This window comes from Streptomyces sp. NRRL S-87 (assembly GCF_000719335.1).
GTDB lineage: Bacteria > Actinomycetota > Actinomycetes > Streptomycetales > Streptomycetaceae > Streptomyces.
Window position 1 is genome coordinate 1 of record NZ_JOGB01000047.1, and the last position, 53,801, is coordinate 53,801.

Sequence of the window (53,801 nt, forward strand, 5' to 3'; positions counted from 1 at the left end):
CCACCCCCCCACATCCCCCCACACCCATCCATCGCATCCATCAGGACTGAGGAGACGACCGTGTCCGCTGAGAACACCGCCGAGCAGGCCTCCGCGCCGACCCACCGCGTGGTGCTCAACCACGAGGAGCAGTACTCGATCTGGTGGCTCGACCGCCCGCTGCCCGTCGGCTGGTCCCCCGAGGGCACCGAGGGCAGCCGCGAGGAGTGCCTGGCCCACATCGGCGAGGTCTGGACGGACATGCGTCCGCTCAGCCTGCGCCGCCGCATGGACTCCCTCGCGGGCTGACGCGCCCCGCGCCCACCACACCGATCACGCCGATCATCAACGAGGAGCTTGAGACACATGAATCCCGAGTCGCGTACGGGCGCCTCCCCCAGCGAGCCCCTCCTGGCTCACGAACTCGTAGCGGGCCGGGCCGCGGCGGCTCCGGATGCGATCGCCGTGGTCGAGGGTGCCCGGGAGACCAGCTACGCCGAGCTCGACGCCCGCGCCGAGCTGATCGCCCGCCGGCTGCGCGCCCGGGGCGTCGGCCCGGGCGCGGTGGTCGGCGTCTGCCTGCCGCGTTCCGTCGAACTGGTGTCCGCCCTGCTGGGCGTGTGGCGGTCCGGGGCCGGCTACCTGCCGCTGGACCCCGAGCAGCCGGCCGCGCGTTCGTCCTGGATGCTGCGGGCCGCCGGGGCCGGTTTCGTCGTCACCGGACCCGGATCGGTGGCGGTGGCGGCCGGTTCGGGCGCCGAGCCGCTGCTCGTGTCCGAGCTGGGCGCCCCGGCCGTACCGGCCGAGGAGGGCTCCACGGAGGCCTCCTCGGCGGCCGCCGGGGCCCCGCGGGCCGACGCGGGCCCGCTCGACATCGCGTACGTCATCTACACCTCCGGCTCCACCGGCACCCCCAAGGGCGTCGTGGTCAGCCACGAGGGCATATCGAACCGGATCGCCTGGGCCACCGGGACGCACGGCCTCTCGCCGGCCGACCGGGTCCTGCACAAGACGGCGATCACCTTCGACGCGCACGTCTGGGAGGTGTTCGCACCCCTGGTCAGCGGCGGCACGCTGGTGCTCGCCCCGGCGGGCGCCGAGCGCGACCCGGCGGAGCTGCTGCGCACGGTCGCCGACCAGCGGGTGACGGTCCTTCAGGTGGTCCCCTCCGTGCTGCGGCTGCTCGCCGAGGAGACGGGCTGGGAGCGCTGCGACGCGCTGCGGCTGCTGTTCTCGGCCGGGGAGCCCCTGCACGCCGAGCTCGCGCAGCGGGTGCTGCGCCGGATCGGCGAGCCGGCCGCCGACGGCCGCTTCGAGCTCTGGAACACCTACGGCCCCACCGAGTGCGCCATCGACGTGACCGCGCACCGCTTCGAGCCCGAGCAGGCCACCGGCGCGGTGCCGATCGGGCGCCCGATCGGCGGGATGCGGGTGCTGGTCGCGGACGCCGAGGGCCGCCCCGTCGGGGTCGGCGAACCGGGCGAGCTGTACGCGGGGGGCGTGGGCGTGGCCCGCGGCTACCTGGGCAGCCCGGCGCAGACCGCCGACCGCTTCGTACCGGACCCCTTCGCCCAGGACGGCTCCCGCCTCTACCGCACCGGCGACCAGGTGCGCCGGCGCGAGGACGGGGTGCTGGAGTACCTCGGGCGCATCGACCACCAGGTCAAGGTCAACGGTGTCCGGATCGAGCCCGGCGAGGTGGAGAGCGCCCTGAACGCCCACCCCCGTGTCACCGGAGCCGTCGTCACCGCCTTCACCGGGCCGGACGGCGCCAAGCGGCTCGCGGCGCACGTCCTCGCGGAATCGGACGACGTGCTGGGCGGGCTGCGCGGCTTCCTGCAGGAGCGGCTGCCCGACACCCACGTGCCCGCGGTCTTCCTGCGCCTGGACGCCTTCCCGCTGACCGTCAACGGCAAGGTGGACCGGGCCGCGCTGCCCGCCCCCGAGCTCGCCGCCGCGCCGTCGCGGCCGGGTCGCCGGGAGCCGGGTACCGAGGCCGAGCGGCTGGTCGCCGCCGCCTGGCAGGAGCTGCTCAGGACCGAGGACATCGGCCTCGACGACGACTTCTTCGCGCTCGGCGGCACCTCGCTGCAGCTGGCCCGGCTCGCCGGCAAGCTCCGTACCGCGTCGGGGCGCCGGATCCAGCTGCGCGGGCTGTTCGCCGCGACCACGGTCGAGGCGCAGGCCCGGCTGCTGGCCCCGGAGGACGCCGCGACCGACGCACCGGACGGACCGGACGCGCCCGCCGCTCCCGCCACGCCCGGCGCTTCCGGTGCCACCACGTCCGGCGGTCCCGCCGACGGGGCGGCGGCCGGGGACGCCGAGCCGGCCGTCACCGCCGTGCCGCGCGACGCCGGACCGCTGCCGCTGTCCTTCGGGCAGCGCCGGCTGTGGTTCCTGGACCGGATGAACCCGGGCAGCTCCGAGTGGGTGGCCGGGCTGTTCCTGAAGGTGCCCGACGGCACGCACGTCGCGCACGTCCAGCGCGCCCTGAACGCCCTGGTGGAGCGGCACGAGGCACTGCGCACCCGGTACGCCGTGGTCGACGGCGAGTCCGTACAGGTCGTCGCCGCCCCGCACCGGGTCGAGCTGCGCCATCTGCACGCGGACCGGGCGGAGTTCACCGAGCTCCTCAAGGAGGAATTCGGCCGGGGCTTCGACCTGGAGACCGGGCCGCTGCTGCGGGCCGCCCTGGTGCGGCTGCGCGGCGGGGACCACGTGGTCACGGTGGCGATGCACCACATCGCCACCGACGGCTGGTCCTCGAACGTGCTGGAGCGGGAGTTCCACCAGCTGCTCGACGCCTACCGGGTGGGCCGCGTCGACGCGGGCCTACCGGCCAAGGAGCTGGACTACGCCGACTACGCGGTGTGGCAGCGGGCCCGGCTGACCGACGAGCTGATCGCCGGGGAGCTGGACCACTGGCGCGGCGTCCTGGCCGGCTCCACGCCCGTGGAGCTGCCCGCCGACCGGCCGCGGGCGGCGGTGCGCGACGGGCGCGGCTCGGTCGTCCACTTCTCGGTCCCCGCGCCGGTCGTGAGCCGGCTGACCGAGCTGGGCCGACGGCACGGCGCCACCCCGTTCACCACGCTGGTCACCGCCTACGCGACGCTGCTCGCGGCGCACACCGGCCGCTGGGACGTGCCGGTGGGGACGCCGGTGGCCGGGCGCGAGCGCGCCGAGACCGAGGGGATGGTCGGGTTCTTCCTCAACAGCGTGGTGCTGCGCTGCGGGCTGGACGCGGGGCTGACCTTCCGCGAGGCGCTGGAGCGGGTCAGGGAGACCACCCGGGACGCCTTCGCCCACCAGGACCTGCCCTTCGAGCGGCTGGTGGAGGAGCTGGCGCCGGAGCGGGACCTGTCCCGTACGCCGCTCTACCAGGTCGCCTTCGACCTGCACGACGAGTCCTTCAACGGGGCCGTGGAGGATGCCGAGGACGTCCGGACCCTGCAGGAGATGTGGGGCGTGGCGCACACCGACCTCACCCTCTACATGCGCCGCCACGGCGACGGGACGATGTTCGCGAGCCTGGAGTTCGCGACCGCGCTGTACGACGCGGCCACCGTGGAGCGGCTGGCCGAGCGCTTCCAGCGGCTGCTGGCCGCGGTCGCGGCCGACCCGGAGGTGCGCCTCGGCGAGGTGGAGCTGCTGCCCGCGGACGAGCGGGAGCGGCTCACCTCCCGGTGGGCCACCGCGCCGGTCGGGCCCGTCACCGCCGCCGTGCACGAGGTGTTCGCCGCGCAGGCCGCGCGGACGCCGGACGCGGTCGCGGTGCAGGAGCGCGCCCGGTCCGTCGGCTACGCGGAGCTCGACGCCCGCGCCAACCGGCTGGCGCACCGCCTCCGGGGGCTCGGCGTCGGCCCCGAGACGCGGGTCGGCGTGCTGCTCGACCGCGGCGCCGACCTGACCGCGACCCTGCTGGCCGTGTGGAAGGCCGGCGGCGCCTACGTGCCGATGGACCCGTCCTGGCCCGCCGAGCGGGTGGCCGCGATGGCCGGGGACGCCGGAGCCCGCGTGGTGGTGACGGCCACCGGGTACGCGGGGCGGTTCGCCGGGTACACCGGTGCGCTGGCACTGGTCGACGCGGACGCCGCCGAGGCGGCGCTGGCCGCGCTGCCGGCCACCGCGCCCGAGGTTCCCGCGGACCTGGAGCGGCTGGCGTACCTGATCTACACCTCGGGTTCCACCGGACGCCCCAAGGGGGTCGCGGTGTCCCACCGCGGTCTGGCCAACCACCTGCGGTGGGCGGTGGACGAGCTGGTCTCCCGGGGGACGGGCGGCAGCGCGGTCTTCTCCTCGACCGCCTTCGACCTGGCCGTGCCGAACGTGTGGGCGCCGCTGCTGGCCGGCCAGCGGGTGGTGATGCTGCCGCAGGACACGGACCTGACGGAGCTGGGGGCGCGGCTGCTGGAGTCGGGGCCGTACAGCTTCCTGAAGCTGACGCCCGGTCACCTGGACGTCCTCACGGGGCAGCTGACGCCCGAGCAGGCCGCCGGCCTGGCCGGGGTCGTCGTGGTCGCCGGCGAGGCGCTGCCCGGACCGCTGGCCCGCGAGTGGGCGGACCGGCTCGGCGCCGGCCGGCTGGTCAACGAGTACGGGCCGACCGAGGCCTCCGTGGGCACCTGCACCAGCCCGGTGCCGGCGGGCGCGCTGCCGCCGGTGGTGCCGATCGGCAGGCCGCTGCCCGGCATGGCGATGTACGTCCTGGACGAGTCGATGCGCCCGGTGCCGACGGGCTCCGTGGGCGAGCTGTACGTCGGCGGTACGGGCGTGGCCCGCGGCTACGCGGACCTGCCGGTGCCCACCGCCGAGAAGTTCGTGCCCGACCCGTTCGGGGAGCCGGGTGCGCGGCTGTACCGGACCGGGGACCTGGCGCGCTGGCTGGCGGACGGGCAGGTGGAGTTCCTGGGCCGTACCGACCACCAGGTCAAGATCCGCGGCTACCGCGTGGAGCCCGGTGAGGCGCAGGCGGTGCTGGCCGACCACCCGGGGGTGCGGGAGGCCGTCGTGGTCGCCCGGACCGACGCGGGCGGGGCGGTGCGCCTGGCGGGGTACTTCGTACCGGCCGTCAACCCGGTCGACGGCGGCGAGCTGGCGGAGTACTGCGCCGAGTTGCTGCCGGACTACCTGGTGCCCTCCTCGTTCACGGCGCTGGAGGCGATCCCGCTGAACGCCAACGGCAAGCTGGACCGGGCGGCGCTGCCCGACCCGGCGCCGGCGGCGGCCGGTGGCGGGGACGAGCCGGACGGCCCTCTGCAGGAACGTATTTCCGAGATCTGGGCCGAGCTGCTGGGGACCCGGATCGGGGTGCACGACAACTTCTTCCGCTCCGGCGGCAACTCGATCCTCGCGATCCGGCTCATCGCGGCGATCCAGACCGAGTTCGAGGTGGCGCTGCCGGTGCGCGACATCTTCGAGCATCCGACCGTCGCCGGTCTGGCGAACGCCGTCGAGTCCCGTATCCGCGCCGAGATCGAGCAGTTGTCGGACGCCGAGCTGCTGGAGGAGCAGAGCGCATGAGCATCCAGGAATCCGCGCCCGTCCAGCGGGCCGACCGCACGCCGTCCACCGAGGAGCTGAGGGCCGAGCTGCTGCGCAGCCGCCTCGCGGGCCGTCGCGGCCCGCGGGGCGGGTCCCGTCCGCTCTCCCCCGCCCCGGCGGGCATCCCCCGCGCCGACCGCGGCGCGCCGCTGCCGCTGTCCGCGGGCCAGCAGCAGATGTGGTTCCTGAGCCGGCTCGAGCCGGACAGCCCCGAGTACCTGGTGCCGCTCGTGCTGCGGCTGCGCGGCGCCCTCGACACCGCGGCGCTGGCCGCCGCCTGGCAGGCGGTCACCGACCGGCACGAGATCCTGCGCACCCGGTACGGCCTCGACGGCGTCGAGCCCGTACAGCTGGTGGACGAGCCGTCCGCGGTCGTCCTGGAGCTGGACGACCTCACCGGCGAGGACCCCGCCGAGCGGGAGGCGCTGGCCGCCCGGATCGTGGAGCGGGAGGTGTCCACCCCGTTCGACCTGGCCGAGCAGTGGCCCGTCCGGGCCCGGCTGGTCCGGCTGGCCGCGGACGAGCACGTGCTGGCGGTCACCTTCCACCACATCGCCTGCGACGCCTGGTCCACCCGGATCTTCGCCGACGAGCTGAGCACCCTGTACACCCGTCGGACCACCGGCGACGACACCCCGCTCGCCCCGCTCGAGGTGCAGTACGCCGACTACGCGGCCTGGCAGCGCGAGCAGTCGTCCGGCCCCCTGCTGGAGCAGCGGCTGGCGTACTGGCGGGAGCGGCTGGCCGGCGCCCTGCCGGTGGAGCTGCCGACGGACCGGCCGCGGCCGGCGGTGCGCGACACCACCGGCTCGGACGTCCCCATCACCTTCCCCGAGGGGCTGGCCGGGCGGGTGCGCGAGCTGGCCGCGGCCCACGGCGCGACCCCCTTCGCGGTGCTCCTGACGGCCTTCCAGGTGCTGGTGGCCCGCTACACCGGCCAGAGCGACGTCTCGGTCGGCACCGTGGTCTCCGGGCGCGGCCGCCCCGAGCTGCAGCGGCTCATCGGCTACGGCATCAACACGCTGGTGATGCGCGGCAGCTGGGCGGACGACCCGGGTTTCGGTGAACTGCTGGCCCGCACCCGCGCCACGGTGCTCGACGCGTTCGACCACCAGGAGGTGCCGTTCGCCCGGCTGGTGGACGAGTTGCAGCCGGAGCGCGACATGTCGCGCACCCCGCTGCACCAGGTCGCCTTCACGATGCACGAGCAGCGGCTGGACGCCTTCAGCCTGCCGGGCCTGACCATCGAGCAGTACGCCCGCCAGGACCGGATCGCCAAGTACGAGCTGACCCTCCAGATCGAGGAGGCCGCCGACGGCTCGCTGGGCGGCGCCCTCAACTACGCCACCGCCCTCTTCGACCGGGCCACCGCGGAGCGGATGGCCGGTCACCTGCTGCACCTGCTGGAGGCCGCCACCGCCGACCCGGAGCTGCCGGTGTCCCGGCTGCGGCTGCTCGGCGACGCCGAACTCGCCGTCGTCACCGGCTCGCTCAGCGGGCACCGGCCCGGTGCGCCGGTGGAGGCCTGCGTGCACGAGGCCTTCGAGCGGCAGGCCGCGGCGACCCCCGACGCGGTCGCCGTGACGGCCGGGAGCACCCACCTCACGTACCGGGAGCTCAACGAGCGCGCCAACCGGGTGGCCCACCAGCTGCGCGCCATGGGCGCCGGCCCCGAGCAGCTCGTCGGGCTCTGCCTGGAGCGCGGCGCCGACCTGCTGCCCGCCCTGCTCGGCATCCTCAAGTCGGGTGCCGGCTACCTGCCGCTCGACCCCGCCAACCCGGCCGACCGGCTCGCCTACGTCCTGGCCGACGCCGGGGCCCGGATCGCCGTCGCCTCCGGGGCGACCCTGCCCGCCCTCGCCGACGCGCAGGGCGTCGAGACGCTGCTGCTGGACCGGGACGCGGACCTGATCGACGCCCGGCCCGTCACGAACCCCGAGCCGCTCGCCGGCCCCGACTCGACCGTGTACGTCATCTACACCTCCGGCTCCACCGGCCGCCCCAAGGGCGTCGTGCTGGAGCACGGCAACGTGCTGCGCCTGCTGACCACCGCCCACGAGCACTACGCCTTCGGCCCGAGCGACGTGTGGACGATGTTCCACAGCTACGCCTTCGACGTGTCGGTGTTCGAGATGTGGGGCGCCCTGCTGTACGGCGGCCGGGTGGTCGTCGTCGGCCAGGACGTGACCCGCTCGCCCTCGGACTTCCTCGACCTGCTGGTCGCCGAACGGGCCACCGTGCTCTCGCAGACCCCGACCGCGTTCCGCTCGCTGGTCGCCGCCGCCGGCTCGGGCGACCCGCGCATCGACCTGCTGTCCCTGCGCGCCGTGGTGTTCGCCGGCGAGAAGCTCGAGGTACCCGAGCTGCGGCCGTGGCTGGACCGGGTCGGTCCGGACGGTCCGGCGCTGGTCAACATGTACGGCATCACCGAGACCACCGTGCACACCACGTACTACAGGATCGGGGAGGCCGACTTTGAACCGCTTGCGGGCAACCGGGTGGGCCATCCGCTCAGCGACCTTTCGGTGTATCTGCTGGACGCGGCCGGCCAGCCGGCGCCCGTCGGCGTCCCGGGCGAGATCTTCGTCGGCGGTCCGGGAGTCGCCCGCGGCTACCTGGGCCGCCCGGAGCTGACCGCCGAGCGGTTCGTCCCCGACCCGTTCGGCCCGCCCGGTGCCCGGCTGTACCGCTCCGGCGACGCCGCGCGCCGACTGCCGGACGGCGGCCTGGAGTTCATCGGCCGCATCGACAACCAGGTCAAGATCCGCGGCTACCGGGTGGAGCTGGGCGAGATCGCCCACGCGCTGCTGGAGCACCCGGGCGTCGGCGAGGCCGTGGTGCAGGTGCGCACCGACTCCGGCGAGAAGCAGCTGGTGGGCTACCTCGTCGCACAGGAGCCGGGCGGTCTGCCCAACCCGGGTGAGCTGCGCACCCTGCTGCGCCGGACCCTGCCCGAGTACATGCTGCCCGCCGCGTTCGTCCCGCTGGAGCGCATCCCGCTCACCGTCAACGGCAAGCTCGACCACCGCGCGCTGCCGGCCCCCGACACCGCGACGCTGCGCGGCGCGGGCGCGTACACGGCCCCCCGCACCCCGGTGGAGGAGCGCGTCGCGGCGGTGTGGGCCGAGGTGCTCGGCGTGGAGCGGGTCGGCGTCGAGGACTCCTTCTTCGACCTCGGCGGGGACTCGATCCGGGCGATCGCCCTGGTCGGCGCGTTGCGTGCGGCCGGGTACGACATCTCGGTGCGCGACGTGTTCGACTTCCGTACGGTCGCCCAGCTGTGCGAGTCGATCACCGGGCGGCCGGCGCTCGCGCCGGGCACCGAGACCGTGGCCCCGTTCGCCCTCGTCGACGAGGCCGACCGGGCCGCCGTCCCCGACGGGGTGACCGACGCCTACCCGCTGTCGCAGATGCAGCTCGGCATGGTCGTCGAGATGCTCGCCGACCCCAGCCGCAACCTCTACCACAACGTCTCCACCTTCCGGATCCGCGACGACCGGCCGTTCGACCCGGAGGCCTTCCGGGAGGCGGGGCGGATCGTCACCGCCCGCCACGAGGTGCTGCGCACGTCCATCGCGCTGACCGGCTTCTCCCGGCCCATGCAGCTGGTCCACGCCGAGGCCGTGATGCCGCTCGGCTGGCAGGACCTGAGCGGTCTGGACGCCGACGCGGTGGACGCGGAGCTGCGCGCCTTCACGGCCCTGGAGCGCACCCGGGTCTTCGACCTGGCCGTGCCCTCCCTGATGCGGTTCCACGCGCACCTGACCGGCGACGGCGCGGGCTGGTGGATATCGGTGACCGAGTGCCACCCGATCCTGGAGGGCTGGGGCCACCACTCGCTCCTGATGGAGCTGATCGAGGTCTACCGGGCGGTCCGCGACGGCCGCGAGCCGGAGCCCTTCGACGCCCCGGCCGTGCGCTTCGCGGACTTCGTGGCCGGGGAGCTGCGGGCCGTGGACTCGGAGGAGGACCGCGCGTACTGGCGTTCGATCGTCTCCGAGCACGCGCCGCTGCGGCTCCCGCAGGGCTGGGGCGACGACCCCCGCCTGCCCCGCGAGACCGTGCAGGCGGGCATCGTGTGGACCGACCTGGAGGAGGGGCTGCGGCGGCTCGCCGCCCGTGCCAAGACCTCCCTCAAGAGCGTGATGGTCGCCGCGCACCTGGCGGTGATGAGCCGGCTGACCGACGAGGCGGCCTTCCACACCGGCCTGGTGTGCGACGCCAGGCCCGAACTCCTGGGCGCCGACCGGGTGCTGGGCATGTACCTCAACACCCTGCCGTTCGCCCACGACCGCTCCGCCCGCACCTGGACGGAGCTGGTCCGCCAGGTCTTCGCCCGCGAGGTCGGACTGTGGGGCCACCGCCGCTACCCGATGGCCGCCATCCAGCGCGAGTGGGGCGGTTCGCGCCGGCTGCTCGACGTGTACTTCAACTACCAGGACTTCCGCCAGGTCGACGCCGGCGTGGTGGACCACGAGGGCGGGATCGACGACAGCCCCTCGGAGTTCCCGCTGACGGTGTCCTCCCGGGTCGGCCACGTCATCGTGACCTGCGAGTCCCATGCGGTGAACCGGGAGCACGCCGAGCGGCTGGTGGCGATGTACCGCCGGGTGCTGGAGGCGATGGCCGCCGATCCGGACGGGGACGCCACCGTCGACCTGCTCGGGCCGCAGGAGCGCCGGGAGGTGCTGGTCGGGGTCGAGGACACCGCCGTGCCGCGCGGGGCGGCCACGGCCCTGGACCTGTTCACGGCCCGGGCCGCCGCCGAGCCCGGCGCGGTCGCGCTGCTGCGGGACGGCCGGGAGTACTCGTACGGCTGGCTGCTGGAGCGCAGCGAGCGGTACGCGCGGGCGCTGCGCGCGCTGGGGGCCGGCCCCGAGTCGGTGGTCGGCCTGCTGCTGGACCGGACTCCGGAGCTGCTCGCGGCGATGCTGGGGGCCTGGCGGACGGGCGCCTCGTACGTACCGCTGGACCCGGCGTTCCCCGCGGACCGGATCGGCTACGTGCTCGCCGACGCGGGCGCCGGTCCGGTGGTCACCGAAGCGGCGTACGCGGACGTCCTCGACGGGGTGCACGACGGGCCCCGGCTCGTCCACGACCTGCCCTGGCCCGAACTCCCGCAGGACGGGGTGCTGCCGGTGGCGGCCGGGGCCGGCCAGCTCGCGTACACCCTGTACACCTCGGGCTCGACCGGCCGCCCCAAGGGCGTCGGCATCGAGCACGCCGCGCTGGCCAACCTGCTGCTGGCGATGGCCGAGCAGCTGGGTTCCGGCGCCGCCGACACCTGGCTCTCGCTGACCTCGGTGTCCTTCGACATCTCGGGCCTGGAGCTGTTCCTGCCGCTGGTCACCGGCGGCCGGCTGGTCCTGGCCGACCACCTGGACACGAGGGACGGCGCCGCGCTGGCCGCCCTGGTCGAGCGGCACGGCATCACCCACGTCCAGGCCACCCCGTCGGGCTGGAACCTGCTGCTGCGCTCCGGTCTCGACCGGGCCCGCGTCACGGCACTGACCGGTGGCGAGGCGCTGCCGGCGGAGCTGGCCGGGGAGCTGCGCTCCCGGGTGGACCGGCTGGTCAACGTGTACGGGCCCACCGAGACGACCATCTGGTCGACGAGCTGGGAGGTCCCCGGCGACGGGGGCCCGGTCTCCATCGGCCGCCCGATCGCCAACACGTCGGTGTACGTGCTCGACCGGGCACTGCGGCCGGTGCCGGCCGGCGTCCCCGGTGAGCTGTACATCGGGGGTGCGGGCCTGGCCCGTGGCTACCGCAACCTGCCGGGGCGGACTGCCGCGGCCTTCGGCCCGGACCCGTTCTCCGAGGTGCCCGGCGCCCGCATGTACCGGACCGGGGACGTGGTGCGGATGCGGCCCGACGGCACGCTGGTGTACGTCGGCCGGGCCGACGACCAGGTGAAGATCCGCGGGGTGCGGATCGAACCGGGCGAGGTCGAGGCCGCGCTGATGACCCTGCCGGGCGTCGCGCAGGCCGCGGTCACCGTCCGCGAGGACACCCCGGGCGACAAGCGCCTGGTCGGCTACGTCGTCCCGGCGGACGGCGACCCGGTCGAACCGGGCGCGCTGCGCCGGCTGCTGGCCGCCCTGCTGCCGGAGCCGATGCTGCCCTCCGCGTTCGTCGCGCTGGCGGCGCTGCCGCTGAACGCGGCGGGGAAGGTCGACCGCCGGGCGCTGCCGGCGCCCGAGGGCGACGCCCTGGCGGCCGCCGACTACGTGGCACCGCGCACCCCGGCGGAGGCGCGGATCGCTTCGCTGTGGGCGGAGGTGCTGGGCGCGGACCGGGTCGGTGTCGAGGACTCGTTCTTCGACCTCGGCGGGGATTCGCTGCGCGCCGTCAACCTGGTCGGGGCGCTGCGGGAGGCCGGCTACGACATCGCGGTCCGCGACGTCTTCGAGCAGCGGACCGTGGCCGGGCTCACCGGGGCGGCCGCGGCGCGGCCGCCGCTGGCCGGCGGGATCGCCGCGGTGGCGCCGTTCGCCCTGATCGGCGCCGAGGACCGGGCGCTGGTGCCGGCCGGGGTGGCGGACGCCTACCCGGCCTCGCAGCTGCAGCTCGGCATGCTGGTGGAGATGCTCGCCGACACCGGCGGGTCCACGTACCACCAGTGCGTGTCCATCCGGGTCACCGACGACCGGCCCTTCGAGGAGGCGGCGCTGCGCGCGGCCGTGGCGCGGGTGACGGCCCGCCACGACGTGCTGCGGACCTCGTTCGACCTGACCGGGTTCTCGCAGCCGATGCAGCTGGTGCACGCGGCGGTCGAGGTGCCGGTGCGCGTGCACGACCTGCGCGGGCGGGACGGGGCGGACCAGGAGGCGGCGCTGGCGGCCTTCCTGGCCGCCGAGCGGGCCGACCGGTTCGACCCGGCCCGGACCCCGCTGCTGCGGGTCGCGGTCCACCTGGAGGACGACTCCGCCTGGCGGGTCACCTTCAGCCAGCCGCACGCGATCACCCAGGGCTGGGGCCAGTTCGCGCTGGTCACCGAGCTCGTGGACGTCTACCGGGAGGTCCGGGACGGCCGCGGCGACGGCGCCCCGTACCAGGCTCCCCCGATCCGGTACGCGGACTTCGTGGCCGGCGAGCTGGAGTCGCTGGCCTCCGGCGCGGACAGCGCGTACTGGAAGGGCGTCACCGGCGGCTACGCCCCGCTGCGGCTGCCGGCCGGCTGGGGCGAGGAGGGCGAGCGGCGCACGCACGTGGTGCCGGTCGACCTCTCCGACCTGGAGCAGCCGCTGCGGGCGTTCGCCTCGCGCGGCCGGGTCTCGCTCAAGAGCGTGCTGCTGGCGGCCCACCTGAAGGTGATGAGCCAGCTGACCGAGGAGGCGGCCTTCCACACCGGACTGGTCGTCGACGTCCGGCCCGAACTGCCGGGTGCCGACCGGGTGCTGGGCATGTACCTCAACACCCTGCCGTTCGCCCACGACCGTACGGCCCGCACCTGGGACGAGCTGGTCCAGCAGGTGTTCGCCCGCGAGGTGGACCTGTGGGGCCACCGCCGCTACCCGATGGCCGCGATCCAGCGGGAGGCGCCGGGCGCGCAGCGGCAGATCGAGGTCCTGTTCAACTACCACGACCTGCGGGTCTTCAACAGCGACCGGATCGACGCGGGGTCGAGCGTCGGCGAGACCACCACCGAGTTCGCGCTGAGCGTCGCCACCGGCGGCCGGGGCCTGAACCTGACCGCGGACTCCCGGGTGCTGAGCCGGGCGAACGGGGAGCGGGTGGCCCGTATGTACCGGGCGGTGCTCGCCGCCATGGCGGACTCCCCCGACGGCGATCCGCGCCTGACGTACCTCGGTGACGCGGAGGAGGAGCTGCTGCGCTCCTGGACGCGGACCGGGCGCGAACCGGCCTGGGTGGCGGTGGAGGAGGAGCTGGAGCGGACCGCGGCCGCGGACCCGGGGCGGCCGGCGCTGACCTCCGACGGGGCGGTGCTGAGCTACGCCGAGGTGGCGGCGGAGTCCAACCGGCTCGCCCACCACCTGCGGTCGCTCGGCGTGGGCCCGGACACGGTCGTCGCCCTGCACGCCCGCCGCTCCCCCGCCACGGTCGTCGCCGTGCTGGCGGTGCTGAAGGCGGGCGGCGCCTACCTGCCGCTGGACCCGGCGCTGCCGGCGGAGCGGCTGGCGTACATGGCGGGGGACGCGCACGCCGTCCTGCTGCTGGGCGAGGGGCTCGCGCAGGCGCCGGACCTGCCGGCCGTCGCGCTGGACCGGCCCGCCGCGTGGGCCCACCACCCGGCGACCGCGCCCGCGCCGGTCGCCGACGCCGACCACCTCGCGTACGTCATCTACACCTCGGGCTCGACCGGCCGCCCCAAGGGCGTGCAGGTCACCCGGCGGGGCATGGCCAACCACCTGCTCGCGAAGGTCGAGGACCTGGAGCTGACGGCCGCCGACGCGCTGGTGCAGAACGCCTCGTTGTCCTTCGACATCTCGGTGTGGCAGATGCTGGCCGCGTTCGTGGTCGGCGGCCGGGTCCGGGTGGTCGACGAGGCGGTGGCGGTGGACCCGGCGGCCCTGTTCGGCCGGACCGCCGACGAGCGGATCACGGTGCTGGAGGTCGTGCCGTCGCTGCTGCGCGCCGCGCTCGACGCCCGCGACGCGGGCCTGCTCACCTGCGAACTGCCGCACCTGCGGTGGCTGGTGGTGACCGGGGAGGCGCTGCCGCCGGACCTGTGCCGCCGCTGGGCCGACCGGTTCCCGCACGTGCCGCTGGTCAACGCGTACGGGCCGACCGAGTGCTCCGACGACGTCACGCACGCCGTCGTCCGGGCCGGCGACCCGGTCGGCGAGGCCCGGGTCACCATCGGCCGGCCGGTGCGCAACACCCGGCTGTACATCCTGGACGCGGCGATGTCGCCGGTTCCCGTGGGCGTCCCCGGGGAGCTGTACGCCGGCGGCGCCGGGGTCTCGCGCGGCTACGGGGGGCGCCCGGCGCTCACCGCCGAGCGGTTCCTGCCGGACCCGTTCGGCCCGGCCGGCTCCCGGCTGTACCGGACCGGCGACGTGGCCGCCTGGAACGAGGACGGCACCATCGAGTTCCTCGGCCGGGTCGACCACCAGGTCAAGGTGCGGGGGGTGCGCATCGAGCTCGGTGAGATCGAGGCCGCCCTGACCGCCCTGGACGCGGTCGCGGACGCGGCCGTCGCGGTCCGCCGGGGACCCCTCGGCCACGAGCAGCTCATCGGCTACGTGGTGGGCGCCGACGGCACCGCCCCCGACGGGGCGGCGCTGCGCGAGGAGCTGGCCAGGTCGCTGCCCGAGGCGATGGTCCCGGCGGCCTACGTGCCGCTGGCCGCCCTGCCGCTGACGCCCAACGGCAAGGTGGACCGGGCGGCCCTCCCGGAGCCGGCCGCCTGGTCGGCCGGGGACCGCCCGTACACCGAGCCGGCCACCGCGACCGAGCGGCGGATCGCGGCCATCTGGTCGAAGGAGCTGGGCATCGCGCGGATCGGGCGGGAGGACGGGTTCTTCCGGCTCGGCGGCGACTCCATCCTGGTGATCCGGGTGATCGCGGCCGGGCGCAAGGCGGGGCTGGACATCTCCCTGTTCCTGCTCTACCAGCACGACACGCTCGCCGCGCTCGCGGCCGCCGTGGACGCGGCGGCCGTGACGGCGGCGGCCGCGGCCGCGACCGGCACGGCCGGGGCGGGCTCCGGCGCGGCCACCGAGCGGGTCCTGGACCCGGAGGCGGTGCGCGGGGCGCTCGCCGCGAGCGGGGTGCCGGGCGCCTCGCTGGCCGTGATCGAGGGCGGCGAACTGGTCGCCCTGGAGGCCATCGGAAGGCTCGACGCGGACGGCGACGAGCCCGTCACGACCGACACCGTCTTCCAGACCGGCTCCTGGGGCAAGCACGTCACGGCCGTCGCCGTGCTGCGCCTGGTCGACCAGGGCGTACTGGACCTGGACGCGCCGGCCGACGCGTACCTGCGCGACTGGCGGCTGCCGGCGGCTCCCCGGCCCATCACGGTACGCCACCTGCTCAGCCACCTCGGCGGGCTCGCGGAGACCCCGCGCCAGGCCGTGCGCAGGGGCGAGCCGGTACCGGCGCTGCTGGACCTGCTGCGCGCCACGGCGGTGCCGGAGCGGCCCGCCGGGTCGGGCTTCCTCAAGTCCAACGCCCACTACTCCGTGCTGGAACGGCTGCTGACCGACGTCACCGGGGAGCCCTTCGAGGCCCTGATGCGGCGGCTGGTGTTCGATCCGCTGGGGATGGCGGGCAGCAGCTTCGACCGGTCCTTCCCCGCGTCCTGCGGGCGGCCCGTGGCCCTGGGCCACGACGAGCGGGGCAGGCCGCTGGAGGGGGGCTGGCTGGTCCATCCCGAGCTCGCCGCCGCCGGCCTGTGGAGCACCGCGGCCGACATGGCCCGGTTCGAACTGGAGGTGCGGCGCAGCTTCCTGGGCCGTCCGCTGGCCCTGCTCTCGCCCGCGAGCGCCGGGCAGCTGCTCACCCCGCACAGCTCGGGCTTCTACGGACTGGGCACCATCGTCGACGACGGCGGGGCGGAGCTGGAGTTCGGCCACGGTGGCTCGCCCGGCGGCTACCAGGCCGTCTCGATCAACCGGCTGCACCGCGGCAGCGGGCTGGTCGTCCTGACCAACGGCGAGTTCGACGAAGGGGTCCTCAAGGCGGTCGGCATCGACCGCTGACCGGCCCGCCGGCGCGGCCCGACGCCGGATCAGAAGCGGTATCGAAGATGTATAGCCCCCGGTCGGAGACTGCTCCGGCCGGGGGTTCTTCGTGAGTCCGCGCCGGCAGCACTACGGGTCGAGACGAGGAGAGAGAAGATGACCGCGCAGAGCCTTGCCTTCGTCGTGGAGCGCGAGAGCGGCAGCCCCGGCATCGTCGAGCTGATCGGGAAGGAGTCGGCGCAGCTGCGCGAGCGGCTGCGCGCGCACGGCGCGCTGCTGCTGCGCGGCTTCGACGTCGGCGGCGTGGACGGCTTCTCCGACGTCGTACGGGCCCTGTCCGGGGAGCCGCTGAAGTACTCCGAGCGGTCCTCGCCGCGGTCCACGATCAAGGGCAACGTCTACACCTCGACCGACTACCCGCCGGACGAGGAGATCTTCCTGCACACCGAGAACTCCTACCAGGCGTCCTGGCCGCAGCTGCTGTACTTCCACTGCGTCCGCGAGCCCGAGACGCTGGGCGCCACCCCGCTGGCCGACACCCGCGAGGTGCTGCGGCGCATCGACCCGGCCGTCGTGTCGGAGTTCGAGCGCCGGGGCTGGACGGCGGTGCGCAACTTCCACGAGGGCTTCGGCGTGGACTGGCGGCACGTGTTCAACACCGAGGACCGTGCCGAGGTCGAGGCCAACTGCCGGGCCAAGAAGCTGCAGTACGAGTGGACCGAGGACGGCGGCCTGCGCACCCGCGGCGTCCGCCGGGCCGTGCACGTCCACCCGGTGACCGGCGAGCGCGTGTGGTTCAACCACATCGCCTTCTTCCACAACAGCACGCTGGCCCCGGACGTGCGCGCGGGCATGCTCGAGCTCTTCGACGAGGCGGACCTGCCGAGCAACACCTTCTACGGCGACGGCGGCACCATCCCGGACGAGGTCACCGCCCACCTGCGGGACTGCTACCGGGCCGCGTCCACCCGCTTCGACTACCGCGCCGACGACGTCCTGATCGTGGACAACATGCTCGCCGCGCACGGCCGGGAGCCCTTCACCGGCCCGCGCCGCATCGCCGTGGCGATGGCCGAGCCGTACACCCCGGGCGAGTCGTACCCCGCCGGCGGGCCGTACGCCCCGGCTGCGCGGGCGGCGTCATGAGCCCCTGGTTCCGCACCTTCGCACCGCGCCCGGCAGCGGCCCTGCGGCTGATCTGCTTCCCCCACGCCGGCGGCGCCGCCAGCGCCTACCGCGGCTGGGCCGAGCTGCTGCCGCCGTCGATCGAGGTGACGGCCGTGCAGTACCCGGGACGGCAGGACCGCATCATGGTCGACCCGCCGGCCGACATGGACACCCTGGTCCGCGGGATCACCGCGGAGATCGGGCCGCTCCTCGACCGGCCGGTGGCCTTCTTCGGCCACAGCATGGGCGGCACGGTCGGCTACGAGGTGGCCCGCGCCCTGCCCCGTGAACTGCGGCCCGCCCTGGTGCACTTCTTCCCCTCGGCCCGCAAGGCCCCGCACGACTGCGCCCCGCTCGCGCCCGAGTACCGGGGCGACGAGGGCATCCTGCGCTACGTCGCGGGACTGGGCGGGAACGCCGGCCTGCTCGTCGCCCACGAGGAGCTGCGCGAGCTCGCCCTGTACGTGCTGCGCGCCGACTTCCACCTCATCGACACCTACGCCCACCGGCCCGGCGCCCCGCTGGCCTGCCCCGTCACCGCCGTCACCGGCTCGTACGACGCCGCCTGCACGAGCGCCGACGCCGCGGCCTGGGCGACGTACACCACCGGCGCGTTCGACCGGCGCGAACTGCCCGGGGGCCACTTCTACCTGGAGAGCGCCCCCGAGGAGCTGATGGCGCTGCTCGCCGACACCCTCCTGCCCGTCACCGCCTCCGCCGCCCGCTGACGTCCACCCGCTACTCCCAAGGAGCTCTCCCCATGGCGAACAATCCCTTCGACGACCAGGACGGGACCTTCCACGTCCTGGTCAACGGCGAGGAGCAGTACTCCCTCTGGCCGGCGTTCGCCGAGGTTCCCGAGGGCTGGACGGTGGCGCTCGCCGAGGCCGGGCGGGCCGCGTGCGTGGAGTACGTGCAGACCCACTGGACGGACCTGCGGCCGCTGAGCCTGCGCGAGCCGGTGGCGGGGCGGAACGATGGCTGAGTCCGGCGGCCGCCTGCCGCTCTCGGCCGCCCAGCGCGGCATCTGGTTCGCCCACGACCTCGACCCGTCGGGCCGCCGCTACAACGTCGCCGAGTACAAGGAGGTCCACGGCCCCCTCGACCGGGAGCTGCTCACCGCCGCCTGGTACCGGCTGGCCACGGAGGCGGACATCCTGCGCGTGGCCCGCATCGAGCGGGACGACGACGGCCTGTGGCAGGTGCTGGACGCCACCGCCGGCGCGCGGGCGCTGCGGTTCGTCGACCTGAGCGGCGAGGCCGACCCGTCGGCCGCCGCGCGGGCCCTGATGGACGAGGACCTCGCCACCCCGGTGGACCTCGCGGCGGGCGGCCTGTACACCGTCGCCGTGTTCCGGCTGGCGCCCGAGCACCACCTGTACTACCAGCGCTACCACCACATCATCCTCGACGGTATGTCCGCCGCCCTGCTCGACGCCCGGCTCACCGAGCTGTACGCGCAGGCGCTGGCCGGCGCCCCGTGGGAGCCCGGCCCGTTCGGGCGCCTTGCGGAGGTACTCGACGAGGACGCCGCCTACCGCGCCTCCCAGGCCGCCGCCGACGACGGGGCCTACTGGGCCGAGCGGCTGGCCGGGCTCGCGGAGACCCCCCGGCTGGCCGAAGCCGCGGGCCCGCGGCCGGGTCCCGGCGACGTGCCGTTCGTACGGCGCAGCGTGCGCCTCTCCCCGGCCGAGGCCCAGCGGGTGCGCGAGGTGGCCCGGGCGGCCCGGGCGCCCTGGTCGATGCTGATGATCTCGCTGGTCGCCGCGTACGTGCACCGGATCTCCGGGAAGGACGAGCTGGTGCTCGGCCTGCCGGTGACCGGTCGCACCACCGAACTGACCCGCCGCACGCCCGCCATGACCTCCAACATCGTGCCGCTGCGGCTCGCCGTGCGGCCGGGGCTGGCCCTCGGCGACCTGGTCGGCGCGGTCCGCGGCGAGGTACGGGCCGCGCTGGCGCACCAGCTGCCGCGCTACGAGGACCTGTGCCGCGACCTGTCCGCGGGGGAGTCCGCCCGCCGGATCGCCGCCCCCATGGTCAACATCATGGCGTTCGCGCCGGACCTGGGCTTCCTGGGCCGGCCGGGGGTCCAGCACAACCTGTCCAACGGGCCCGTCGACGACCTGTCCATCGGCATCTACGACCTGGGAGAGGAGCACGGGCTGCGGATCGACTTCGACGCCGCGCCCGACGCGTGCGACATCGAGGCCGCCGCCGTCCACCAGGACCGCTTCCTGAACTTCGTGCACTCCGCCCTGCGCACGCCCGAGCTGCCGATCGGCCGGCTGGAGCTGCTGACCGCGCAGGAGCGCGCCCTGCTGCTCACCGGCTTCGGCGCGCCCGACGCCGAGGTCCCCGCCGAGGACCGCACGCTCGCCGCGCTGTTCGAGGAGCAGGCCGCCCGGCACCCGGACCGGACCGCCGTCACCCACGACGGCACGTCGCTGACGTACGCGCAGCTCGAGGAGCGGGCCAACCGCCTGGCCCGGCTCCTCGCCGCCCGCGGCGCCGGCCCGGAGGGCTACGTGGCGGTCGCCCTGGAGCGCTCCGCGGACCTGGTGACCGCGCTGCTGGCCGTCGTCAAGTCGGGCGCCGGCTACCTGCCGCTGGACCCGCACTACCCGGCCGACCGGCTCGCCTACATGCTGGGCGACGCCGCCCCCGTCCTGGTCGTCACCACCGGGGCGGACCGGGCCGGCCTGCCCGACACCGAGGTGCCGCTGCTCGTCCTCGACGACCCCGGTACGGTCGCCGCGCTCGCCGCCGCGGATCCGCGGCCGCTCACCGATGCCGACCGGACAACCGCGCTGATGCCCGCGAACCCGGCGTACGTGATCTACACGTCCGGTTCCACCGGCCGCCCCAAGGGGGTGGTGGTCCCGCACCGCAACGTGGTCCGGCTGTTCACCGCGACCCGGCACTGGTTCGACTTCGGGCCCTCGGACGTGTGGACCCTCTTCCACAGCTACGCCTTCGACTTCTCGGTCTGGGAGCTGTGGGGTCCGCTGCTGTACGGGGGCCGGCTGGTCGTCGTCCCGCACGTGGTGAGCCGCTCGCCGCAGGAGTTCCTGGCCCTGCTCGCCGAGGAGCGGGTCACCGTCCTCAACCAGACCCCGTCGGCCTTCTACCAGCTGATGCAGGCCGACGCCGAGGCGCCCGTGGGCGAACTGGCCCTGCGCAGGGTGGTGTTCGGCGGCGAGGCCCTGGACCTGGGCCGACTCGGCCCCTGGCAGCAGGCCCATCCCGAGGCCGTGCTGGTCAACATGTACGGCATCACGGAGACGACCGTGCACGTCAGCCACCTGGAGCTGGACCGGGCGGCGACGGCGGGCCAGACCCGCAGCCTGATCGGCCGCGCCATCCCCGACCTGCGGATCCACGTGCTGGACTCGGCGCTGCGCCCGGCCCCGGTCGGCGAGCGCGGCGAGATGTACGTGGCCGGCGCCGGACTGGCCCGCGGCTACCTCGGCCGTCCCGACCTGTCCGCCGACCGGTTCGTGGCCGACCCGTTCGGGGAGCCGGGCTCGCGCATGTACCGCACCGGCGACCTGGCCCGGTGGCTGTCCGACGGCGGCCTGGAGTACCTGGGCCGCGCCGACCATCAGGTGAAGATCCGCGGCTTCCGCATCGAGCTCGGCGAGATCGAGAGCGTCCTGCTGGCCCTGGAGGACGTGGCGGGCGGCGCCGTCGTCGTCCGCGAGGACCGCCCCGGCGACAAGCGCCTGGTCGCCTACGTCGTACCCGCGCCCGGCGCCCCGTTCTCCGACGGGGAGCTGCGCGGCGCGCTCGGCGCGGCGCTGCCGGCGCACATGGTGCCAGCCGCGTTCGTGCCGCTGGACGCCCTGCCGCTGACCGCCAACGGCAAGCTCGACACCCGGGCGCTGCCCGCGCCGTCCGTCACCGGGTCGGGGTCCGGGCGGGCCCCGGCCACCGCGCGCGAGGAGCTGCTGTGCGCGCTGTTCGCCGAGGTCCTCGGGGTCGCGGGGGCGGGTGCCGACGACTCGTTCTTCGACCTGGGCGGCGACAGCATCATGGCCATCCAGCTGGTGTCGCAGGCCCGCCGCGCGGGGCTGGTCATCAGCCCGCGCGAGGTGTTCCGGCTGCGCACCCCCGCCGCCCTCGCCGAGGCCGCGACCGAGGTGGGGACCGAACCGGTGGAGGACGCGGACGCGGGCCTGGGCGAGCTGCCGCTGACGCCGGTGATGCGCTGGGCGGACGAGCGCGGCGGCCCGTCGGACGGCTACAACCAGTCGATGGTCCTGCGGGTCCCCGGCGGGCTGACGCTGCCCGGCCTGGTGGACGCGCTGGCGGCGGTGCTCGACCGGCACGACGCGCTGCGCGCCCGCCGCACCGACCGGTCGCTGGTGGTCGGACCGGCAGGGTCCGTGGACGCGGCCGGCTGCGTGCGCCGGGTCGAGGCCGCCGGCCTGGACGGGGCGGCGCTGGACGCGCTGGCCGACGCCGAGGGCCGGACCGCGCTCGCCGAGCTCGCCCCGCGCGAGCCCGGGGGCATGGTGCGGGCCGTGTGGTGCGACCGCGGGCCCGACCGGTCGGGCCTGCTGGTCCTGGTCGTCCACCACCTCGTCGTCGACGGCGTGTCCTGGCGGGTGCTGGCCCCGGACCTGGAGCGGGCCTGGGCGGCCGTGGCGCAGGGCGCCGTCCCGCGGCTCGACCCGGTGGGCACCTCGCTGCGCACCTGGTCCCGGGGGCTCGCCGAGGCCGCCCTGTCGCCGGAGCGGGAGGCGGAGTTCCCGTACTGGAGCGAGGTCCTGGCCGGCGGCGGCGCGCCGCTGGGGGCGCGCGCCCTCGAGCCGCGGAGGGACACCCTGGAGACGGCCGGCCGGCTGACCCTGCGGCTGCCGGCCGAGGTGACCCGGGACCTGCTCACGGTCGTGCCCGCCGCGTTCCACGCCGAGGTCGACGACGTCCTGCTCACCGCGTTCGCGCTGGCGTACCGCCGGTGGCGGGGCGACGGGCCGGTGCTGCTCGACCTGGAGGGCCACGGCCGCGAGGAGTCGGCCGTTCCCGGCGCGGACCTGTCGCGCACCGTCGGCTGGTTCACCAGCCTGTACCCGGTACGCCTGGACGCCGGCCCGGCCGGCGGCCCCGACGCCGACCCGGGCGCCGCGCTGAAGTCCGTCAAGGAGCAGCTGCGTGCCGTCCCCGGCAAGGGCATCGGCTACGGCATGCTGCGCCACCTGCACCCGCGGGGCGCCGAACGGCTCGCCCCGCTGGGCGCGCCGCAGATCGGCTTCAACTACCTGGGCCGGTTCGCCGCGCCCGGCGGGTCCGCCGACTGGGCGGTCGTCCCGCGCCTGGGCACCGGCATCCCCGGCGGCTCCCCCGGCATGCCGCTGGCCCACGCCCTGGAGCTCGACGCCCTCACCCAGGACGGCCCGGACGGTCCGGAGCTGGTCGCGGGCTGGACGTGGGCGACGGGCGTCCTCGGGGAGGCCGAGGTGGCCGAGTTGGCCGCTTACTGGTTCGACGCGCTGCGGGACCTGGCCCGCCACGGCTCCCGGCCGGGCGCCGGCGGACGCTCCCCCTCGGACGTCGCCCCGGCCGGGCTCACCCAGGCCGAGATCGAGCTGCTGGAGCGGCGCCGGCCCGGACTGGCCGACCTCCTGCCGCTCTCCCCGCTGCAGGAGGGCCTGCTGTTCCACAGCCTCCAGGCGGGCGACGGCGACGTGTACACCGCCCAGCTGTGGCTCGACCTGACCGGGCCGCTCGAGGCGGGGCGGCTGCACGCGGCCGCCCGCGCCCTGCTGGAGCGCCACCCGCACCTCGGCGCCGAGTTCCACCACGAGGGCCTGCGGCGGCCGGTGCAGGTGGTGCCCGGCCGGGTGGAGCCGCCCTGGTACGAGGTGGACCTCACCGACCTGCCGGAGGAGGAGCGGCTGCCCGGGGCGGAGGCACTGGCCGCCGCCGAGCGCACCGTCGCCTTCGCGCCGGACGCCGGGCCGCTGTTCCGGTTCACGCTGGTGCGCACCGGCCCGGACCGCCACCGGCTGCTGCTGACCAACCACCACCTGCTGCTCGACGGCTGGTCGATGCCGGTGCTGGTGCGCGAGCTGCTCGCCCTGTACGCGGCGGACGCGGACCGGTCGGTGCTCCCCCGGGTCCGTCCGTACCGCGAGTTCCTGACCCATCTGGCCGTCGCCGACCGGCAGGCGGCGCGGGCCGCCTGGGGCGAGGCGCTGGCCGGGGTCGAGGAGCCGACGCTGGTGCGCCCGGCGGACCCCGGGCGCACCCCCCGGGTGCCCGAGCGCCTGGAGTTCGCCCTGCCGGCGCCGGCCGCGGCCGCGCTCGCCGGGTGGGCCCGGTCGGCCGGGCTCACCATGAACACGGTGCTGCAGGGTGCCTGGGCGCTGGTCCTGGCCCGGCTCACCGGCCGCGACGACGTCGTCTTCGGCGCGACCGTCTCGGGCCGCCCGGCGGAGCTGCCCGGTGTGGAGTCCATGGTGGGCCTGTTCATCAACACCGTTCCGGTGCGGCTGCGGCTGGACGGCGGCGAATCCCTCGGGGCGCTGCTGGAGCGGATGCAGCGCGAGCAGTCCGCGCTCCTGGGCCACCAGCACCTGGGGCTGGCCGAGATCCAGCAGCTCACCGGGGTGGGCGCGCTGTTCGACACCGCGATGGTGTTCGAGAACTACCCGCTGGACGTGGCCGCGCTGGCCGCCGCCACCGCCGGGTCGGGGCTCGTCCTGGGCGGGGTGGACGGGCACGACGCCGTCCACTACACCCTGGGCCTGGTGGCGCGGCCCGGTGCCGGCGGCGGGCTGGACTTCCGACTGGACCACCAGGGCGACCTGCTGGACGCGGGGCAGGCCCGTGGCGTCGCGGAGCGGCTGCTGGCCGTGCTCGGCGCCCTCGCCGAGCACCCGGACACCCCCGTCGGCCGGCTCGGGGTGCTGCCCCCGGCCGAGCGGGCGCGGCTGCTGACCGAGTGGAACGACAGCGACCTGCCCGACGCGGCCCGCGACGTCACGATCCCCGGGCTGTTCGAGGCCCAGGTGGCGCGGACGCCCGACGCCGTCGCGCTCGTGCACGGCGGCACGGAGCTGACGTACCGGGAGCTGAACACCCGGGCCAACCGGCTCGCCCGGCTGCTGGTGCGGCGCGGGGCGGGGCCCGAGCGGTTCGTGGCCATCGCGCTCCACCGGTCGGTGGAGCTGGTGGTGGCGCAGCTGGCCGTGCTCAAGGCGGGGGCCGCGTTCGTGCCCCTGGACCCCGGCTACCCGGCCGACCGCCTCGCGTACATGCTCCGGGACTCCGATCCGGCGCTCGTCGTCACCAGCAGTGCGGTCGCGGCCGGCGGACTGCCGGCCACCGGCACCCCGCTGCTGCTGATCGACCGTGCGGACTGGGGCCGTCGCTCGGGCCGGGGGCTGGCGGTGGCCCGCGCGGCGGACCGCCCGGCCTACGTCATCTACACCTCGGGATCCACCGGGCGGCCCAAGGGCGTGGTCGTCACCCACCGGGGCATCGCCTCGATGGTCGCCGGGCAGCGGGCCGGTCTGGGCGTCACCCCGGACAGCCGGGTGCTGCTCTTCGCGTCGCCGAGCTTCGACGCGGCGGTGTGGGAGCTGTGCATGGCGCTGCTCACGGGTGCCCGGGCGGTCCTGGGGGACGCGGAGCAGCTGATGCCGGGGCCGACCCTGGCCGCGCTGATCGCCGCCCACGGGGTCACCCACGCGACGCTGCCGCCGTCGGCGCTGCCGGTGCTGCCGGACGACGCCCTGCCGCCGGGCGCCACGCTGGTGGTGGCGGGCGAGGCCACCGCCCCCGACCTGGTGGAGCGCTGGTCCCGCGGGCGCCGGATGGTCAACGCGTACGGGCCCACCGAGTCCACGGTCTGCGCCACCATGAGCGAACCGCTGTCCGGTCCGGTGCTCGCGCCGATCGGCCGCCCGGTCCCCAACACGCGGCTGTACGTCCTGGACCCGCACCTCCAGCCGGTCCCGGCCGGGGTGCCGGGCGAGCTGTACCTGGCCGGGGCGGGGCTGGCCCGCGGCTACCTGGGCCGCCCCGACCTGACGGCGGACCGGTTCGTGGCCGACCCCTTCGGGGCGCCCGGCTCACGGATGTACCGCACCGGGGACCTCGCCCGGTGGCGGGACGACGGCACCCTGGACTACCTCGGGCGCACCGACCACCAGGTCAAGGTCCGCGGATTCCGGATCGAGCCCGGTGAGATCGAGTCGGCGCTCACCGCCCACCCCGGCATCGAGCGGGCCTCGGTGGTGGTCCGCGAGGACACCCCGGGCGCCAGGCGGCTGGTGGCGTACGTGGTCGGCGAGGACGTGGGGGCCCCGGCGCTGCGCGCGTTCCTCGGCGCCTCGCTGCCGGAGCACATGGTGCCCGCGGCGTTCGTGGTCCTGCCCGAACTCCCGCTGACCGCCAACGGCAAGGTGGACCGCAAGGCCCTGCCCGCCCCCCGCGCCCTGGCGGCGCAGGGCGGCCGGGCTCCGGCCACCCCCCGCGAGGCCGTCCTGTGCGCCCTGTTCTCCGAGGTGCTGCGGATTCCGGAGGCGGGGGCGGACGACTCGTTCTTCGACCTGGGCGGTGACAGCATCACCGCCGTCCAGCTGGTGTCCCGGGCCCGGGCGGCCGGGCTCGCGCTGGGGGTGCGGGACGTGTTCGTGCAGCGTACGCCCGCCGCACTGGCGTCCGTGGCCGCGGAGGTCGACATGGAGCTGCCGCCGGCGGACACCCCGTACCTCGACGGGCCGTTCCCGGGCCTGGAGGAGGAGACGGAGCTGCTGGTGCGGTCCGACCCCGACCTCATCGACGTCCTGCCGCTCACCCCGCTGCAGGAGGGCTTCCTCTTCCACGCGCTGCTGACCGGCGACGACGGGGACGGCCCCGACGTGTACACCACGCAGCTCGCCCTCGACCTGGAGGGGCCGCTGGACGCGGACGCCCTGCGGGCCGCGGCCGAACGGCTGGTGGCCCGGCAGCCGGCGCTGCGGGCGGCGTTCCGGTACGACACCGAGCACCCGGTGCAGGTGGTGCACGCGAAGGTGGCGCTGCCCTGGCTGCGGGTCGACCTGAGCGGTGCCGCACCCGCCGCCGACGCCGAGGGACGGGCCCTCGAACTGGCCCGCGCCGAGCGCCGGCACGCCTTCGACCTGGCGGTCCCGCCGCTGCTGCGGGTCCTGCTGGTCGCCCTGCCGGGCGGCCGGCACCGGCTGGTCCTGACGGCCCACCACATCCTGTGGGACGGCTGGTCGGTACCGGTCCTGGTCGAGGAGCTGTTCACGCTCTACGCGGAACGCGGCGCGCAGGGCACCTCCCTGCCCGAACCCCCGCCGCTGCGCGCGTACCTCGCCTGGCTGGCCGGGCGGGACGCCGACGCGGCGCGGGCCGCCTGGCGGGAGGCGCTGGCGGGGCCGGTGGCACCCACCCTGGTCGCCCCCGGGGCGGCCGGACAGGAGCCGCAGGCGCAGGAGTCGGTGCGCGTCGAGCTCTCCGCGGAGCTGACCGGCCGTCTCCACGCCGGGCTGCGGGAGGCCGGGCTGACGCTGGCCACCGCGGTCCAGGCGGCCTGGGCGCTGGTCCTGGCCGGGCACACCGGGCGCCAGGACGTGGTGTTCGGCTCGACGGTGTCCGGGCGCAGCCCGGAGGTCGAGGGCATCGAACGGATGGTCGGCAACTTCATCAACACCCTGCCGGTGCGCGTACGGCTGAACCCGCTGGAGCCGCTCGGCGCCCTGCTCGCCCGGGTCCAGGAGGAGCAGGCGGCCCTGCTGCCCCACCACCACCTGGGGCTGGGCGAGGTCCAGCGGCTGACGGGCGGCGGGCCGCTGTTCGACACCACCACCGTGGTCAAGAACACCCCGCTGGACGCGGCCGCCCTGCTCGGCCCGGCCGCCGCGGCGGACGGGCTGCGGCTGACCGGCGGCGACAGCGAGGACGCCACGCACTACCCGCTGCGCATGCAGGCGGTGCCCGGCCTGGACGCCGACCGGCTGCAACTGCACCTCGGCTACCTCCCCGACGTCTACCGGCAGGAGCAGGCACAGGAGCTGCTGGACCGGATGACGGGGATCCTGCGGGCGGTCGCCGACGCACGCGAGACCCCGGTGGGCGGGCTCGGACGGCCGCCCGCCGAGGATGAAATCCGGAGGACCCGGACCGGTCAGCAGGACCTGCCGGCCTTCCGCGGTGGGTACTGATCCGGCTCGACCACGATGTCGGCACGACCCGCCAGTACACGATCGATTCGATGGGTGTTGAGGTATGCAGGACAACCAGTTAGTCAGGCTCGAACAGGTCAGCCGGTGCTACGCCGCCGGATCGGCGGCGCAGGTGCGCGCCCTCGACGGCATCACCGTCGGCTTCGCACCCGGGACCTTCACCGCGGTGATGGGCCCCTCCGGCTCCGGGAAGAGCACCCTGCTGCAGTGCGCGGCCGGCCTCGACCGCCCCGACTCGGGGCGGGTCGTGGTCGACGGCGTCGAACTCGGCCCGCTCGGCGAGAAGGCGCTCACCGAACTGCGCCGGGACCGGATCGGCTTCGTGTTCCAGGCGTTCAACCTGCTCGGCGCGCTCACCGCCGAGCAGAACGTGGGCCTGCCGCTGCGGCTGGCCGGCCGCCGGCCGGACGCCGCGCAGGTGCGGGCCGCGCTGGCGCAGGTGGGGCTGGGCGAACGCACCGGGCACCTTCCCTCGCAGATGTCCGGCGGCCAGCAGCAGCGCGTCGCCATCGCCCGGGCCCTGATCACCCGTCCGAAGGTGCTGTTCGCGGACGAGCCGACCGGCGCCCTGGACAGCAGCTCCAGCCGGACCGTGCTGGCGCTGCTGCGCGGCCTGGTCGACGACCAGGGGCAGACCACCGTCATGGTCACCCACGATCCGGTGGCCGCCTCCTACGCGGACCGGGTGGTCTTCCTCGTCGACGGCCGGGTCACCGACGAGATGCACCGGCCGACCGCGCAGCGGGTGGCCGAGCACATGGCCCGGCTGGAAGCCGAGCCGGAGCCCGACGCCGACTCCCGGCCCGTGGCGGGGGCCCTGCGGACCGACGGGGGCCGGTGATGGGCACCGCGCTGCTGCTGCCCGTGGCCGTCGCCACCCTGCGCAAGCGGTGGCTCGGCTTCGTCGGCTCCTTCGTCGCCCTCGCCCTGGGCGTCGCCCTGATCTCCGCAACGGGGCTGCTGGTGAGCACCTCGGCCGGGCTGGAGAACGCCGATCCGTCGGCGCCCTCCCTGAAGAAGCTGCTCACGTTCATGGCCGGCATGTCCGGTTTCGTCTCGGTGTTCGTCGTCGCCTCGACATTCGCGTTCGCGGTCGCGGGGCGGCGTCGGGAGACCGCGCTGCTGCGGGCGGTCGGCGCGACCCCCCGCCAGGTGAGGGTGCTCGTCCTCGGTGAGGCGGCCGTCGTCTCGCTGGCCGCCTCCGGGTGCGGGGCGCTGCTCGGCCTGGCCGCGGCACAGCCGTTCGCGGACTGGCTGGTGGCGCGCGGCGCCGCCCCCGAGGGCTTCACCGTGGAGCTCGGCCCCGGGCCGCTGCTGGTCGCGGCGGGCGTCGAGGTGGCGGTGGCGGTGGTCGGCGCCTATGCGGCGGCCCGCCGGGCCGGCCGGGTGCGGCCGGTGGAGGCCCTCGCGGACGCGGCCGTCGACCGCCGGGTGATGACCGCGGGGCGCTGGGTGTGGGCGGTCGGCTACCTCGTGGTGTTCGGGGCCGTGCTGGCCCTGTTCACCACCATGCCGCCCGGCACGGACGACCCGCAGCTGCGCGACCCGCAGAACCTGCCGGTCTGGTCGCTGCTCATCGACGTCATGGCCATCATGGCGGTCGCGCTGTTCGCACCGCTGCTGGTGCCCCCGCTGGTGCGGCTGCTGACGCTGCCGGTGCCGCTGGCGACCGGCGCGGTGGGCCTGCTGGCCCGGCAGAACGCGCTGGCGTCGGTGCGGCGCACGGTCTCCACCGCGACCCCGATGTTCCTGGTGATCGGGCTGACCGGCACCGTGGTCGGCTCGACGCTGACCTTCGGGGACGCCCGTACCGTCCAGTCGCGGGAGGCGCTCGGCGCGCGGTACGTCGTCGAGCCCGCGGCCGGCTCCGCCCTCCCGCCCGGCACCGTGGAGCGGCTGCGCGCGCTGCCCGGCACCGGCACCACCACCGTCCGCACCACCTGGCTGGACGGCCTCGGCGGCGGGGCGGACGCCTCGTCGGCGACCGCCGGGACCATCGCCGCGACCGCCGTCGACGGGGACGCCGCCGCCACCTGGCGGCTGCCCGCCCGGGAGGGCTCGCTGACGGCCCTGCGCGGCGCCACCACGGCCGTCTCCGCCTCGCTGGCCGAGGCCAACGGCTGGCGGGTCGGGGACCGGCTGAGCACCGTGCTGGCCGACGGGACCCCCGTCGACCTCAGGGTGGTCGCGGTGGTCGACACCCCGCTGAGCCTGGCCGAGGTCCTGCTCCCGTACTCCGTCGTGGCCGGGCACCTGACCGACGACGCCGGGCCGTCCGCGGCCTTCCTGACCGCCCCCCGGGCGGTGCCGGCCCCGGCCGCGGACCCCGGCGTGAAGGTCACCCCGGCGCACGCCTGGGGCGGGGACGGCGACGCCCGCTCCCGCTCGGACCGAATCGCGATGGTGGCCGTCCTGGGGCCGGCCCTGCTGTACGCCCTGATCGCGATCGTCAACACGATGATGATGTCCACCGGCGACCGGCTGCGGGACTTCTCCACGCTCCGGCTCACCGGGGGCAACGACCGCCAGGTGCTCTCCATGGTGGGGGTCGAGGCGCTGCTGACCGCCGCGACCGCCACCGTACTGGCGCTGCTGGTCACCACCGGCACGCAGGCCGCCACCCTGATGCTCGTCGGGCACCGGATCCTGCGGTCCGGTCCCGAACTGCCCCTGAGCCTGCCCTGGTCGGCGATCGCCACCGCCGCGGCCGCCGGCCTCGGCCTCGCCCTCGTCTCCAGCCTCGTGCCGGCCCGGCTCGCGCTGCGCGCGCGGGCGCTGGACCTCGCCTCCGCCCGGCAGTGAGGCGGCCGCGGCGCCGTGCGCACCACCGCGCACGGCGTCGCGGGCGACCGGCGTCCCGTCCTCCTGGATGCCCGTCCTGCTGCATTCCCTGCCTGCTGCACTCCCGTCTTTCCCGTCTTCCCCGGATTCCTGCGTTCCCGTCTTCCCGTCCGCCTCCGGCCCCGAAAGAGGACCGACCATGAGCTCCGCCGTGCTCGCCCCGTCCGTCATCCCCTCCGCAGCCACCTCCGCAGCCACCTCCGCACCCGCCCCCGGCACGCCCTCCGGCGTCCGGAGGGCCACCGTCCTGCTGGCCGAGGAGCTGTCCCCGGCCACCGTCGCCGTGCTCGGCGACGAGGTCGAGGTCCGCCGCTGCGACGGCACCGACCGGCCGGCGCTGCTCGCCGCGCTCGGCGACGCCGACGCGGTGGTCGTCCGCTCCGCGACCGCCATGGACGCCGAGGCCATCGCGGCGGCGCCGCGGCTGAAGGTGATCGCCCGGGCCGGCATCGGCCTGGACAACGTGGACGTGCCGGCGGCCACCGCCGCCGGCGTCCTGGTCGTCAACGCGCCCACCTCGAACGTCGTCAGCGCCGCGGAGCACGCGATCGCGCTCCTCCTCGCCGTCGCCCGGAACGTGGCCCCCGCCGACGCCTCGCTGCGGGCGGGCCGCTGGCAGCGGTCGCGCTTCACGGGCGTGGAGCTCTCCGAGAAGGTCCTCGGGATCGTGGGCCTCGGCCGGATCGGGTCCCTGGTCGCCTCCCGCATGGCCGCGTTCGGCATGGAGATCGTCGCGTACGACCCGTACGCGGACGCCGCCGCGGCGGCGCGCGCGGGGGTCCGGCTGGTGCCCCTCGACACCCTGCTCGCGCTCAGCGACTTCGTCACGATCCACCTGCCGCGGACGGCCGAGACCCTGGGCCTGATCGACGCCGCGGCCCTCGCGCGGACGAAGCCCGGCGTGCGGATCGTGAACGCCGCGCGCGGCGGCATCGTCGACGAGCGGGCGCTGTACGAGGCCCTCGTGGCGGGCCGGGTCGCGGGTGCCGGCCTCGACGTCTTCGCCACCGAACCCTGCACCGACTCGCCCCTGTTCGGGCTGGAGAACGTGGTGGCGACCCCGCACCTGGGGGCCGGCACCGCCGAGGCCCAGGAGAAGGCGGGCGTGTCGGTGGCCGCCTCCGTACTGCTCGCGCTGGCCGGTGAGCCGGTGCCGGACGCGGTCAACGGCTGACCTGCCGCGCTGCGCGCGCCACAACCCGTCCGCCCTTCCGCCCTTCCGGACGATCGTCCGTCGATACGCCCGTACGCCTGTCTGTCCGTACGCCCATACGCCAGTAGGTTCGTACGTATTTATGCCGGTAAGTCCATGTGTCCGTACGTCCATACGTCCATACGTCGATACGTCCGTGCAGTCACGGACCGACCACGAACCGGGAGAACGCCGTGACCCCACAGCCGCTCGCCGCGCCCGCGCCCGCGCCCACCGACGCGGAGACCGCCATCGACGGACTGCGCCGCTCCATCGACCACCTCGACGAGGAGGTCCTGCTCCTGCTCGAACGGCGCCGGGAGCTCTCCGAGGCCGTCCAGCACGCCCGGATCGAAGCGGGCGGCCGTCGCACCGAACTGAGCCGCGAGAACGTGGTCATCAAGCGCTACGCCGACCGGCTCGGCCGGCCGGGCGGGACGATGGCCATGGCGCTCCTGGAACTGTGCCGCGGCTCCCTGTACCGCCCGGCCGGCTCCCCGCGCTGACGGTTCGGCGCGGAGAGCCGCCGGGGTCAGCCCGCCGGTGCCAGCAGGGCCCGTACGGGGCGCTGCACGGGCAGCGCCTGGACGTGCAGCAGCACCAGCGGGTGGAAGCGGAAGCTGCCCCCCGCCGGCGCTCCCACCGCCCCGGGCCCGCGCACCGGCTCCAGCAGGGAGCCGTCGACCAGCCGTTCCACCAGGTCCTCGGCCCGCCGCACCGGCAGGCCGAGGACCGTCGCCGCGGCGGCCGCGGTGAACGGCCGCCCGCCCAGGACGGACAGGCGGGTGAGCAGTTCCCGCTCCTCGGTGCCGGTACGGCGCAGCCAGTCGGCGAGCGATCCGGCCACGTCCAGCTCCCCGAAGGCCAGTTCCGCCAGCCGGGTCGGCTCGTCCGCGAGCCGCTGGGCCAGTCGGGCCACCGACCAGTGCGGGCGGGAGGCCAGTCGGGCTCCGGCGATGCGCAGTGCGAGCGCCATCCCGGCGCAGTGGTCCACGATCCGCTCGGCGGCGGCCGGTTCGGCGGCCGTGCGCGCGCGGCCGGCGGCCGCGGTGAGCAGGTCGAGGGACTCGGTGCGGTTCATCGGGCCCAGGGCGAGCGTGAAGGGCCCGGTGGCCACGGCGAGGTGGACGTGTCCGACGACCAGCGTCGCGCCGTGCGGCCCGGCCGGGAGCAGCGGGGCCAGATCCGTGCCGGGGCCCGCGTTGTCGAGCAGCACCACGAGCCGGCGGCCCGCGGTACGGGTGCGGTAGATCCGCACGAGCTCCTCCAGGTCGGTCCGAGCCGACTCGGGCGGCTCCTGGCCGAGCGCGCGCAGGAAGCGCACCAGCACGCTCCGCGGGTCCTTCGGCGACCCGTCCGGCGTGGTCAGGTCGGCGTACAGCTGCCCGTCGGGGAAGTCCTCCCGGACGGCGTGCACGGCGTGCACGGCGAGGGCCGTCTTGCCGACGCCCGCCATGCCGGTGATCAGGCCCCGGCGGGGTTCGCCGGCGGATCCCCGGCCCGGTGCGCGGAGCAGGCCGCGCAGGGCCGCCAGTTCGCGGCCGCGGCCGGTGAAGGCGGCGACGTCCGGCGGCAGCATGAAGGGCGAGGCCTCCGACGCGGCGGGCGCAGCGGTGGCCGCCCCGGCGCCGACCGGGGCCGTAGCGGCGGTCGCGGACCGCGGTGCGCCGCCTGCCGGGCGCGGCCGGGACGGGCCACCGGGCGACCGGCCGGGGACGCGCTCCCCCACCGGCCGGCGGGCGGCCGGGACGGTCACCGCGGGCGCCGGGCCGGGGCCCGGGGCCGAGGGCGCGGCGGCGGGTACCGCCACGGGCGTACCGGGCGCCTCCAGGTCCAAGGTGGCGCACAGCAGGGCCTGGTGGGCGGCCTTGAGGCCGCTGCCGGGGTCGACGCCCAGCTCGTCGGCCAGGACCGTGCGGCCCTCGTGGAACACGTGGAGGGCGTCGGCCTGGCGTCCGCACCGGTACAGGGCCGTCATCAGCTGGGCGCGCATCCGCTCGCGCAGCGGGAAGTCGGCCACCAGGCGGGTCAGTTCGGCGACGATCTGCTGGTGCCTGCCGAGGGCGAGATCCGCCTCGATGCGGTTTTCCAATGTGGCGGCGCGCCCCTCCTCCCATTGCGGAATTTCTTCCTCCGCGAGGAATTCGGTGACATTCACCAGCATGGGGCCCTGCCACAAATCCAGCGCGTCGCGCAGCAGAGTGCCCGCTTCCGCATAGCGGTGTTCCTGGAGCGCCTCCCGGCCGAGCCGGTCGAGCCTCTCGTATTCGACGATGTCGACGCGGCTGTCCCCGGTTTTGATGGCATATCCCGGAGAGCGCCGTTCCAGGACGACTTCGGGCTCCAGGAGCTTGCGCAGCCGGGAGACGTACGTGTAGATCTGCGCGCTCATCGTGGCGGGCGGGTCGGCGCCCCACAGCAGGCGGCTGAGCCGCGTGTCCGGAACCACCCGTCCCCGGGCGAGCAGGAGGGCGGCGAGGAGGGTGTGCATCTTCGTGCCCGAGAGCGCGACGCGCGCGCCCTCGCGGCTGGCCTCGACCGGGCCAAGCAGCTGAAGGTCCATGGTGTCCTGTCGACGTCGGTCTGGGTGGCGGCTGTGGCCGCCACCATCGCCGATGCCGCTGTCCCGCCGATGTCGGATCGATTTCGGCCTACCGGACGGACCCGCTCCGGCGCCGAAATAGGAGCAACATCGGCCCGACAGCGCTGCTTCGTAGCGTCCTTCCCGTCGCCCCGGCCCGGAGGCGACGACCTGGACTCGACGAGGAGACCACGCATGCGTAGCACCCGCACCGTTCTGGCCGGCATCCTCTGCTCCGTGGCCGCGGCCGTGGCACTGACGGCAGGGTCGACCGGTCAGGCGGCGGCGAGCGAGCTGCCCGCGGCACCGGCCGTCGTGACCGGCCTGGCGGAGGAGGTCCCGTGGACCCCGCCGCACCCGGCCCCGCAGGGCGGCGAGGGCACGGAGGGCACGACCGCCGCGAACGGTACGAACGGCACGGACGACGAGGTCCCGTGGACCCCGCCCCACCCCGCCCCCAAGGGCACCGAGGGCGCGAACGGCACGACCGCCGCGAACGGCACGAACGGCACGGACGACGAGGTCCCGTGGACCCCGCCCCACCCCGCCCCGAACGGCACCGACGGCGACGTCGCCCCCCGGCTCGCCTGAAGCCGTCCCCCGGCACCGGCCGGGGGACACGGTGGGGAGGCCCGGACCGCGTACGGCGGCTCCGGGCCTCCCCGCGCCGTCAGGTCTCCAGGACGCGGACCAGGTCCGGCGGCGTGACCGGACCGGCCGCCGCGCTGACCACCAGCAGGGCGCGGTCCAGCCGGTCCCGCCAGACCGGGGCCCGCAGTTCGTCGAAGACCGCACGGGCGGACTCCAGCCGGAAGGCGGCCTCGGGCCCACCCCGTACGGCGAGGGCGAAACCGAGGTCGGACTCGATCCGGGCCCGCAGGAACCGGTCCGAGACCTCCTCCGCCAGCACCAGCGCCTCCAGCAGCACCGTCTCGGCGCCCGGCCAGTCGCCCCGGCGCCAGCGGGCCTCGCCGATGCCGCGCAGGGCGTGGGCCTCGCCGAGCCGGTCGCCGTCCTCGCGGGTCAGCTCCAGCACCGTGAGGCAGTTGCGCTCCGCGCCCTCGGGGTCGCCGAGCCGCAGCAGCGCCTCGGCCAGCCGGTAGGTGTTCTGGGTCTCGCCGCGGACGCTGCCCGCCGCCCGGCTCTTGGCGATGGCCTCGTCGCACAGCGCGATGCCCTCGGCGATGTTGCCGCGCTCGAGCTCGAGCTGGGCGAGCAGGCCGAGCGCGTGGGACTCGCCCGCGGTGTCGCCCACCGTCCGGAAGCCCTCCAGGGCCTCCCGGGCGTCGCGGGTCGCCTCGTCCAGGTCGCCGGAGAAGCGGGCGCACAGGGCCAGGTTGCGCAGGGTGACGGCGCGGCCGTGCACCTCCCCGACCGTGTCGAAGAGCGTCAGGCTGCGCAGCAGCAGGGGGCGCGCCTGCGGGTAGCGGCGCTGGTAGATGGCCAGGGTGGCCAGCGAGCGCGTCATCGACGCCTCGCCGAGCGTGTCGCCCGTACGCGCGGCCGCGGCCAGCGCCTGCTCGGCGCAGGTGCGCCAGTCCTCCAGGTAGTTGTGGGCCTCGAAGAGGGTGGTGCTGTTGAGGGTCAGCCCCCAGGCGTAGCCGGCGGAGCCGTCGCAGGCGGCCGCCTGGGTGACGACGTCGACGAGGGCGGCCCGCTCGGACTCGAACCAGTCCATCGGGTCGTCGAGGAGCTCGTCGACGAGGTCGGCCGGCAGCGGGACCTGGTTCACCCGGCCGTAGGTCACGGCGTGGGAGCCGCCGTACGTGCGTTCGCGCGCCGCGTCGGCCAGGTGCAGCCAGGCGGCGTACGCCCGTTCCAGGGCGGCCATCCGCTCGTCCTCGTCGTCCTCGGCCTGGGCGCGTTCCCATGCGAAGAGCCGCAGCAGGTCCTGGAAGCGGTACCGGGGGGCGGGGCCCACGGCGGCCGACACCTCGAGGAGCTGGGCGTCGACGAGCTGCTCGATGAGGTCCTCGGCGTCGACCGGCTCCGCGTCGATGAGGGCCGCGCCGACCCAGGCCGCGAAGTCGGACACGTTGAGCAGGCCGAGCCGGCGGTAGAGCTGCCGGGCGGCCGGCGAGAGGTCGCGGTAGCTGAGCCGGAACCCGGCCCGTACCCCGCCCTCGCCGGGGCTGAGTTCGTCCAGCCTCCGGCGCTGGTTCTCCAGCCGGGTGACGAGGTTGCGCACGGACCAGTGGGGCTTGGCCGCGAGGCGCGCGCCGGCGATGCGCAGGGCCAGCGGCAGCCGGTCGCAGAGCTCGCCCAGCCGTTCGGTGGCGGCGGGGTTCGCGGCGATCCGGTCGGCGCCGGCGACCTCGGCGAGCAGGGCGGTGGCCTCCCGGGCGGTCATCGTGTTCAGCGCGATGCGCAGCACGGCGTAGTCGCCGATCAGGTCGTCCATGAGGTCGCGGCCGGTGATGACCACGCAGCAGCGGCCGTTGCCGGGCAGCAGGGGCCGGATCTGCCGGAACGAGCGGGCGTTGTCGAGGACGATCAGGACCCGCTTTCCGCCGAGGACGCTGCGGTAGAGGGCGGCGCGGTCGCCGGGGTCGGCCGGGATCTGCGGGGCCGGCACGCCGAGGTCGCGCAGGAACCGGTCCAGGGTGATGGCCGGCGCCACGGGCTCGTAGGTCTCGTCGTAGCCGCGCAGGTCGGTGTACAGCTGGCCGTCGGGGAAGCGGGCGGCGATCTGGTTGGCCCACTGCAGGGCGAGGGCGGTCTTGCCGACGCCCCCTATGCCGCTGATGGCGGCCATGGTCAGCGGCGACTGCCCCAGGCGTTCGTCCAGCATCCGGTCGAGGGCGCTGAGCTCCTGGGCGCGGCCGGTGAAGGAGGCGGAGGCGGCCGGCAACTGGGCGGCGATGTGGGGGGCGGGCGCCGGTGCGGGGTCGGCGGGCGGCTGCGTCAGCTCCGGCGAGTCGCTGAGCACGAGGTCGTGAAGGCTCTGCAGGACGGGGCCGGGCTCGATGCCCAGTTCCTCGGACAGCAGCCGGCGTCCCTCGCGGTAGAGGGCGAGCGCGTCGGCGCGGCGGCCGGAGCGGTAGTGGGCGAGCATCAGGTGGGCGCGGGCCTGCTCGCGCAGCGGGTGCTCCTTGACCAGGGCGTGGAGCTCCGGGATGAGGACGCGGTGCCGGCCGAGCTGGAGCCGCAGTCCGGCGTACTCCTCGTGGACGTCCAGGCGCAGCTCCTCCAGCCGGGCCGCCTCCTGTTCGACGCGGGGGCCGGTGACCCCCTCCAGGGCGCGGCCGCGCCACAGGGAGAGGGCCTCGGCGTACGCGTCGCAGGCCTCGGGGTTCTTGCCGCTGCGGGCCAGCTCGCGGGCCTGGCGCACGGCCTCGTCGAACGCGGCGGCGTCGATGCGGTGCTCCAGGGGGTGCAGGACGTACCCCGGGTGCGCGGTGCTGATCAGCGAGCCGGCGTCCTTGAAGGCCTTGCGCAGGCCCGCGACGCAGATGGCGATCTGGTTGCGGGCCGTGGTCGGCGCCCCGGCGGGCCAGACGGCGTCGATGAGGCTGTCGACGGACACGATCCGGCCGGGCGCCAGCAGGAGCATGGTCAGGACGGTCCGCTGGCGCGCTCCGCCCAAATGGACCGACGTTCCGTCAATGTGCACGTCCAGTGGTCCTAAGAGCCTGAATACGACCTCTCGCACCGTTGCGATCCCCCCGTGTATGCGTGTGCGTCCTCCCCCGACGCACCCGCCCATGTGACCAGTTACCGGTCAGTAGATCCACTGGAGCGATCTCGCGCGACTTTGCCGGTTCCACGTCGGGAGAACGTCCGGGACGCAAGAAGATTCCGTATAGCCGCATAAGGGTTCGGTAATATTTCGGCCTTCCAGTCTGGGCGCATCGGCGCGGGGGCCCTCCCGGCGCCACCCGTTGGAGGGATTCTGATGCGCCGTCGACTCACCGCCGTCTCCGCCACCCTCGCGGCCGGCGTCGTCGCCCTTGCCACCCCGGCCTCTGCGGCCCCGGCCGACAAGCCCCAGGTGCTGAGCAGTTGGACGCAGACCAGCGCGGCCAGCTACAGCGCGTGGGCGACGGCCCGCGCCCACCAGGGCGACTGGTCCGCCTACGGGTTCGACTGGTCGACCGACTACTGCTCGTCCTCCCCGGACAACCCGTTCGGGTTCCCCTTCCAGACGTCCTGCGCCCGCCACGACTTCGGGTACCGCAACTACAAGGCGGCCGGCTCCTTCAGCGCGAACAAGGCGCGGCTCGACGACGCCCTGTACGCCGACCTCAAGCGGGTCTGCGCCGCGTACTCGGGCGTGAAGAAGGCCTCGTGCGACTCGACCGCCTGGACCTATTACCAGGCCGTGAAGGCCTTCGGCAACACGGCTGCCGTGGACGGCGGCGCCGCCGCCTGACCGCGACGCGCCGCGGCCCCCGCAGCCCCCGGTGGTCCGGGGCGGCGGGGGCTGCGGCACGTCGCGGTCAGGCGAACAGCTCGGCGAGGAGCTCGGGGCCGACGGGGACGGGAGCGGGCCGGTGGGCGGGAGGCCGTACGCCCGCGAGTTCCCGCACCAGGAAGTCCCAGCAGCGCGTGCGGACGTAGGCGATGTGGTCGATGAAGGTGTGCTCGGCACCCGGGACGACCAGCAGCTCGAAGTCCTTGCCGGCGGCGATCAGGCGGTCGGCCAGGCGCAGCGTCTGGTCCGGGTGGACCTGGTCGTCCATCTCCCCGTGGACCAGGAGCAGCTTGCCGGCCAGGCGGTCGGCGAGCTCGAGGTTGGAGGTGCGGGCCCAGGCCTCGGGCCGGTCCGCGCCGTCGTAGGCCTCCACGAAGCCGAGGCTGAAGCGGGGGGCGTCGTGCGAGCCGGAGAGGGCGACCCCGACCTTGAAGACCCCGGGGTGGTCGAGCATCGCGCGGGCGGCGGCGTAGCCGCCTCCGGAGTGGCCGAGGACGCCCGTCCGGTCCAGGTCCATCCACGGTCGGGTCCGGGCCAGTTGACGCAGGGCCGCGACGTGGTCGTCGAGGTTGCCGGCGTCGGCCAGTCGACCGTAGGAGGCGTCGTGGAAGGCCTTGTCCCGGCCCGGGGTGCCCCGGCCGTCGAGGGCCACGACCACGAAGCCGAGCGCGGCGAGGGGTTCGGCGTCCAGGCCCAACCCGCCGGGGTCGAAGCACGGGGCGACCCGGTTGACCTGCGGGCCGGGGTAGACGTTGTCCACCACCGGGTAGCGCCGGCCGGGGTCGAAGCCGCGCGGCTTGTAGAGCACGCCGTAGACGTCCGTCACGCCGTCGGCGGCCTTGACGCGGAAGCGCTCGGGGGCGGTCCAGCCGGTGGCGACCAGTGCGGTGACGTCGGCGCGTTCGAGCTCGACCAGCACGCGACCGGTGCGGTCGCGGACCGTCGTCACGGGAGGGGTGTCGACGGTGGAGGCGGAGTCGACGAAGTACGCCCCGCCGGGCGCCGTGGTCACCACGTGGTCCAGGTCGTCGTCCGTGAGCCGCGCGAAGCCCGAGCCGTCCAGGCCGACCCGGCAGACCGTGCGCCGGTAGGGGTCCCCCTCGACCAGCCCGGACGCCGTGAACCACAGCACCCGCTCGGCCTCGTCGACGTGCAGGATCCGGCGGACCGCCCAGGGTCCCGAGGTGACCCGTCCGAGCAGGGCGCCGGTGTGCAGGTCGTAGCGGTACAGGTGGCCCCAGCCGTCGCGCTGCGAGTACCAGAGCACCTCGTCGGCCAACACCTGCACGATCGGCTGCTCGTACGCGAACTGGTTGGGCTCCACCCGCGTGGGCCCGCTCTCGGCGAGCACGGTGGTGACCTCGCCGGTGACCGGGTCCATCCGGTGCAGGGTGAGGGTGCGCAGGTCGCGCGGCCGGTCGAGGTAGTACACCGCCGAACCGTCCTGCGCCCACCACGCCCACCCGAGGGTGATCGGCGACATCACGGGCATGAGGAGCGGTTCGGCCCGCCCGCGGACCGCCGCGCCCCCGACGGCGTCCAGGACGACCAGCTCGGCCTGCGGCACGTGCGCGTCGCCGGGGTGGGCGAACCGCTGGGTGTGCAGGCGGGGTGCGCCGCCGTCGGCGGGTCGGGCCTCGATCAGGTGGGTCTCGCGAACGGCGCGTTCGTCGGTCCGGTGGGCCAGCACCTTCGTCGAGTCGGGCGACCAGGCCACCGCGGGCGGCAGGTGCGGCAGGCCGAACTTCCGCAGCAGGGTGGCGTTGGCCGTGCACTCGGGGCCGTAGCCGTACCCGTGAGCGGGCGCGCCGTCGGTGGTCAGGGCCCACTCGCGGCCGTCGGCGAGCGAACGCACCCACAGGTCGTGGCCCCGCCGCGACACGGCCAGCCTGCCGTCGGGGGACGGCACCTCCAGCGGGCCGGCCGGCGGTGCTGCCTCGGCTCGCTCGCAGGCGTAGTCGGCCAGGCCGCAGCGCCAGTACGCGCCGAACGCCGCGAACTCCACGCCGTCGCCGGCGAGCACGACGGCCGCGAACGGCAGGGCCTCGGGGTCGACCGGCCGGCCGCAGGCCGCGGCGAGCGCGGCCGCCAGCCGGGGGTGGTCGAAGGCCGGCTCACGGGTGCCGGCCGCCGGGTCGGCGCGTACGAAGCGCTTGCCGGTGGGGGTGCTCACCGCGTACCAGAAGCGGGCGCCGGCGTCGGTCCACTGCGGCCTGACCCGGTCGCCGACCACGAGCTCGCCGGGGCGGGCGGGGCGGCGCAGCAGCAGTTCGGCGGCCTGGTAGTCCTCGGTGGTGCTCATCGCGTTCGTCCGTCCTCGGTCTCGGTGGCGGGTGTGGTGGTGCGGCGCCGGGGCGGCGCCGCCGGGTCGGGGGTGGGGGCCGCTGCTCAGAGGCTGCGGGCGGTGATGTCGCCGTAGGAGGTGGTGGCGTGGATGTTCAGTGCGGCGGCGGCGCCGTCGGTGTTGCTGAGGGTGTTGTGGATGCGGCCGTAGGCGGTGCCGGCGTCGAGGGTGGCGGAGACGCCGCGGGCGGCGCCGACCTCGATGCGGCCGTGCTCGGTGCGCAGGGTGACCGTGCCGGCGACGGCCTCGGTGATGCGCAGGTCGCCCTTCTGCGTGGTGATGTCGGCCGGGCCGGCGAGGCGGCCGACGGTGACGTCGCCGGCCTGCAGGGCGAGGCGGGCGCCGGCGGTCTCGTCGAGCTTGACGGTGGCCTGCGCGGCCCGGAAGGCCACGTCGCCCAGCCGTCCGACGCCGCGGAGTTCGGCGGCGGCCGCCGTCGCCTCCACGTGGGAGCCGGCCGGCAGCTGCACCGTCACCTCGACCGCACCCGAGTTGCCCAGCACCCGGTTCCCGCCCTCGGCGGCCACGATCCGCAGGACGCCGTCGGCGTAGCGGACCCCGACCTGCTCGGCCGCCTTCACGTCCCGGCCCTTGGCGGCGTCCGCGGGCAGGACCTCCACCACGGTGTCCACACGGTCGGCGGCGATGAACCGGATGCGACCGGCCGGGACGTCGACGACGGCGGAGACGGGGGCGGCGGTGGCGAACTTCTGCATGACGTTTCTCCTTCTCGGGCGGCGGGGGCCTTGTTGCCCTCGCCGTTTCTGATGAGCGAAACGCTACGTTGCATTCAAGGATCAGGCAACGTATTCGTTGCAAGACATAGGGGTTTACGCAGGTCAGAGGCACAATTTCATTGCAACGACCCTGCCGACTAATGCAACAACCTTCCGACCGACGTTGCAATGACCTGAAGGTGAAGGCTAAGCTGGGACCACCACGCAGCACGAAGGAGACCGCGATGCCGGGAGGCAGACTCACCCAGCAGGAACGCCAGCAGATCGCGCTGGGGCTGGCCGACGGCCTCGCCTACGCGGAGATCGCCAGGCGCCTCGACCGCCCGACCTCGACCGTCACGCGCGAGGTGATGCGCAACGGCGGCCCCACCGGCTACCGCGCCGACCTCGCCCACCGCGCCACCGAACACCGCGCCCAGCGCCGCAGGCAGGCCGAGCCGCGGGAGCCGGGCACGGCCCCGCGGGCCGACGGACGCGACGCCGCCGAGGTGCGCGCGTACGAGGAGGTGTTCACCACCGTGCTCATGGCGTCCGGCGTGCCCAAGATGATGGCCCGGGTACTGGCCTGTCTCTGCACCACGGACTCCGGCAGCCTCACCGCCTCCGAACTCGTCCAGCGCCTCCGGGTGAGCCCGGCGTCCATCTCGAAGGCGGTGGCGTTCCTCGAGGAACAGGGCCTGGTCCGCCGGGAACGCGACGAACGCCGCCGCGACCGGTACGTCGTGGACGACGACATCTGGTACCGGTCGATGATGGCCAGCGCCCGCTCCACGGCCCAACTCGTCGAGACCGCGCGGCAGGGCGTCGGCGTGCTCGGCCACGGCACCCCGGCCGGCACCCGCTTCGAGAACATCGCCCGCTTCCTCGACTTCGTCTCCGAGAGCATCGTGCGCGCCGCGGAACAGGCCCGCGACGTCCTCTCCGCCAAGCCCGGGACCGACGCCGAACGGCCGCACCGGACCGACGCCGAACGGCCGCCCGGGACCGACGCCGAACGGCCGCACGGGACGGGCACCCCGGACGGCGACTGACCGGTAGCGTGCGCAGGCATGGGGGAACTCATCGTGATCAGGCACGGCCAGACGGAGTGGAGCCTGTCGGGCCGGCACGCCGGCCGGACCGACGTGGGGCTGACCGGCGCGGGCGAGGCGGCGGCCAGGGCCCTGGCCCCGAGGCTGGCCGGCCGCCCGCTGGCGGCCGTGTTCAGCAGCCCGCTGAGCCGCGCCGTGCGAACGGCGGAGCTGGCCGGCCTGACCGGCGCCCGGCCCGATCCGGACCTGCTGGAATGGGACTACGGCGGCTACGAGGGCCTGACCGCCGAGCAGATCAGGGAGTCGAGGCCGGGCTGGGACCTCTGGCGGGACGGCGTCGTTCCCGGCGACTCCGAGCATCCCGGCGAGCAGCTCCAGCAGGTGGCCGCGCGCACGGACGCGGTGCTCGACCGCGTCCGGCCGCTGCTGGCCGAGGGCGATGTCGCCGTCGTCGCGCACGGCCACCTCGCCCGCATCCTCACCGTCCGCTGGCTCGGCCTCGACGCGTCCGCGAGCCGACTGCTCGGCCACCCGCATCCGGGCACCCTCAGCTTCCTGGCCACCGAGGACGGCCAACCGGTCGTCTCCGCCTGGAACGTCCCGTAGCCCGAGCCCGCTGCGGGTCCGCGCCCGGTCACGGCGCGACGCCGTCTGTCAGTGCCTCCCATACGGTCCCCCAGGGGGGCCGGGACGGGGGAGGGGGCGTGGTGGACAGGATCCGTCGCGGTGAGCGGGGCAAGCAGCAGACCTGGCAGTGGCTCATGGTCCTGCTGGCGCATCGGGGCCTGTGCGTCTACTGCGGTCGTCGCCCCGCCACCACGATCGACCACGAAAGACCCGTCGTCGACGACGGGGCGGACGTCTGGTGGAACTTCGTCCCTGCCTGCGAGGACTGCAACCGCTGGAAGAAGGGCCGCAGCGCGAAGCGTTGGGTGGTCGACATGGACCTGCACCACAGGTATCCGAAGGCGGGCTTCGCCACGCGCGCCATGCCACCCAGGATCTACGCCGGCATCACGAGGCGCGTCGAGCGCGTGCAGCGGGAGATAGCGGACGCGGACCGCCGCGAGTGGTTCCGGCTGCACTACGGGCGCGAGAAGCACCGGAACAAGACCGAGCTGTTCACGATCCTCGACCGTTGCAGGGCGGAGCTGCGGGGCTACCCGCACCATCCCTGGCGGACGCCGACGCTCGGCACGTCGGACAAGGTCTGCACGCGCCTCATCTGCTGCGGTTACCGGCATCCGCAGGCGGAGTACCTGGTGGCCTTCCTGGCTCCGGAGGAGCGCACGGCCTTCCGGCGGGCCGTCTTCAACGAGCGTGCCCATGAGGGCGACGTACTCGGGCGACTCGTCCGGGAGTACCTCGCCGGCCGCGAGCGTGACCGCAACCAGGACGCCGCTCCGCTCAGTGGTCGAAGTGGAGCTCGGGTCGGGTCCAGAGGGTGAGGTCGCTGCTGGTGGCGACCGCCAGGGTCAGGCCGGAGGGAGAGAACCCGGCCGCGCGGAGTTCCGAGTAATCGGAGTGGAGGACGTGCCACCACGACCCTCCAGCAGGGCCCTTGTGGGCACTGACCGGGCGCAAGGCGCAGGGCGCAGGGCTGTCACATCGGCGGGGCGGGGTCCGTCAGTGGGGTGAGAGCACGACGCAGAGCCCGGAGGAATCGAAATGAGCGACATGACCGACGCCACGCGGACCACCGCCCCCACCCACGCGGCCGACACCCACGCCATCACCACCCGCGCCGCCGAATCGCGGCTGCCGAACCCGGCGCGGCTCGTGCCCGAGCTGGGGGCCGTGGCCGGGGCGCTGTACAAGGCCGTGACCAACGGTTCGGTCGCCAAGACGACCGTCGACCTGATGCAGCTGCGCGCCGGGCAGATCGTCGGCAACACCTACCTGACCGTGATGCACACCGACAGCCTCCGCAAGGGCGGCGTCACCGAGGAGCGCATCACCGCGGTCGCCTCGTGGCGGGACGCGCCGTACTTCAGCGAGGCCGAGTCGGTCGCACTGGAGCTGGTGGAGGCGGTGCTGGTGGGCGGCGGCCGCGGCGAGCGGGTGCCGGACGCGCTCTACGAGCGGGCCGCGGAGGTCTACGACGAGACCGCGCTCACCACGCTGGCGCTGGCCATCGGCCAGGTCAACTTCTTCATCCCGCTGGCCCTGATCGGCAAGCCCCTCCCCGGCCTGAAGCCGTCCGAGCAGTGGCGCTGAGGCGCGCGGCCCGCACCGGCCCGGGAGCACCCGCCCCGGCTCAGCGGGCGGCTGCGGGCTGCGGGGCTCCGGGGGACAGGACGCGGCGGAGGCCCTTGAGCAGGGGCTCGCGCGGGGCCAGGGTCTGCTCGGACCGGTGCATGAGGCGGGCCGGGTGGATGCGCAGGACGGCGGTCAGGCCGCCGCGGTTCTGGTCGAGGGTGACCAGCCACGTGCCGTCTGTGGTGAGGTACGCGGTGCGGGCCGGGGCATCGCCGGGACGACCGGCGGCGGCCATCCAGTCGGGGACGAACGTGCGGGCCAGTTCCTCGGCGAGCTCGGCCGCGCCCTCCGGGCCGCCGTCGACGGGGTCGCTGAAGTAGAGGGACATGTGGGTGGACGCCACCGTCCGCATGTCGACGAGGTGGGTCTCGTTGCGGCGTTCCTCGACGAGGACGTGCCAGTTCGTGCCGGTCATGGCGCGACCGTATGCAGGGAGCCCTTCCGGGACAACGGACTTGAGCTTCTTCTGCGGTACGCCGGGCCCGGCCGCCGCGCGGTCAGCGGCGGGCGGCCCGCAGCAGGGCGACGGCGCCCAGGATCGGTACGAGCAGCGAGGTCGCGGCGATCACGAGGAGTTCCACCGCGCCGAGGCGGCCGCCGGCGAGCAGGAACGCCCCCAGGAGCAGGGCGACGGGGACGGCCGCGCAGGCGGCGGTGGCGATCACCTTGGGGCGGGTGCCCCAGTGGCCGGAGGTCCACAGCAGGACCAGACCGGCGATCAGGGCCAGGGTGCCGACGTAGGAGTTGAGCAGGACCAGGATGCCGGCGCCGGCGAGCAGGCCGACGGTCAGGCGGGTGCGCGTGCCGTGTCCGGCGGGGGCCGCCGGGGCGGTGGCGGGGGCCGCCGGGGCGGTGGCGGGGACGGGCGGCTCCTCGGCGAGGGCGGAGGCGGCGACCGTGCGGGGGTCGCCGAGTTCGGCGAGCACTTGGCGCAGGCGGTCCTCGTCGTCGGTCTCGCTGACCTCGATGTGCTCGCGCAGGTCGGCGAGGAGCTCGGCGCGGCGGTCGACGGGCAGGACGGCCGTCTCGCGCTCGACGGCGGCGAGGTAGGCGGTCACCAGCGGGTTCTCGATGGCGTTCATGCGGAATCCCCCTGCGGGTCGTGGAGAAAGTGGTCGACGGCGTCCCGGAACAGCGGCCACGCCTGGGTGAACTCGGCGAGGGCCGCCCGGCCCACGGCCGTGAGGGTGTAGTACCGGCGCGGCGGGCCGCTGTGGGACTCGCGCAGCTCGGTGTCGACGTACCCCTCGCGGCGCAGCCGCGACAGCAGGGGGTAGATCGTGCCCTGACTGGTGGTCATGACGCTGACCTCGGAGAGCTCGGTGAGGAGCTCCACGCCGTAGCGCGGGCGGTCCCTCATGAGCGCGAGGACGCAGTACTCCAGCACCCCCTTGCGGAGCTGGCTGGGGACCCGGCCTCCCTCCGCCTCATTCTTTGCGATACCAGGAACCATGTAATGCAAGATAGCCGGACGGCCGTGTCCCCTGCAAGGCGGTCGGCGAGCGACGCGGTCGGCCTGCGCGCGGGCACCGCTCGCCGGTGCCGGACCGGATCGGCCGGTACGAGGGCTCGATCCGGTCCGGCATCACTCAGGGGGCACTCGTCGGACGGACACGGCCGACCGGCCGACCGGCCCGTCCGAAGAACGAACCTAGCGGCGGCGGAACCAGCCCCAGCGCCGCCGCTCCTCGCGGACCGGGGCGGCCTCGTGCCGTACCTGCGGCGCGGCGGTCGGCGGCGCGGCGGCGGCCGGCGCCTGCCGGCCCTGCTGCGGGGTGAAGCGCACCGGCAGGCCGGTCAGGCGGCGGGACATCCAGGTGCCGACGACCTGGAGGTCGTCCTCCCCGACGGCCAGCCGTACGTCCGGCAGCCGCTCCAGCAGCAGGTCGACGCCGGCCTCCGCGATGGCACGCCCGAGGTCCTGGCCGGGGCATTCGTGCGCGCCGGCGCCGAAGGCCAGGTGCGAGCGGTTGCCCCACATCGGCTCCGTGAGGTCGGAGCGGATCGCCGGGTCCACGTTGCCGGCCGCCAGGCCGAGCATCACCATGTCGCCGGCCGCGATCCGGGCGCCGCCGAGGTGGGTGTCGGCCTTCGCCCAGCGGGTGGGCACGACGGCGAGCGGGGGGTGGTCCCACAGGACCTGCTCCAGCGCGTCCGGCAGGGTCATCTGGCCGCCCGAGAGGTGCCCGCGGAAGCGGCCGTCGGTCAGCACCATGCGCAGGGCGCTGGCGACCAGGTTGGTGGTGGGCTCCAGGGCGGCGACCAGGGCCAGGCGCAGGTGCTCGCGCACCTCCTCGTCGGTCAGCCCGGCGGGGTGGACCAGCAGCCAGCTGGCGAGGTCGTCGCCCGGCTGCCGCCGCTTGAGTTCGACCAGGTCGCGCATCATGTCGACGATCACCTGGTTGCTCTGCGCGGCCGACGGGCCGCCGCTGATCATGTCGGCCACCGCGGCGCCGGCCGGGAGGGCGTCCTCCTCGCGCATGCCGAACAGCTGGCCTATGACCAGGGCCGGCAGCTTCCGGGAGAAGTCGGCCACGAGGTCGGCCCGCCCGGTGGGGGCGAAGTCGTCGATGAGGCGGGTCGCGTAGCGCGTCAGGTACCGGCGCATCCGGTGGCGGTTGACGCGCTCCAGGCTCTCGGTGACGGCCTCGCGCAGCCGGGCGTGCTCGGCGCCCTCGGTCAGCGCGACCAGGGGCTGCCAGGCGGTGATGGGCAGCAGGGGCGAGTCCGCCGGCAGCGTGCCCTCCCGGAAGGCGTGCCAGTTGCGGGAGTCGGAGGAGTACAGCGGAGAGCGCAGCACCTCGAGGGCCTCCTGGTAGCCGAGCACCAGCCAGGCAGGTACGCCGCCGTAGAGGAGCACGGGGGCCACGGCCCCGTGCTCGGCGCGCAGTTGCTCGTAGAAGGCGTAGGGCTGGGCCTCGGCCTCCGGACCGTACACCGGGCGCGGGCCGCGGGCGGGGGCGTGGGCGACGGGGCAGCGCGGGGGCGCCGCGGCCTCACGGGGGGCGGTCTGGTCGTAGGGCGGGGTGGTCACGTGGCCTCCGGGCAGCGGCGGGGATCGCGGATGCGCGCCCGCACTGAGGGTGATGATCGTTCAGCACCGCGCAGCCTACTGTCGAAGGCCGCCCCCGGGGACAGGGCCCCGCGCCAACTACCGTACGGGGGCGGGTGACCCGCTCCCCGCGGCGGCCGCCCCGCGATCGGAAGCAGGGCCGCCGCCCCGTACCGGGGCCGACCAGGGGATCATGTTCGACGCACCCCCACGGGAAGGAACCGATCCGCATGACGCACGTCGCCGGGCCGCGGCCCCACACCTCCGTCCCCCGCGTACCGGGCGGCCTTCCGCTGCTGGGCCACGCGCTGGCCCTGTGGCGCGACCCGCTGGGCTTCCTGTCGTCGCTGCGCCGGCACGGTGACCTGGTGCGCGTGGACTTGGGGACGCTGCCGATGTACGTCGCGACCACACCGGAACTGGTCCATGAAGTGACGGTTCGCCAGGCCGGTTCGTTCGAGAAGGGACGTTTCTTCGACCGGCTGCGCCCCCTGGCCGGGAACGGCCTGGCCAACTCCGACGGCGAGCTGCACCGCAAGCACCGCCGCATGATCCAGCCGATGTTCTCCCGCGACCGCATCGCGGGGTACTCGGAGACGATGAGCGCCAACGCACAGGCGCTGGCGGACTCCTGGGCCCCGGGGGACGTGGTCGACCTGGAGCCGGCCATGGCGGGGTACGCCGTCGAGACGCTGGCCCGGACCCTGTTCTCCACCGACATCGGCCTGCCGGCCGTCGAGGCGGTGCGCACGAACCTGCCGGTCCTGCTGACCAACCTCCTCGTACGCGCCGCCTCCCCCACGGTGCTGGACCGCTTGCCGATCCCGGCGAACCGCCGCTTCGACCGGGCGGCGGCCAGCCTGCGCGCGGTCATCGACGAGGTGGTGGCCACCTCGCGCGCGGCCGGACCCACCGGACACGACGACCTGCTGTCCCTGCTCCTGGCCGCCAACGACCCGGAGGGCGGCTCCGGGCTGACGGACGTGCAGGTGCGCGACGAGCTGGCGACCATCCTGTTCGCCGGCGCGGAGACCACGGCCGCGACGCTCGCCTGGACCTTCCACGAGCTGGGCGCCCGCCCGGACGTCGAGGCGGAACTGGTCGCCGAGATAGGGCGGGTGGTCGGCGAGGGCCCGGTGACCGCCGCGCACGTGCCGGAACTGAAGGGCATCCGGCGCGTGATCGACGAGGTGATCCGGCTGCACGGCGTCACGCTCCTGATGCGGCGCACGACCGAGCCGGTGACGCTGGGCGGCACCGCGCTGCCGACCGGCACCGAGGTGGCCTTCAGCCTGTACGCCCTGCACCGCGACCCGGAGCTGTACGCGGACGCCGACCGGTTCGACCCGGACCGGTGGCTGCCGGAGCGGCTGGCGGAGGGGCCCGGCCGGCAGGCGTACATCCCGTTCGGGGCGGGCAACCGCAAGTGCATCGGCGACCTGTTCGTGTGGACCGAGGCCACCATCGCGATCGCCACGATCCTGCGCCAGTGGCGGCTGGAGCCCGTGCCCGGCCACACACCGCGGGAGGTCGCCTCGGCCGTCGCGCACGCCGACCGCGTCCCCATGACCGTCGCCGCCCGGACCTGAGCCGCCTCCTTCGGACCCCCGCCGGTCAGGCCCGAGCCCGTGGTCGAGCCCCCCAGCAGGAGCGGGGGGCTCGACCAGGTGGGGCTCAGAGGCAGCCCGGACCGGCGGCGGGGTTGGTGCAGGTGTTGCGGCCGGGGCCGCCGTTGTTGGTGTTGGTGCCGGTGCCGCCGTCGAGACGGTCGTTGCCCGCTTCGCCGAAGAGGGCGTCGTTCCCGGCGTTGCCGTTGATGGTGTCGTTGTTGTCGCCGCCGAGCAGGGTGTCGTTGTCGTCGTTGCCCATGATGAGGTCGTTGCCGGAGCCGCCTTCGACACGGTCGTCGCCCGTGCCGCCGGAGACGGTGTCGTTGCCCGGCCCGGCGCACACGAGGTCGTCACCACCGAGGCCGTTGACCGTGTCGTTGCCCCGGAGCGCGAAGATCACGTCGTTGCCGGGGGTTCCGACGAGGTTGTCCGCGTGATTCGTCCCGACGATGGTGGGGGTGGCGTTGGCGCAGCTCAGGGGGTTCACGACCTGGTTCACGGTGTTGCTGGTGGACGGTGCGTAGGTGCCGTTCCCGCCGTACTCGGCGGTGATCGGGTGGGTGCCCACCGTGAGGGCGGAGGTCGTGAACGTCGCCCTACCCGTTCCGTCGAGGGTGTCGGTGCCCAGGGTGGTGGCGCCGTCCTTGAACGTGACGGTGCCGGTCGGGGTGCCCTGGGCCCCGGTCACCGTGGCGGTGAAGGTCACCGGCTGACCGACGGCGGACGGGTTGAGTGACGAGACCAACGCGGTGTTCGAGGCCGCCCTGACCGCCAGCAGCACCGACACGTCGTTGCCGTTGGCGTTCGCGGTGACCAGGTCGAGGAGGGCGTCGCCGTTGAGGTCGGCCACCGCCAGTCCCGTCGGGGCGTCGCCGGCGGGGTGGTCGTCGGCCGTGCCGAAGGTGCCGGAGCCGTTGTTCGGGAGTACCGACACGCTGTCGCCGAGCTCGTTCGTGACGGCGAGATCCAGGGCTCCGTCACCGTCGAGGTCGGCCATGGCCACGGTGAACGGCGCGTCGCCGACCGGGTAGGGCGTGGCGGTGCCGAACGTCCCGGAGCCGGTGTTCAGCAGGACCGAGACGGTGTCGGCGTCGAGGTCCGCGGTGGCCAGGTCGGGACGGCCGTCGCCGTTGACGTCGCCCACGGCCACCGAGAACGGGTTGTCGCCCACCGGGTAGGCCACGGCCGCGGCGAACGTACCGTCCCCGTTGCCCAGCAGCACCGACACGCTGTCGCTCACCGAGTTCGCCACGGCGAGGTCCGCATCGCCGTCGCCGTCGAGGTTTCCCACCGCCACCCAGAAGGGGTTCTGGCCCACGGCGTAGTCCACGGCCGCGGCGAACCCGCCGCTCCCATCGCCCAGCAGCACCGACACGTTGTTGCTGCCGGCGTTCGCGACGGCCAGGTCGGGGTTGCCGTCGCCGTTGAAGTCGCCCACCGCCACCGAGACCGGCACGTCGCCCACGGAGAAGTTCGTCGGCGTGCCGAACGCACCGGCCCCGTTGCCCAGCAGCACCGAGACGTTGTCGTCCACCGCGTTCGCCACGACGAGGTCCAGGTCACCGTCGCCGTTCACGTCCGCCACGGCCACCGATACCGGCAGGGCGCCCACGTCGAAGTTCGTGGCGGTCGCGAACGCCCCCGCACCCGTGTTCAGGAGGACCGACACGTCGTCGCTGCCGGGGTTCGCGGTGACGAGGTCGAGGGAGCCGTCGCCGTTGAAGTCGCCCGTGGCCACCGACTGCGGCGCGTTGCCCACCGGGTAGTTGACCGGCGGGGCGAAGTCCTGGGCGTACGCCGCGGGGGCGCCGAGCACCCCGGTGAGGAACAGCGCGGCGGTCGCGCCGGCCAGGAGGCGTCGGCGTCGGGCGGCGGGTCCTCCGCCCCGGGCACGGCCCGCGGTGGGGGTGGCAGCGCAGCAGGCGGGCTGGTTCATCAGGCGGCACCTTCGCATTTCACGGCCCGGAAGCCGTCTCGAGGGAGCGGACGCACCGCCCCGCAGGGCCCGGCACGTGGACATCGGCGGCGCGGGTGGTAGGCGGATCCCGCCGCCGCTCCCGCTGCCCGGCCGGGCAGCACTCTCGCACCGTCGAGCGGCCGCGCCGTCCGGTGCGGCCGCGCCCGCGCCGGAAAGACCACTCGGAAGGCGCCCTCACACCGCCGTCCGGGCGGCCCTCGCCCCCGGCGTCGCACACGGCCGCCGTCCGCTTCCTCCAGTCAGGGCCCGCCCCTCACTTGACCCGGACGAGTCCACCGCGGCGCGGACGCTGCGTGGGCAGGAGCGCGGCCCGGAACGGCGCGGCCGGCAGGACGTCCCACCACCAGGCGATCGTGTCGATGCCCAGCGGCTCGGGGCGGTCGTCCGTGGGGCTGTCGCAGAACCCGGTCGGCAGGCCCGCCGGGTCGTCGGGGGTGGTGTAGCGGACGGAGCTGATGCCCCAGTCCTGGGAGCCCCGCACGAAGGAACGCAGGCCCGCCACGTATTGGCGCAGTTGCGGGCTGCCGGTCTCGGCGAGGTGGTCGGTCACGCGGACGAAGTGGGACAGCACCCGGTCCCGCTGGGCGACGGCGGTGACCATGGCCTTCTCGTGGTCGAGCCCCTCGGCCTCCAGGACCCGCAGCACGTTGAGGTAGTAGCCGCGCGCGGTCCGGCGCTCCTTGTGGTCGGAGAGGATGTCGTTGTCCCAGGTGATGACGAACGAGGCCATCTCCTCGGCGGCACGGACGGCGCGGTGGTCGCGCTCGTGCGGCTGGAGCTCGTACCCGTGGGCCATCTCCAGCAGGGGGAACACGACGGTGGTCGCCCCGTCGTACAGCCGCATCAGGGTGTAGTCGGAGAGGCTGGGCACCGTGCCCGCACTGCGGTGCGAGGCCTCCCAGACCACGGAGAAGGCGTACTCGCGCAGGCAGGCGACCCAGCGCGCCGCCTGGCCCGCGGTGCCCTGGCGGTCGACCCGGGTGCGCAGATCGCGCAGCGCGTCGGCGAGGGGATCGTCGGGCAGGAGCGGCGCGTCAGGGGCCTGGGCCACCCGCAGCAGCCGGTGCAGGATCCCGGTGAGTTCGCCCGGCATCCGGCCGAGGTCGCTCTCCTCGCAGACCCCGTCGTCCAGGCCGAACAGCCACATGACGAAGTCGGCCAGCGTCTGGACGACTTCCCTGCGGCCGTGCGGGACGACGCGCGCGGCGAAGGTGCCGATCCCGTGCCGCACGAGCCGGTGGCGCAGCTCGTCCGACCCGATCCTGTGGGCCTCGGCCCAGTCGGCCGTCCGCAGGTCGATGGCGGCGTGCTCGGGGTGGATCGCCGGCGGTATGGGGGAGAAGAGCGGCGGAACAGCGGTCACGGGCGGGCCTCCTCTGTCACGGGCACCCGGCCCGACGCCGATGCGGCGTGAACCGGATGTACCCGTTCCTGCACATCGACTCGTGATCATCCGGCATGGACATGGCCAATTCCAGTAGGACGATCCACCCATACACCGCACTCGCACACGTTGTGCCGCCGCAAATCCGGGCGGTCATCCGGAGACGGGAGCGCAGCCCGACCCGGCGACGGGGCCCGGCGCCCGGGCCCGAGCCGGGCCGGATCCCGTGCTCAGGCGGGGAGGTTGAGCTGCCAGGAGACGCCGAAGCGGTCGTTGACCCACGCGAACTTAGGGCTGAAACCGTACGAGTCGGGTGGCATCAAGGTCGCGCCGCCACCTTCGGTGAGGCCTGCGTAGAGCCGGTCGAGTTCCGCCTCCGAGTCGCACCGGACGAAGAGGGAGACGGCCGGGGTGAAGCCGAACTCGTGGTGGGCAGGGCTGTCGATGCACATGAACTGCTGGCCTGCCAGGGCGAAGGTGGCGTGCTGGACGGTGCCCTCCTTGCCGTGGCCGGGGGTGTCCGGACCGTAGCGGGTGATGTCGAGGACCTCGGCGTCGTCGAAGAGCGAGAGGTAGTAGGTCATGGCCTCTTCGGCCTGCCCCTCGAACATCAGGAAGGTGGTGATCTTCTGAGGGGTGAACTTCGGAGTACTGGACGTCATCTTCGTGAGCGTAGGGCCCCCACCAGCCCGCACCCGCCAACCCGACCGGTGGGGCGCAGCGCTCGCGGGCGGCCCCTGCCCAGCCCCCACCAACCCGCACCCGCCACCCGAACCGGAGGGGCGTAGCGATCGTGGGCGGCGTATGCCCAGCCCCCACCGGACCCGGAAGCCGCCACCT

General features: G+C 75.0%; 28 protein-coding genes and 1 pseudogene. 18 read left to right on the forward strand and 11 right to left on the reverse strand.

What is annotated here, in order from left to right:
• Positions 1–60 precede the first annotated feature (60 nt).
• The 11 genes and pseudogenes from IF43_RS0126055 (at position 61) to IF43_RS0126110 (ending at position 32,077) form a co-directional block, all read left to right on the forward strand.
• Positions 61–288 (forward strand): MbtH family NRPS accessory protein, encoded by a 228-nt coding sequence (locus tag IF43_RS0126055; protein WP_030205281.1) that lies wholly within the window; start codon positions 61–63, stop codon positions 286–288.
• A gap of 57 nt (positions 289–345) precedes the next feature.
• Positions 346–5,499: a non-ribosomal peptide synthetase gene (locus IF43_RS0126060; RefSeq protein ID WP_030205284.1), complete on the forward strand. Its 5,154-nt coding sequence runs from the start codon at positions 346–348 to the stop codon at positions 5,497–5,499.
• The gene (locus IF43_RS0126065) at positions 5,496–16,187 is read left to right on the forward strand and encodes a non-ribosomal peptide synthetase (protein WP_051796161.1); all 10,692 of its coding nucleotides are present in this window, start codon (positions 5,496–5,498) and stop codon (positions 16,185–16,187) included. Before IF43_RS0126060 ends, IF43_RS0126065 begins: the two co-directional genes overlap by 4 nt.
• A gap of 138 nt (positions 16,188–16,325) precedes the next feature.
• On the forward strand, positions 16,326–17,315 hold the full coding sequence (locus IF43_RS0126070; protein WP_063753398.1) for a TauD/TfdA family dioxygenase: 990 nt from the start codon (positions 16,326–16,328) through the stop codon (positions 17,313–17,315).
• Positions 17,312–18,064 (forward strand): thioesterase II family protein, encoded by a 753-nt coding sequence (locus IF43_RS0126075; RefSeq protein WP_037890096.1) that lies wholly within the window; start codon positions 17,312–17,314, stop codon positions 18,062–18,064. The genes IF43_RS0126070 and IF43_RS0126075 overlap by 4 nt, the downstream gene beginning before the upstream one ends.
• 32 nt (positions 18,065–18,096) lie before the next feature.
• Positions 18,097–18,321 carry an MbtH family protein gene (locus IF43_RS0126080; protein ID WP_030205298.1) on the forward strand — a complete coding sequence of 75 codons (225 nt, stop codon included), beginning with the start codon at positions 18,097–18,099 and terminating at the stop codon, positions 18,319–18,321.
• A complete protein-coding gene (locus tag IF43_RS38305) occupies positions 18,314–27,517 on the forward strand; it encodes a non-ribosomal peptide synthetase (RefSeq protein ID WP_051796164.1) in 9,204 nt (3,067 codons plus the stop codon). Before IF43_RS0126080 ends, IF43_RS38305 begins: the two co-directional genes overlap by 8 nt.
• Before the next feature lie 64 nt (positions 27,518–27,581).
• A complete protein-coding gene (locus tag IF43_RS0126090) occupies positions 27,582–28,379 on the forward strand; it encodes an ABC transporter ATP-binding protein (protein WP_051796167.1) in 798 nt (265 codons plus the stop codon).
• A complete protein-coding gene (locus IF43_RS0126095; protein ID WP_051796169.1) occupies positions 28,379–30,340 on the forward strand; it encodes an ABC transporter permease in 1,962 nt (653 codons plus the stop codon). Before IF43_RS0126090 ends, IF43_RS0126095 begins: the two co-directional genes overlap by 1 nt.
• Positions 30,341–30,518: 178 nt before the next feature.
• A pseudogene (locus IF43_RS0126100) lies at positions 30,519–31,547 on the forward strand (hydroxyacid dehydrogenase); the annotation flags it as partial.
• Between the two features lie 218 nt (positions 31,548–31,765).
• Complete coding sequence (locus IF43_RS0126110; protein ID WP_030205312.1) at positions 31,766–32,077, forward strand: chorismate mutase; 312 nt, start codon at positions 31,766–31,768, stop codon at positions 32,075–32,077.
• A gap of 26 nt (positions 32,078–32,103) precedes the next feature.
• Here the strand turns inward: IF43_RS0126110 and IF43_RS43065 are convergent, their stop codons facing one another.
• On the reverse strand, positions 32,104–34,134 hold the full coding sequence (locus IF43_RS43065) for a BTAD domain-containing putative transcriptional regulator (RefSeq protein WP_051796172.1): 2,031 nt from the start codon (positions 34,132–34,134) through the stop codon (positions 32,104–32,106).
• A 213-nt stretch (positions 34,135–34,347) separates the two neighbouring features.
• On the opposite strand from IF43_RS43065, the gene IF43_RS0126120 reads away from it, so the two are divergent.
• Positions 34,348–34,743, forward strand: coding sequence for a hypothetical protein (locus IF43_RS0126120; RefSeq protein ID WP_030205320.1), 396 nt, complete (start codon positions 34,348–34,350; stop codon positions 34,741–34,743).
• A 79-nt stretch (positions 34,744–34,822) separates the two neighbouring features.
• Here the strand turns inward: IF43_RS0126120 and IF43_RS0126125 are convergent, their stop codons facing one another.
• Positions 34,823–37,765 (reverse strand): BTAD domain-containing putative transcriptional regulator, encoded by a 2,943-nt coding sequence (locus IF43_RS0126125; protein WP_158939497.1) that lies wholly within the window; start codon positions 37,763–37,765, stop codon positions 34,823–34,825.
• A gap of 282 nt (positions 37,766–38,047) precedes the next feature.
• Here IF43_RS0126125 and IF43_RS0126130 point away from each other — a divergent pair, with 282 nt between their 5' ends.
• Positions 38,048–38,524 (forward strand): phospholipase, encoded by a 477-nt coding sequence (locus IF43_RS0126130; RefSeq protein WP_030205327.1) that lies wholly within the window; start codon positions 38,048–38,050, stop codon positions 38,522–38,524.
• Between the two features lie 67 nt (positions 38,525–38,591).
• Here IF43_RS0126130 and IF43_RS0126135 read toward each other — a convergent pair whose 3' ends face one another.
• Both IF43_RS0126135 and IF43_RS0126140 read right to left on the reverse strand, forming a co-directional pair.
• A complete protein-coding gene (locus IF43_RS0126135; RefSeq protein ID WP_030205331.1) occupies positions 38,592–40,868 on the reverse strand; it encodes a DPP IV N-terminal domain-containing protein in 2,277 nt (758 codons plus the stop codon).
• Between the two features lie 86 nt (positions 40,869–40,954).
• Entirely contained in the window at positions 40,955–41,626 is a 672-nt protein-coding gene (locus IF43_RS0126140) for a DUF4097 family beta strand repeat-containing protein (protein ID WP_030205332.1), read from the reverse strand.
• Positions 41,627–41,871: 245 nt separating this feature from the next.
• Between IF43_RS0126140 and IF43_RS0126145 the strand changes: the two genes are divergently transcribed.
• From IF43_RS0126145 to IF43_RS0126160, 4 genes are all read left to right on the forward strand, one after another.
• Positions 41,872–42,678 carry a helix-turn-helix domain-containing protein gene (locus IF43_RS0126145; RefSeq protein WP_030205343.1) on the forward strand — a complete coding sequence of 269 codons (807 nt, stop codon included), beginning with the start codon at positions 41,872–41,874 and terminating at the stop codon, positions 42,676–42,678.
• A gap of 18 nt (positions 42,679–42,696) precedes the next feature.
• Positions 42,697–43,284 (forward strand): histidine phosphatase family protein, encoded by a 588-nt coding sequence (locus IF43_RS0126150; protein WP_030205347.1) that lies wholly within the window; start codon positions 42,697–42,699, stop codon positions 43,282–43,284.
• Between the two features lie 98 nt (positions 43,285–43,382).
• Entirely contained in the window at positions 43,383–44,126 is a 744-nt protein-coding gene (locus IF43_RS36915) for an HNH endonuclease (protein WP_037890100.1), read from the forward strand.
• A gap of 229 nt (positions 44,127–44,355) precedes the next feature.
• Positions 44,356–44,895, forward strand: coding sequence for a carboxymuconolactone decarboxylase family protein (locus IF43_RS0126160; protein ID WP_078910466.1), 540 nt, complete (start codon positions 44,356–44,358; stop codon positions 44,893–44,895).
• 40 nt (positions 44,896–44,935) lie between these two features.
• Here the strand turns inward: IF43_RS0126160 and IF43_RS0126165 are convergent, their stop codons facing one another.
• The 4 genes from IF43_RS0126165 to IF43_RS0126180 all read right to left on the reverse strand — a co-directional run bounded on the left by IF43_RS0126165 (position 44,936) and on the right by IF43_RS0126180 (position 47,971).
• Positions 44,936–45,352, reverse strand: coding sequence for a hypothetical protein (locus tag IF43_RS0126165; protein WP_030205358.1), 417 nt, complete (start codon positions 45,350–45,352; stop codon positions 44,936–44,938).
• A gap of 82 nt (positions 45,353–45,434) precedes the next feature.
• Entirely contained in the window at positions 45,435–46,019 is a 585-nt protein-coding gene (locus tag IF43_RS36920) for a hypothetical protein (RefSeq protein ID WP_051796178.1), read from the reverse strand.
• Positions 46,016–46,390, reverse strand: a complete 375-nt coding sequence (locus tag IF43_RS0126175; RefSeq protein ID WP_030205366.1) for a PadR family transcriptional regulator — start codon at positions 46,388–46,390, stop codon at positions 46,016–46,018. Before IF43_RS0126175 ends, IF43_RS36920 begins: the two co-directional genes overlap by 4 nt.
• Positions 46,391–46,588: 198 nt before the next feature.
• Positions 46,589–47,971, reverse strand: a complete 1,383-nt coding sequence (locus tag IF43_RS0126180; RefSeq protein ID WP_051796181.1) for a cytochrome P450 — start codon at positions 47,969–47,971, stop codon at positions 46,589–46,591.
• Positions 47,972–48,219: 248 nt separating this feature from the next.
• On the opposite strand from IF43_RS0126180, the gene IF43_RS0126185 reads away from it, so the two are divergent.
• A complete protein-coding gene (locus IF43_RS0126185) occupies positions 48,220–49,578 on the forward strand; it encodes a cytochrome P450 (RefSeq protein ID WP_030205389.1) in 1,359 nt (452 codons plus the stop codon).
• Positions 49,579–49,663: 85 nt separating this feature from the next.
• Here the strand turns inward: IF43_RS0126185 and IF43_RS38310 are convergent, their stop codons facing one another.
• The 3 genes from IF43_RS38310 to IF43_RS0126200 form a co-directional block, all read right to left on the reverse strand.
• Complete coding sequence (locus IF43_RS38310; RefSeq protein ID WP_051796184.1) at positions 49,664–51,535, reverse strand: FG-GAP-like repeat-containing protein; 1,872 nt, start codon at positions 51,533–51,535, stop codon at positions 49,664–49,666.
• 295 nt (positions 51,536–51,830) lie between these two features.
• Positions 51,831–52,940: a selina-4(15),7(11)-diene synthase gene (locus IF43_RS0126195; protein WP_030205396.1), complete on the reverse strand. Its 1,110-nt coding sequence runs from the start codon at positions 52,938–52,940 to the stop codon at positions 51,831–51,833.
• A gap of 251 nt (positions 52,941–53,191) precedes the next feature.
• On the reverse strand, positions 53,192–53,623 hold the full coding sequence (locus tag IF43_RS0126200) for a VOC family protein (RefSeq protein ID WP_030205397.1): 432 nt from the start codon (positions 53,621–53,623) through the stop codon (positions 53,192–53,194).
• Positions 53,624–53,801: the final 178 nt, after the last annotated feature.

Bases quoted from the DNA above. Each gene is read 5' to 3' on its own strand.
- IF43_RS0126060 (WP_030205284.1), top strand. From the start codon at position 346: ATGAATCCCGAGTCGCGTACGGGCGCCTCCCCCAGCGAGCCCCTCCTG.
- IF43_RS0126065 (WP_051796161.1), top strand. From the start codon at position 5,496: ATGAGCATCCAGGAATCCGCGCCCGTCCAGCGGGCCGACCGCACGCCG.
- IF43_RS0126070 (WP_063753398.1), top strand. From the start codon at position 16,326: ATGACCGCGCAGAGCCTTGCCTTCGTCGTGGAGCGCGAGAGCGGCAGC.
- IF43_RS0126075 (WP_037890096.1), top strand. From the start codon at position 17,312: ATGAGCCCCTGGTTCCGCACCTTCGCACCGCGCCCGGCAGCGGCCCTG.
- IF43_RS0126080 (WP_030205298.1), top strand. From the start codon at position 18,097: ATGGCGAACAATCCCTTCGACGACCAGGACGGGACCTTCCACGTCCTG.
- IF43_RS38305 (WP_051796164.1), top strand. From the start codon at position 18,314: ATGGCTGAGTCCGGCGGCCGCCTGCCGCTCTCGGCCGCCCAGCGCGGC.
- IF43_RS0126090 (WP_051796167.1), top strand. From the start codon at position 27,582: ATGCAGGACAACCAGTTAGTCAGGCTCGAACAGGTCAGCCGGTGCTAC.
- IF43_RS0126095 (WP_051796169.1), top strand. From the start codon at position 28,379: ATGGGCACCGCGCTGCTGCTGCCCGTGGCCGTCGCCACCCTGCGCAAG.
- IF43_RS43065 (WP_051796172.1), bottom strand. From the start codon at position 34,134: ATGGACCTTCAGCTGCTTGGCCCGGTCGAGGCCAGCCGCGAGGGCGCG.
- IF43_RS0126120 (WP_030205320.1), top strand. From the start codon at position 34,348: ATGCGTAGCACCCGCACCGTTCTGGCCGGCATCCTCTGCTCCGTGGCC.
- IF43_RS0126130 (WP_030205327.1), top strand. From the start codon at position 38,048: ATGCGCCGTCGACTCACCGCCGTCTCCGCCACCCTCGCGGCCGGCGTC.
- IF43_RS0126135 (WP_030205331.1), bottom strand. From the start codon at position 40,868: ATGAGCACCACCGAGGACTACCAGGCCGCCGAACTGCTGCTGCGCCGC.
- IF43_RS0126140 (WP_030205332.1), bottom strand. From the start codon at position 41,626: ATGCAGAAGTTCGCCACCGCCGCCCCCGTCTCCGCCGTCGTCGACGTC.
- IF43_RS0126145 (WP_030205343.1), top strand. From the start codon at position 41,872: ATGCCGGGAGGCAGACTCACCCAGCAGGAACGCCAGCAGATCGCGCTG.
- IF43_RS0126150 (WP_030205347.1), top strand. From the start codon at position 42,697: ATGGGGGAACTCATCGTGATCAGGCACGGCCAGACGGAGTGGAGCCTG.
- IF43_RS0126160 (WP_078910466.1), top strand. From the start codon at position 44,356: ATGACCGACGCCACGCGGACCACCGCCCCCACCCACGCGGCCGACACC.
- IF43_RS0126165 (WP_030205358.1), bottom strand. From the start codon at position 45,352: ATGACCGGCACGAACTGGCACGTCCTCGTCGAGGAACGCCGCAACGAG.
- IF43_RS36920 (WP_051796178.1), bottom strand. From the start codon at position 46,019: ATGAACGCCATCGAGAACCCGCTGGTGACCGCCTACCTCGCCGCCGTC.
- IF43_RS0126175 (WP_030205366.1), bottom strand. From the start codon at position 46,390: ATGGTTCCTGGTATCGCAAAGAATGAGGCGGAGGGAGGCCGGGTCCCC.
- IF43_RS0126185 (WP_030205389.1), top strand. From the start codon at position 48,220: ATGACGCACGTCGCCGGGCCGCGGCCCCACACCTCCGTCCCCCGCGTA.
- IF43_RS38310 (WP_051796184.1), bottom strand. From the start codon at position 51,535: ATGAACCAGCCCGCCTGCTGCGCTGCCACCCCCACCGCGGGCCGTGCC.
- IF43_RS0126200 (WP_030205397.1), bottom strand. From the start codon at position 53,623: ATGACGTCCAGTACTCCGAAGTTCACCCCTCAGAAGATCACCACCTTC.